Origin of the sequence: Streptomyces sp. P6-2-1 (assembly GCF_050613165.1) — a bacterium.
GTDB lineage: Bacteria > Actinomycetota > Actinomycetes > Streptomycetales > Streptomycetaceae > Streptomyces.
In genome coordinates this window covers 5,619,971-5,675,340 of record NZ_CP192513.1, presented here as the reverse complement: position 1 = coordinate 5,675,340, position 55,370 = coordinate 5,619,971, and the positions used below count along the sequence as shown (strand labels likewise).

At 72.8% G+C, this 55,370-nt stretch carries 56 protein-coding genes (1 of these 56 cut by a window edge); 31 read left to right on the top strand and 25 right to left on the bottom strand.

All coding sequences use genetic code 11. The annotated features are described in order from the left end of the window. The 4 genes from ACQYWQ_RS24140 to ACQYWQ_RS24125 all read left to right on the top strand — a co-directional run. On the top strand, window positions 1–587 hold the final stretch of the coding sequence (locus ACQYWQ_RS24140; RefSeq protein ID WP_431037404.1) for a beta-ketoacyl-[acyl-carrier-protein] synthase family protein. 679 nt of this gene lie to the left of the window's left edge; 587 of the gene's 1,266 nt are visible here — the last part of the coding sequence; its start codon lies beyond the left edge, outside the window; it ends in the stop codon at window positions 585–587. Between the two features lie 62 nt (window positions 588–649). After that, entirely contained in the window at window positions 650–1,840 is a 1,191-nt protein-coding gene (locus ACQYWQ_RS24135; protein ID WP_431037403.1) for a beta-ketoacyl synthase N-terminal-like domain-containing protein, read from the top strand. 45 nt (window positions 1,841–1,885) lie between these two features. Further along, window positions 1,886–2,146: an acyl carrier protein gene (locus ACQYWQ_RS24130; protein ID WP_431039322.1), complete on the top strand. Its 261-nt coding sequence runs from the start codon at window positions 1,886–1,888 to the stop codon at window positions 2,144–2,146. Window positions 2,147–2,198: 52 nt separating this feature from the next. Next, the gene (locus ACQYWQ_RS24125; RefSeq protein WP_431037402.1) at window positions 2,199–3,839 is read left to right on the top strand and encodes an FAD-binding protein; all 1,641 of its coding nucleotides are present in this window, start codon (window positions 2,199–2,201) and stop codon (window positions 3,837–3,839) included. A 68-nt stretch (window positions 3,840–3,907) separates the two neighbouring features. Here the strand turns inward: ACQYWQ_RS24125 and ACQYWQ_RS24120 are convergent, their stop codons facing one another. Continuing rightward, the gene (locus tag ACQYWQ_RS24120; protein WP_431037400.1) at window positions 3,908–4,246 is read right to left on the bottom strand and encodes an antibiotic biosynthesis monooxygenase family protein; all 339 of its coding nucleotides are present in this window, start codon (window positions 4,244–4,246) and stop codon (window positions 3,908–3,910) included. A gap of 97 nt (window positions 4,247–4,343) precedes the next feature. Between ACQYWQ_RS24120 and ACQYWQ_RS24115 the strand changes: the two genes are divergently transcribed. The 11 genes from ACQYWQ_RS24115 (at window position 4,344) to ACQYWQ_RS24065 (ending at window position 15,885) form a co-directional block, all read left to right on the top strand. Next, the gene (locus ACQYWQ_RS24115) at window positions 4,344–7,166 is read left to right on the top strand and encodes a DEAD/DEAH box helicase (protein ID WP_431037398.1); all 2,823 of its coding nucleotides are present in this window, start codon (window positions 4,344–4,346) and stop codon (window positions 7,164–7,166) included. Next, window positions 7,163–8,461 carry a hypothetical protein gene (locus ACQYWQ_RS24110; RefSeq protein ID WP_431037397.1) on the top strand — a complete coding sequence of 433 codons (1,299 nt, stop codon included), beginning with the start codon at window positions 7,163–7,165 and terminating at the stop codon, window positions 8,459–8,461. The genes ACQYWQ_RS24115 and ACQYWQ_RS24110 overlap by 4 nt, the downstream gene beginning before the upstream one ends. A gap of 183 nt (window positions 8,462–8,644) precedes the next feature. Beyond that, a complete protein-coding gene (locus ACQYWQ_RS24105) occupies window positions 8,645–10,114 on the top strand; it encodes an AMP-binding protein (RefSeq protein ID WP_431037395.1) in 1,470 nt (489 codons plus the stop codon). Window position 10,115: 1 nt separating this feature from the next. Further along, window positions 10,116–10,379 (top strand): acyl carrier protein, encoded by a 264-nt coding sequence (locus ACQYWQ_RS24100; RefSeq protein ID WP_431037393.1) that lies wholly within the window; start codon window positions 10,116–10,118, stop codon window positions 10,377–10,379. A gap of 2 nt (window positions 10,380–10,381) precedes the next feature. Then, window positions 10,382–11,416, top strand: a complete 1,035-nt coding sequence (locus ACQYWQ_RS24095) for an anthranilate phosphoribosyltransferase (protein ID WP_431037392.1) — start codon at window positions 10,382–10,384, stop codon at window positions 11,414–11,416. Then, on the top strand, window positions 11,409–12,254 hold the full coding sequence (gene trpA, locus ACQYWQ_RS24090) for a tryptophan synthase subunit alpha (RefSeq protein WP_431037391.1): 846 nt from the start codon (window positions 11,409–11,411) through the stop codon (window positions 12,252–12,254). Before ACQYWQ_RS24095 ends, trpA begins: the two co-directional genes overlap by 8 nt. Then, window positions 12,241–12,615 (top strand): ectoine synthase, encoded by a 375-nt coding sequence (locus ACQYWQ_RS24085; RefSeq protein WP_431037390.1) that lies wholly within the window; start codon window positions 12,241–12,243, stop codon window positions 12,613–12,615. The genes trpA and ACQYWQ_RS24085 overlap by 14 nt, the downstream gene beginning before the upstream one ends. Continuing rightward, window positions 12,615–13,754: an acyl-CoA dehydrogenase family protein gene (locus ACQYWQ_RS24080; RefSeq protein WP_431037388.1), complete on the top strand. Its 1,140-nt coding sequence runs from the start codon at window positions 12,615–12,617 to the stop codon at window positions 13,752–13,754. Before ACQYWQ_RS24085 ends, ACQYWQ_RS24080 begins: the two co-directional genes overlap by 1 nt. A 63-nt stretch (window positions 13,755–13,817) precedes the next feature. Continuing rightward, window positions 13,818–14,516 (top strand): transglutaminase-like domain-containing protein, encoded by a 699-nt coding sequence (locus ACQYWQ_RS24075; RefSeq protein ID WP_431037387.1) that lies wholly within the window; start codon window positions 13,818–13,820, stop codon window positions 14,514–14,516. Then, complete coding sequence (locus ACQYWQ_RS24070) at window positions 14,513–15,181, top strand: N-(5'-phosphoribosyl)anthranilate isomerase (protein ID WP_431037386.1); 669 nt, start codon at window positions 14,513–14,515, stop codon at window positions 15,179–15,181. The genes ACQYWQ_RS24075 and ACQYWQ_RS24070 overlap by 4 nt, the downstream gene beginning before the upstream one ends. Then, complete coding sequence (locus ACQYWQ_RS24065; protein ID WP_431037385.1) at window positions 15,178–15,885, top strand: indole-3-glycerol-phosphate synthase; 708 nt, start codon at window positions 15,178–15,180, stop codon at window positions 15,883–15,885. Before ACQYWQ_RS24070 ends, ACQYWQ_RS24065 begins: the two co-directional genes overlap by 4 nt. A 7-nt stretch (window positions 15,886–15,892) precedes the next feature. Here the strand turns inward: ACQYWQ_RS24065 and ACQYWQ_RS24060 are convergent, their stop codons facing one another. Further along, window positions 15,893–16,483, bottom strand: coding sequence for a DUF2269 domain-containing protein (locus ACQYWQ_RS24060; RefSeq protein WP_431037384.1), 591 nt, complete (start codon window positions 16,481–16,483; stop codon window positions 15,893–15,895). 105 nt (window positions 16,484–16,588) lie between these two features. On the opposite strand from ACQYWQ_RS24060, the gene ACQYWQ_RS24055 reads away from it, so the two are divergent. From ACQYWQ_RS24055 to ACQYWQ_RS24035, 5 genes are all read left to right on the top strand, one after another. After that, the gene (locus ACQYWQ_RS24055) at window positions 16,589–17,380 is read left to right on the top strand and encodes a TetR/AcrR family transcriptional regulator (RefSeq protein WP_431037383.1); all 792 of its coding nucleotides are present in this window, start codon (window positions 16,589–16,591) and stop codon (window positions 17,378–17,380) included. A gap of 123 nt (window positions 17,381–17,503) precedes the next feature. Then, window positions 17,504–18,400: an NAD(P)H-binding protein gene (locus ACQYWQ_RS24050; protein ID WP_431037382.1), complete on the top strand. Its 897-nt coding sequence runs from the start codon at window positions 17,504–17,506 to the stop codon at window positions 18,398–18,400. Then, on the top strand, window positions 18,397–19,458 hold the full coding sequence (locus ACQYWQ_RS24045) for a zinc-binding dehydrogenase (RefSeq protein WP_431037381.1): 1,062 nt from the start codon (window positions 18,397–18,399) through the stop codon (window positions 19,456–19,458). Before ACQYWQ_RS24050 ends, ACQYWQ_RS24045 begins: the two co-directional genes overlap by 4 nt. 56 nt (window positions 19,459–19,514) lie before the next feature. Beyond that, the gene (locus ACQYWQ_RS24040; RefSeq protein ID WP_431037380.1) at window positions 19,515–19,958 is read left to right on the top strand and encodes an ester cyclase; all 444 of its coding nucleotides are present in this window, start codon (window positions 19,515–19,517) and stop codon (window positions 19,956–19,958) included. A 29-nt stretch (window positions 19,959–19,987) separates the two neighbouring features. Continuing rightward, window positions 19,988–20,875 (top strand): MBL fold metallo-hydrolase, encoded by an 888-nt coding sequence (locus ACQYWQ_RS24035; protein ID WP_431039321.1) that lies wholly within the window; start codon window positions 19,988–19,990, stop codon window positions 20,873–20,875. Window positions 20,876–20,980: 105 nt separating this feature from the next. On the opposite strand, the gene ACQYWQ_RS24030 is transcribed toward ACQYWQ_RS24035, so the two are convergent. Genes ACQYWQ_RS24030 through ACQYWQ_RS24020 form a run of 3 tightly spaced genes read right to left on the bottom strand, consistent with a single transcriptional unit; the run spans window position 20,981 to window position 23,166 of the window. After that, the gene (locus ACQYWQ_RS24030) at window positions 20,981–21,865 is read right to left on the bottom strand and encodes an NmrA/HSCARG family protein (RefSeq protein ID WP_431037379.1); all 885 of its coding nucleotides are present in this window, start codon (window positions 21,863–21,865) and stop codon (window positions 20,981–20,983) included. Continuing rightward, entirely contained in the window at window positions 21,862–22,728 is an 867-nt protein-coding gene (locus ACQYWQ_RS24025) for an SDR family oxidoreductase (protein WP_431037378.1), read from the bottom strand. Before ACQYWQ_RS24025 ends, ACQYWQ_RS24030 begins: the two co-directional genes overlap by 4 nt. Window positions 22,729–22,731: 3 nt before the next feature. Next, window positions 22,732–23,166, bottom strand: coding sequence for an ester cyclase (locus ACQYWQ_RS24020; protein ID WP_121790980.1), 435 nt, complete (start codon window positions 23,164–23,166; stop codon window positions 22,732–22,734). Between the two features lie 207 nt (window positions 23,167–23,373). Here ACQYWQ_RS24020 and ACQYWQ_RS24015 point away from each other — a divergent pair, with 207 nt between their 5' ends. Continuing rightward, window positions 23,374–24,240: a class I SAM-dependent methyltransferase gene (locus ACQYWQ_RS24015; RefSeq protein ID WP_431037376.1), complete on the top strand. Its 867-nt coding sequence runs from the start codon at window positions 23,374–23,376 to the stop codon at window positions 24,238–24,240. Window positions 24,241–24,377: 137 nt separating this feature from the next. On the opposite strand, the gene ACQYWQ_RS24010 is transcribed toward ACQYWQ_RS24015, so the two are convergent. The 3 genes from ACQYWQ_RS24010 to ACQYWQ_RS24000 all read right to left on the bottom strand — a co-directional run bounded on the left by ACQYWQ_RS24010 (window position 24,378) and on the right by ACQYWQ_RS24000 (window position 26,852). Then, a complete protein-coding gene (locus tag ACQYWQ_RS24010) occupies window positions 24,378–25,151 on the bottom strand; it encodes an SDR family NAD(P)-dependent oxidoreductase (protein ID WP_431037374.1) in 774 nt (257 codons plus the stop codon). 57 nt (window positions 25,152–25,208) lie between these two features. Continuing rightward, window positions 25,209–26,285, bottom strand: a complete 1,077-nt coding sequence (locus ACQYWQ_RS24005) for a serine hydrolase domain-containing protein (RefSeq protein ID WP_431037373.1) — start codon at window positions 26,283–26,285, stop codon at window positions 25,209–25,211. A gap of 99 nt (window positions 26,286–26,384) precedes the next feature. Beyond that, on the bottom strand, window positions 26,385–26,852 hold the full coding sequence (locus ACQYWQ_RS24000; protein WP_431037371.1) for an aromatic-ring-hydroxylating dioxygenase subunit beta: 468 nt from the start codon (window positions 26,850–26,852) through the stop codon (window positions 26,385–26,387). Window positions 26,853–27,018: 166 nt separating this feature from the next. Here ACQYWQ_RS24000 and fabG point away from each other — a divergent pair, with 166 nt between their 5' ends. From fabG to ACQYWQ_RS23980, 4 genes are all read left to right on the top strand, one after another. Further along, a complete protein-coding gene (fabG, locus tag ACQYWQ_RS23995) occupies window positions 27,019–27,804 on the top strand; it encodes a 3-oxoacyl-ACP reductase FabG (RefSeq protein WP_431037370.1) in 786 nt (261 codons plus the stop codon). Between the two features lie 18 nt (window positions 27,805–27,822). Continuing rightward, complete coding sequence (locus ACQYWQ_RS23990; protein WP_431037369.1) at window positions 27,823–28,812, top strand: aromatase/cyclase; 990 nt, start codon at window positions 27,823–27,825, stop codon at window positions 28,810–28,812. A 158-nt stretch (window positions 28,813–28,970) separates the two neighbouring features. Beyond that, a complete protein-coding gene (locus ACQYWQ_RS23985) occupies window positions 28,971–29,792 on the top strand; it encodes an AfsR/SARP family transcriptional regulator (protein WP_431037368.1) in 822 nt (273 codons plus the stop codon). A 550-nt stretch (window positions 29,793–30,342) separates the two neighbouring features. Further along, complete coding sequence (locus tag ACQYWQ_RS23980; RefSeq protein ID WP_431039420.1) at window positions 30,343–30,609, top strand: hypothetical protein; 267 nt, start codon at window positions 30,343–30,345, stop codon at window positions 30,607–30,609. 99 nt (window positions 30,610–30,708) lie between these two features. Here ACQYWQ_RS23980 and ACQYWQ_RS23975 read toward each other — a convergent pair whose 3' ends face one another. Then, window positions 30,709–32,052, bottom strand: a complete 1,344-nt coding sequence (locus ACQYWQ_RS23975; RefSeq protein ID WP_431037367.1) for a class I SAM-dependent RNA methyltransferase — start codon at window positions 32,050–32,052, stop codon at window positions 30,709–30,711. A gap of 107 nt (window positions 32,053–32,159) precedes the next feature. Beyond that, entirely contained in the window at window positions 32,160–34,235 is a 2,076-nt protein-coding gene (locus ACQYWQ_RS23970; protein ID WP_431037365.1) for an APC family permease, read from the bottom strand. Window positions 34,236–34,500: 265 nt separating this feature from the next. On the opposite strand from ACQYWQ_RS23970, the gene ACQYWQ_RS23965 reads away from it, so the two are divergent. Further along, window positions 34,501–35,169 carry a potassium channel family protein gene (locus tag ACQYWQ_RS23965; RefSeq protein WP_431037364.1) on the top strand — a complete coding sequence of 223 codons (669 nt, stop codon included), beginning with the start codon at window positions 34,501–34,503 and terminating at the stop codon, window positions 35,167–35,169. Beyond that, the gene (locus ACQYWQ_RS23960) at window positions 35,169–35,852 is read left to right on the top strand and encodes a potassium channel family protein (RefSeq protein ID WP_129287420.1); all 684 of its coding nucleotides are present in this window, start codon (window positions 35,169–35,171) and stop codon (window positions 35,850–35,852) included. Before ACQYWQ_RS23965 ends, ACQYWQ_RS23960 begins: the two co-directional genes overlap by 1 nt. 81 nt (window positions 35,853–35,933) lie before the next feature. Here ACQYWQ_RS23960 and ACQYWQ_RS23955 read toward each other — a convergent pair whose 3' ends face one another. From ACQYWQ_RS23955 to dut, 8 genes are all read right to left on the bottom strand, one after another. Continuing rightward, window positions 35,934–36,683: a DUF3159 domain-containing protein gene (locus ACQYWQ_RS23955; RefSeq protein ID WP_431037362.1), complete on the bottom strand. Its 750-nt coding sequence runs from the start codon at window positions 36,681–36,683 to the stop codon at window positions 35,934–35,936. Between the two features lie 3 nt (window positions 36,684–36,686). After that, a complete protein-coding gene (locus ACQYWQ_RS23950) occupies window positions 36,687–37,106 on the bottom strand; it encodes an OB-fold nucleic acid binding domain-containing protein (RefSeq protein ID WP_431037360.1) in 420 nt (139 codons plus the stop codon). Between the two features lie 84 nt (window positions 37,107–37,190). Continuing rightward, window positions 37,191–37,871: a response regulator gene (locus ACQYWQ_RS23945; protein ID WP_431037359.1), complete on the bottom strand. Its 681-nt coding sequence runs from the start codon at window positions 37,869–37,871 to the stop codon at window positions 37,191–37,193. After that, the gene (locus ACQYWQ_RS23940; RefSeq protein ID WP_431037358.1) at window positions 37,868–40,474 is read right to left on the bottom strand and encodes an ATP-binding protein; all 2,607 of its coding nucleotides are present in this window, start codon (window positions 40,472–40,474) and stop codon (window positions 37,868–37,870) included. Before ACQYWQ_RS23940 ends, ACQYWQ_RS23945 begins: the two co-directional genes overlap by 4 nt. A gap of 171 nt (window positions 40,475–40,645) precedes the next feature. Further along, the gene (locus tag ACQYWQ_RS23935) at window positions 40,646–41,410 is read right to left on the bottom strand and encodes an SDR family NAD(P)-dependent oxidoreductase (RefSeq protein ID WP_431037357.1); all 765 of its coding nucleotides are present in this window, start codon (window positions 41,408–41,410) and stop codon (window positions 40,646–40,648) included. After that, window positions 41,407–42,090 carry a TetR/AcrR family transcriptional regulator gene (locus tag ACQYWQ_RS23930; protein WP_431037356.1) on the bottom strand — a complete coding sequence of 228 codons (684 nt, stop codon included), beginning with the start codon at window positions 42,088–42,090 and terminating at the stop codon, window positions 41,407–41,409. The genes ACQYWQ_RS23935 and ACQYWQ_RS23930 overlap by 4 nt, the downstream gene beginning before the upstream one ends. 188 nt (window positions 42,091–42,278) lie before the next feature. Beyond that, the gene (locus ACQYWQ_RS23925; protein WP_431037355.1) at window positions 42,279–43,040 is read right to left on the bottom strand and encodes a DUF3710 domain-containing protein; all 762 of its coding nucleotides are present in this window, start codon (window positions 43,038–43,040) and stop codon (window positions 42,279–42,281) included. A gap of 1 nt (window position 43,041) precedes the next feature. Beyond that, a complete protein-coding gene (gene dut, locus ACQYWQ_RS23920) occupies window positions 43,042–43,557 on the bottom strand; it encodes a dUTP diphosphatase (RefSeq protein ID WP_431037354.1) in 516 nt (171 codons plus the stop codon). A gap of 199 nt (window positions 43,558–43,756) precedes the next feature. On the opposite strand from dut, the gene ACQYWQ_RS23915 reads away from it, so the two are divergent. Further along, window positions 43,757–44,215 carry a DUF3093 domain-containing protein gene (locus ACQYWQ_RS23915; protein WP_431037352.1) on the top strand — a complete coding sequence of 153 codons (459 nt, stop codon included), beginning with the start codon at window positions 43,757–43,759 and terminating at the stop codon, window positions 44,213–44,215. A 65-nt stretch (window positions 44,216–44,280) separates the two neighbouring features. Here ACQYWQ_RS23915 and ACQYWQ_RS23910 read toward each other — a convergent pair whose 3' ends face one another. The 4 genes from ACQYWQ_RS23910 to ACQYWQ_RS23895 all read right to left on the bottom strand — a co-directional run bounded on the left by ACQYWQ_RS23910 (window position 44,281) and on the right by ACQYWQ_RS23895 (window position 47,983). After that, window positions 44,281–45,228, bottom strand: coding sequence for a hypothetical protein (locus ACQYWQ_RS23910; protein WP_431037351.1), 948 nt, complete (start codon window positions 45,226–45,228; stop codon window positions 44,281–44,283). Window positions 45,229–45,241: 13 nt separating this feature from the next. Then, window positions 45,242–45,538 carry a DUF4193 domain-containing protein gene (locus tag ACQYWQ_RS23905; protein WP_007821276.1) on the bottom strand — a complete coding sequence of 99 codons (297 nt, stop codon included), beginning with the start codon at window positions 45,536–45,538 and terminating at the stop codon, window positions 45,242–45,244. Window positions 45,539–45,989: 451 nt separating this feature from the next. Next, window positions 45,990–47,321 (bottom strand): HAMP domain-containing sensor histidine kinase, encoded by a 1,332-nt coding sequence (locus ACQYWQ_RS23900; RefSeq protein ID WP_431037350.1) that lies wholly within the window; start codon window positions 47,319–47,321, stop codon window positions 45,990–45,992. An 8-nt stretch (window positions 47,322–47,329) separates the two neighbouring features. Then, the gene (locus ACQYWQ_RS23895) at window positions 47,330–47,983 is read right to left on the bottom strand and encodes a response regulator transcription factor (RefSeq protein WP_008745216.1); all 654 of its coding nucleotides are present in this window, start codon (window positions 47,981–47,983) and stop codon (window positions 47,330–47,332) included. Between the two features lie 443 nt (window positions 47,984–48,426). Between ACQYWQ_RS23895 and ACQYWQ_RS23890 the strand changes: the two genes are divergently transcribed. Continuing rightward, entirely contained in the window at window positions 48,427–48,636 is a 210-nt protein-coding gene (locus ACQYWQ_RS23890) for a hypothetical protein (RefSeq protein ID WP_431037348.1), read from the top strand. A 152-nt stretch (window positions 48,637–48,788) separates the two neighbouring features. On the opposite strand, the gene ACQYWQ_RS23885 is transcribed toward ACQYWQ_RS23890, so the two are convergent. Further along, window positions 48,789–49,607, bottom strand: a complete 819-nt coding sequence (locus ACQYWQ_RS23885; RefSeq protein WP_431037347.1) for an inositol monophosphatase family protein — start codon at window positions 49,605–49,607, stop codon at window positions 48,789–48,791. Window positions 49,608–49,640: 33 nt separating this feature from the next. Further along, entirely contained in the window at window positions 49,641–50,768 is a 1,128-nt protein-coding gene (locus ACQYWQ_RS23880) for a ferrochelatase (protein WP_431037345.1), read from the bottom strand. A 334-nt stretch (window positions 50,769–51,102) separates the two neighbouring features. Here ACQYWQ_RS23880 and ACQYWQ_RS23875 point away from each other — a divergent pair, with 334 nt between their 5' ends. Together ACQYWQ_RS23875 and ACQYWQ_RS23870 are read left to right on the top strand one after the other, a co-directional pair. Then, entirely contained in the window at window positions 51,103–52,434 is a 1,332-nt protein-coding gene (locus tag ACQYWQ_RS23875; protein WP_431037344.1) for an MFS transporter, read from the top strand. Then, window positions 52,376–53,713, top strand: coding sequence for a D-arabinono-1,4-lactone oxidase (locus ACQYWQ_RS23870; RefSeq protein WP_431039320.1), 1,338 nt, complete (start codon window positions 52,376–52,378; stop codon window positions 53,711–53,713). The genes ACQYWQ_RS23875 and ACQYWQ_RS23870 overlap by 59 nt, the downstream gene beginning before the upstream one ends. A 138-nt stretch (window positions 53,714–53,851) precedes the next feature. Here ACQYWQ_RS23870 and ACQYWQ_RS23865 read toward each other — a convergent pair whose 3' ends face one another. Next, window positions 53,852–55,156 (bottom strand): hypothetical protein, encoded by a 1,305-nt coding sequence (locus ACQYWQ_RS23865; RefSeq protein WP_431037342.1) that lies wholly within the window; start codon window positions 55,154–55,156, stop codon window positions 53,852–53,854. Between the last annotated feature and the right edge of the window lie 214 nt (window positions 55,157–55,370).

Genomic DNA, 55,370 nt, shown 5'->3' with positions numbered 1-55,370 from the left:
ACCGGACCCGCAACGGCTTCGTGCTGGGCGAGGGTTCGGCGGTCCTGGTGCTGGAGGAGTTCGCACGCGCGCGCCGCCGGGGCGCGCCGATGTACGCCGAGATCTCCGGCTTCGCCAGCCGCAGCAACGCGTACCACATGACCGGACTGCGGGCCGACGGCCGCGAGATGGCCGAGGCGATCCGGGCGGCACTCGCCGAGGCACGGCTCGACCCGACCGCCGTCGACTACGTCAACGCGCACGGCTCGGGAACCCGGCAGAACGACCGGCACGAGACGGCCGCCTTCAAGCGCAGTCTCGGCAGCCACGCCCACGCCGTCCCGGTCAGCTCCATCAAGTCGATGATCGGCCACTCGCTGGGCGCGATCGGCTCGCTGGAGGTCGCCGCCAGTGCCCTCGCCATCACCCACAACACCGTGCCACCGACGGCCAATCTGCACGACCCCGATCCGGAGTGCGACCTGGACTACACCCCGATCACGGCCCGCGAGCGGCGCACCGACACCGTGCTCAGCGTCGGCAGCGGCTTCGGCGGCTTCCAGAGCGCCATCGTGCTGACCCGCCCCCGGCTCGCGGAGGCGGCGTGACGACGGCCTCGCCGGTGTCCGCGCCGACCCGGCCCTCCGCAGCCCGCCCGGAGACCCCCGTCGTGACCGGAATCGGCGTCGCCGCCCCCAACGGCCTGGGCGCGGCTGCCTGGTGGGCGGCCGTGCTGCGCGGGGAGAACGGCATCGGTCCCGTCACCCTGTTCGACGCCTCGGGCTATCCGGTGCGGCTGGCCGGCGAGGTGCCCGGCTTCGTCGCGGCCGACCACGTGTCCAGCCGCCTGCTGCCGCAGACCGACCGGGTGACCCGGCTGTCCCTGGCCGTCGCCCGGGAGGCCCTCGACGACGCCGGGGTGGACCCGGCCGAACTGCCCGACTACACCGCCGGAGTGGTCACCGCCAGTTCCGCGGGCGGATTCGAGTTCGGGCAGCGCGAACTCCAGGCGCTGTGGAGCCGGGGCGGCCGTCATGTCAGCGCGTACCAGTCCTTCGCCTGGTTCTACGCCGTCAACACCGGCCAGATCTCCATCCGGCACGGCCTGCGGGGCGCGAGCGGCGCCGTCGTCTCCGAGCAGGCGGGGGGGCTCGACGCGGTCGCGCAGGCCCGGCGGCAGATCCGCCGGGGCACCCGGCTCGTGATCACCGGGGGCGTCGACTCGGCGCTGTGCCCCTGGGGATGGGCGGCCCATCTGGCGGGCGGCGGTCTGAGCACCGCCGACGACCCTGCGCTGGCGTTCCTGCCGTTCGACGCCGGGGCCCGCGGCCATGTGGTGGGCGAGGGCGGGGCGCTGTTCGTGCTGGAGGACGCCGCGTTGGCCCGGCAGCGCGGTGCCCACATCTACGGATCGGTCTCGGGGTGTGCGGCGACCTTCGACGCCGACGGCTCCCCGCGCCTGGCCGACGCGGCCCGGCTCGCCCTGGCCGACGCGGGCGTGGGACCGGCAGACGTCGACGTGGTCTTCGCGGACGCGGCGGGCGACCGTGCCGCCGACCGGGCGGAGGCCGCGGCGATCGCCGACCTGTTCGGCCGCTTCGGGGTGCCGGTCACCGCGCCCAAGTCCATGACGGGCCGACTGCTGGCGGGAGGTGCCTCGCTGGACCTGGCCGCGGCCCTGTTCGCCCTGCGCGAGCAGGTGATCCCGCCGACCACGGGCACGGAGCGCCCGGCCGGGGACTGTCCCGTCGACCTGGTGACCGGCGCCCCGCGCCGCGGTGTCCGCCTGCGCCACGCCCTGGTCCTTGCCCGCGGCCGGGGTGGCTTCAACGCGGCGGCCGTGGTCCGCCGCGCCGACTGACCGGCTCCACCGACGAGCGTGCCCGGCACGCGGAGAGACAGTGTGATGAAGCAGCTGGAACTGAGCGAACTGACCGCCCTGCTGCGCGAGTGCGCAGGCGAGGACGAGGGCGTCGACCTGGACGGCGACGTCCTGGACATCCCCTTCACCGACCTCGGCTACGACTCGCTGGCCATGCTCCAGACCACCGGACGCATCGAGCGCGACTACGAGGTGACACTCGACGAGGCCATCGACGGCGCCGGGACGCCGCGCGCCTACCTGGACGCCGTCAACCGCACCCTGGCGGCCGGGGAGGCGGCCTGACCGTGGCGAGGACCCGCACACCGCACGGCACGACCCACCGAGAAGGGACACGATGACCACTCCAAGCCGCCGGCGTTTCGTCGCCGGCACGTTCACCGTCGGGGCCGCCGGACTCCTCGGCGCGGGGATGAGCCCCGTCCCGGCCGCGGCGGCCACCACCGGCGGGCACCGCGGGCCGGGCGTTACGGGGGGCGGCATCGCTCCGGGCGACCCCCGGTACGAGGTACTCGCCACCCGCGGCCACAACAAGCGGTTCACCGCGCGCCCGGCCACCTTCCGCGTGGCCACGACCACCGAGGAGGTGGTCCGTGCCGTCGGCGAGGCCGCCCGTTCCGGCCGGCGGGTCGCGGTGCGCAGCGGCGGCCACTGCTACGAGAACTTCGTGGGCGACCCGGCCGTGCGCCTGGTGATCGACCTCGGCGACATGAACGCCGTCGCGTACGACCCGCGGATGCGCGCGGTCATGATCGAGCCGGGTGCGCGGCTGATGGACGTGTACCGCAGGCTTTACGACACCTGGGGCGTCACCCTGCCCGGCGGGGCCAGCGCCACCGTCGGCATCGGCGGGCACGTGGCGGGCGGCGGGTACGGGGCGCTGTCCCGGCGCTTCGGTGTCGCCGCCGACCACGTGTACGCCGTCGAGGTCGTCGTCGCCGACGCCGCGGGCCGGGCCCGTGCCGTGGTGGCCACCCGCGAACCCGAGGACCCCCACCGCGACCTGTGGTGGGCCCATACCGGCGGTGGCGGCGGCAACTTCGGTGTCGTCACCCGCTACTGGTTCCGCTCCCCCGGTGCCACCGGCGACGACCCCGCCCACCTGCTCCCGCGCCCGCCCGCCGAGATCCTGTCCAGCACGGTGATCTTCCCCCGCGAGGGCATGGACCGGGCGGCGATGCGGCGGCTGGTCGGCAACTTCGGCCGCTGGCACGAGCGCAACAGCGGCGCCGGGTCCCCGTACACCGGCCTGTACGGCGGACTGGTGCTGCTGAGCCGGCTGCGGGAGAACGACCCCGGCCACAGCGCCGTCAGCTTCACCCATGTCGACGCCGGGCTGCCGGACGCCGAGCGGCTGCTGGAGCGGTACGTGACGGCCGTGACGGAGGGCGTCGGCGTCACGCCGTACGTCCCCGGGACCGTCCGGGTCCCCTGGTTCACCGCCACGACGCAGCTCACCGAGACCCAGGACGCGGAGAAGGGCCGGCAGAAGATCAAGTCCGCCTACCTCCGCCGTTCCCTGACGGGCCGGCAGATCGATGCTCTGTTCACCCATCTCGACAGCGCCGACCACAGCAGCGAGGCGGCCAGCGTGTCGCTCCAGTCGTACGGCGGCCGGATCAACACCGTGGGCTCCTCGGCCACCGCCACCGCGCACCGGGACGCGGTGGTGAACGTCATCTTCATGAACACCTGGCAGGACCCCGAGGCCGACGCCGAGAACATCGGCTGGCTGCGGCGCATGTACCGGGACGTGTTCGCCACGACGGGCGGCGTGCCGGTGCCGGGACGGGGCGGCGCCGACGGCTGCTACATCAACTACCCGGACCTCGACATGGCCGACCCCGAGTGGAACACCTCCGGGGTGCCCTGGCACCGCTTGTACTACAAGGACAACTACGCTCGCCTCCAGCGGATCAAGGCCGTCTGGGACCCGCGGCAGGTGTTCGGGCACGACCTGGGCGTGCGACCCGTGTGACGGGGCCCGGGACACGAAGGGGAGGGGCGGCGCCGCGGGCGTCGCCCCTCCCCGGGCTGTCCGGACGCTCAGGACGGCACGCGCTCCAGGAGCGGGGTGTACAGCTCCGGGTCGCCGTCGCTCAGCGCGCGCAGCGCGGCGCGGTGCGCGGCGAACTCCGGCTGCCGCAGCGCCTGGCGGAAGGACCGCTCGTCCTCCCAGTCGGCCACGTTGACGTAGCGTCCGGGCCGGTCCAGGTGGCGCAGCAGACGGTGGCGGACGAAGCCGGGCTGGGCGGCGAAGAACGCCGAGGTGCTGTCGAAGACACGCTCGAACTCCTCGGCAGAGCCGGTGAGTTGGAACCGGTTGATTAGTGTGATCACGGAGAGTTCTCTCTGGGAGACAGCGGGGAGCACGGTCACCGTCACAGACGGCACTCGAATGGCCGTGGAACGCGGCTGGGCCGCCCGCCCGAACCAGCGGACAGCGGAACAGCGGAACAGCGGAAACATGAAAGCGGGACGCATGGTGTGGATTGCGCGTGAGCACGCCCGACGGCTGGCGCGGTACGCGGTCGCCTTCGAGCCGGGTGACCCGGCCCGTACGGGGCGGATGGCCTTCTGGGACCCGGACGGCGGGGATCCGCCCGCACTGCCCGGCGCCGCCCCCGCGGAGGCCGGGCTCGTCACAGCCCACGGACGGCGCCCGGTCCCCGTCCTGTGGCTGCCCGTCGCCGACGCGCTGCCGGTCCTGACCCTTGCCCGGCGCGAGTACGGCGGCGACGCGGTCCACCCTGCGGCGGCCTTCTGGGGCGCCGCCACCGCGCTGGCGCTCCATCTGGCCGCCCGCGAACGGCTCCTGCCCGGCGTGTCCACGGGCGGTTACGACTCCTGGCGGGTCGGCCCGTTCGACCCCGCCGACGTGCTGCGGCTGCGCGAGCTGGCGGCCGCCGCCCCGCCCGAGGCCCTCGCCGTGCCCGTGCCCGGGACCACGCTGCTGCCGCCCGCAGACACAGCGCTGCGCGCCTTTCTGGACGCCGTCGCCGACACGCTGCCGCGCACCGCGGCCGCCGAGGCGGCCACCGGCCGGGCCGCGTTCGCCGCGACCGCACCCCAGCACGTGCCGCAACTGCGCTCCTGGGCGGAGGAGATCGCGCTCGGTATCGACTCCGGCGTACGGGTCTCGCTTTCCGTGCGGCTGGCCGACGGCACGGACGGCGCGCCGGTCGGCCGGATCGTCCCCCTGGTGTCCGATCTCGCCGACCCGACCGTGGAGCTGACCGCCTCGGAACTCTTCGACGGCGCCCCGCACACGCTGGGACCCGTGGCCCAGGCCGACACCGTCCGCGCCGTGCGCCGCGCCGCCACCGTGTGGGAACCGCTCGCCCGCCTGCTGCCGGTGCCCCGGCGGCTCGACCTCGCCGACGAGGAGTTCAGCCAGCTGCTGGGCGGTGCGGCGGCCCGGCTGCGGGCGCACGGCATCGACGTGCGCTGGCCGGACGAGGGGAAACGGCGGCTGACCGCGCGGGCCACGGTGGGCGCGGACCGCACCCCGCCGTCCGACCTGCGCTCCTTCCTCGGCGGGGGCGGCACCGTCGGTCTGCGCTGGCAGCTCTGCCTCGACGACGTTCCGCTGACCGAGGAGGAGACGGCGGCCGTCGCCGAAGCGGGACGGCCGGTGGTCCGGGTGCGCGGCGGCTGGGCGTTCCTCGGCCCGGAACTCGCCCGCAGGGCCCGGGACCGCGTGCTGCCTCCGCTCACCGCCGTGGAGACCCTGGCGGTCGCCCTCACCGGGTACGCGGAGATCGGCGGCGAACAGGTGGCCGTCGCCGACGGTCCCTGGCTGCGCGCGCTGCGCACGCTGCTGACCGACCTCGCCGGTGACGCGCCCGTCGAACAGCCGGCGGGGCTCGCCGCGACCCTGCGCGACTACCAGTCGCGCGGACTGGCCTGGCTGGAGCGGATGACCTCGCTCGGCCTCGGCGGCTGTCTCGCCGACGACATGGGCCTCGGCAAGACGATCCAGGTCATCGCGCTCCACCTCTTCCGCCAGGAGCACGAGGCAAGCCGCGGCCCCACCCTCGTGGTGTGCCCGGCGTCGCTGCTGGGCAACTGGGAGCGGGAGATCCGCCGGTTCGCCCCCGGCACCGCCGTGCGCCGCTTCCACGGCGCCGGCCGCAGCGTCGAGGGCGCGGACGGCGGCTTCGTACTGACCACCTACGGCACGATGCGCCTGGACGCCGAGCGGCTCGGCGGCCGGCGCTGGGGGTTGATCGTCGCCGACGAGGCCCAGCACGTGAAGAACGCGTCGTCCGCCACGGCCAGGGCGCTGCGGCTGATCCCGGCGGACGCGCGGGTCGCGCTCACCGGCACCCCTGTGGAGAACAGCCTCTCCGAACTGTGGGCGCTCCTCGACTGGACCACGCCCGGTCTGCTCGGCACCCACAGCCACTTCCGCCGCCGCTGGACCGCCCCGATCGAGGCCGAGCGGTCCGCCGCGAGCGCCGGGGACGGGGCCGGTCCCGGCGCCACCGCCGGGCGGCTCGCCGGACTCGTCCGGCCCTTCCTGCTGCGCCGCCGCAAGTCCGACCCCGGTGTGGCGCCCGAGCTGCCGCCCAAGACCGAGACGGACCGTCCGGTACCGCTGACCGCCGAGCAGTCCGCCCTCTACGAGCAGCATGTGCGCGCCGTGATGGCCGAGATCAGGTCGACCGAGGGAATCGCCCGCAGCGGTCTGGTCCTCAAGCTGCTCACGGGTCTGAAGCAGATCTGCAACCACCCGGCGCAGTTCCTCAAGGAGGAGGAGCCGAAGCTGACCGGCCGCTCCGGCAAACTGGCCCTGCTGGACGAGCTGCTGGACACGATCCTGGCGGAGGACGGCGCGGCGCTGGTGTTCACCCAGTACGTGGCGATGGCGCGACTGCTGGAACGGCACCTGCGGGACCGGGGCGTCACGGCCCAGCTGCTGCACGGCGGAACGCCGGTGCCCCGGCGGGAGGAGATGGTCCGCCGCTTCCAGGACGGCGAGGTGCCGGTCTTCCTGCTGTCGCTGAGGGCGGCCGGTACGGGCCTCAACCTGACCCGGGCCGACCACGTCGTGCACTACGACCGCTGGTGGAACCCGGCCGTCGAGGCCCAGGCGACCGACCGGGCCCACCGCATCGGGCAGACCCGGCCGGTGCAGGTGCACCGGATGATCGCGGAGGGCACGGTCGAGGACCGTATCGCGGCCCTGATGGAGAGCAAGCGGGAACTGGCCGACGCGGTCGTCGACAGCGGCGAACGGGCGCTGAGCCGGCTCGGGACCGACGAGTTGGCGAACCTGGTGGAGCTGAGGAGCGCGGAATGAGCGACGAACACGACGACCGGCCGCGGGGTTTCGCCGCCTTCCCCTCCCGCAGGGGCGGCCGCATCCGCGGCCAGTCCTGGTGGAGCCGGTCCTGGGTGGAGTCGATGGAGGACTTCTGGCCCGAGGAGGAACCGCTGAAAAAGGGGCGGACCGTCGCCCGCTCCGGTCGCCTCGGCCCCCTCACGGTCGGTCCCGGGCGGGTCAGCACACAGGTGTACGACGACGGCGCCGACGAGCCGTACACGGTGGTCCTCGCCCTCCCCGAGCTGGACGACGAGCAGTGGGACGCCCTGTGGGAACGCACCGCGGACCGGCCGGCGGAGACGGAAGCGCTGCTCGCCGGTGAGCTGCCGCCGGATCTCCTGGAGGCGGCGGAGGACGCCCGGCTGGGGCTGCTTCCGGGCTACGGCGAGCTGGAACCGGACTGCGGTTGCGACGAGCCGGACCATCCGTGCGCGCACGCGATCGCGCTCGGCTACCAGTTCTCCTGGCTGCTCGACGAGGAACCGCAGCTCCTGCTGCTGGTGCGCGGCCGGGACTGGGGTACGGCCCTGGAGGAGCTGAAGTCCGTCCTCCTCCTGCGCGCCATGACCGAGACCACAGGGGACGGGGAGGACGAGGAGGACACCGGCACGGAGGCGGTGCGGCCGGACGCTCCGGCCGTCACCGGGACCCCCGCTGTCGGCACCCCCGCCGACGAGGCGTACGCCCGCCCGGCGGTCCCCCTTCCCCCGCTCCCCCCGCTGCCCGACCCGCCGCAGGAGGGCACCGAGCCGGTCACCGGCATCGAGGCGGACCCGCTGGAGCGGCTGGTCGCCGACGCGGCCGTACGTGCCCGGGAACTCCTCGCGTACACCCTGGGGGCGGGCGACGGGCCGCCCCGGCTCCTCGGCCGGTGGCAGGACACCGTACGGATCGCCGCCACCCACCCCGACCCCCGGGTGCCCGCGCGGCTGCGGGACGCCTGCGACCGGCCGGAGGAGCTGGACCGGGCGGCCGAGGCGTGGCGATGGGGCGGAGCCGCGGCACTGGAGGTGCTCGAAGAGGCATGGCAGCCCGAGGGGCCCGACATGGTCCGCGCCTGCACGGCGCTCTCGACGGGCTGGGAGGACGAGGGGCTTCCCGAAGCGGTCGTCCGTGACAACCGCTGGACGCTGCCGGGCCGGGGCCTGCAACTACGGTACGGGCGCGACGGCCGCTGGTATCCGTACCGGGAGCGGTCCGGCACCTGGTGGCCCGCCGGGCCGCCCGCGCACGACCCCGTGCAGGCGCTCGCCGAACTCCTCGACGGCTGACCGCCGACCACCACCCAGCGGCCGGACCGCCCCCGCACCGGGGCGCGGACCGGCCGCTTTCCCGTGCTCCCGACGGCCACCGCCCGCCGAGTCAGGCTCCAACGAGCCTCCAGATGCCGGAACCACGATGGGGCTCAACGCGTTCGCCGGACCCCGGCGAGGCGCGGACCGGAAGGAGGCATCGTGGAGGGCACCACCATCGCGGGACCGCGTCCGCTCGTCGAGAGCTTCGTGGACCAGGCCCGGCGGACGCCGGCGGCGACCGCCCTGGTGTGGCGGGGGCACTCGGTCGGCTACGGGGCGCTGCTCGCCCACGCGGAGCGGGCACGGGACCGGATCGCCGCGCTGCCGGCCGGCGCGCCGGTGGCCCTGCCGGCGGTCAAGTCGCCCCGGACCGTCGCGCTGGTCCTGGCCTGTCTGCTGGCCCGGCGCCCGCTGCTGCTGCCGTCACCAGCCCTGGGCGCGGACGTCATGGAGCGGCTGTACGAGCAGGCCGGTGTGGGCCATGTGCTCGCTCCGGGGCGGCCGCCCGCGGCCCGCCGCTCCCCGGGCGCGGACCTCACCGGGACCGCACTGCTCCTCACCACCTCCGGATCCACCGGTCTGCCCAAGATCGTCCCGCTACCCGGTGCCGCGCTGGACCGTTTCGTGGTCTGGGCGGGCAACGCCTTCGGCATCGGCCCCGGCACGACCGTGCTCAACTACGCGCCGTTGAACTTCGACGTGTGCCTGCTGGACGTGTGGACGACCCTCGCCCGTGGTGGACGGGTCGTCCTGGTGGACGCGGACCGCGTCACCGACGGCGGCCGCCTCCTCGACCTCGTCGAGCGCGAGCGCCCCGAGGTGGTCCAGTCGGTGCCGATGTTCTACCGGCTCCTGGCCGAAGCCGCCCGCGCCGGGGGCCGTACGCTCCCGTCCGTCCGGCACGCCGTCTTCACCGGGGACACCATGCCCGCCCCGGTCCTGGCGGCACTGCCGGGACTGCTGCCCCGTGCCCGGCTGTACAACGTCTACGGCTGCACCGAGACCAACGACAGCTTCCTGTACGAACTGCGCGGCGCCCCGGACCCCGAGCGCCCGCTGCCGATCGGGCAGCCGCTGCCCGGTGTGGCGGCCCTGCTCGTCGGCGCGGAGGGCCGGGTGCTGGACGGGCCGGGGACCGGTGAGCTGTACGTCTCCACCCCCTTCCAGAGCGAGGGCTACCTCGGCGCGGACGCCGCGTCCGGCGCGTTCGTCCCGCATCCGGAGGGAGCGGACGAACGGTGCTGGTTCCGCAGCGGCGACCTGGTGCGCCGCTCGGCCGACGGAACGCTCACCCTGGTGGCGCGCACCGACTTCCAGGTCAAGGTCCGCGGCGTCCGGGTCAACCCGCAGGAGGTCGAACACCTGCTGCTGGCGCACCCGGACGTCGCCGAGGCCGCCGTGGTGGCGGTGCCCGACCCGGTGGCCGGGCACAGGCTGCACGCCGTGGCGCGCCGTGGCCCCGGCACCGGGGTCGACAGCCTGGCGCTGCGCGGACATCTGGCGCGCGCACTGCCCCGGGCCGCGATCCCCGCGGCCCTGCTGATCACCGACGAGCCGCTGCCCAGGACCGCCACCGGCAAGGTCGACCGGGAGCGCGCCGTACGAGTCCACTTCACCGAGGAGAGCTGACATGCTTTACGCCCAGGCCATCAAGGAGTTCGTCGTCGCGGAGTTCCTGCCGGACGTGTCTCCGGCCGAACTGGACGCCGACTACGACCTGCTGGCGAGCGGGGTGATCGACAGCCTGGGGCTGCTGAAGGTGATCGCCTGGATCGAGGACCGGTACGGGATCGACACCGACACGGTCGAACTGCGGCCGGAATCCTTCCACACGGTGGCGGCCATCGACGCGTTCATCACGCACGCGTCGCCGCGGCGGGCGAAGAGCGCGTAGCCGTGCACGAAGCCGTCACCATGCTGCTCCAGCGGGAGCGGCCCGTGGAAGCGCCGGTCTGGCGGTCGTTCTGGGACCTGCTGCGCGAGGGCGGGCCGCGGCGGGGCGAGTCGGTGGCCCTGCTCGCCTCGCTGGCCACCCGGATGCCCGACCGCACCACCCTGACCGGCCTCCTGGACTCGCTGGCCGGGTACCGGTCCGCCGACGTGCCCGCCGAGGTCGGCACCGCCGTCAACATCGTCGGGACCGGCGGGGGGCCGCGCACGTTCAACATCTCGACGGCCGCCGCGTTCGTGGCCGCCGCGATGGGCGTCCGGGTCGTGAAGACCGGATCGCGCGCCTGGACCGGCGGCCTCGGCTCGGTCGACCTGCTGGAGCGGCTCGGGGTTCCGCTGACCTCGTCGTACGAGCAGACGCACGCGTCCCTGGAAGCGCACGGCATCGCCTTCGCCGGCGCCTTCGTCTACCCGGCCGAACTCGGCCTGCTGGCCCGGAGCGTGCTGCCGCTGGACATCAGGCGACTCGGCGGTTTCGTCAACGCGCTCGGCCCCTTCCTGGCGCGGCTCCCGGCCAGGGCGCAGCTCACCGGCGTCGCGGACCGGCGGCTGCTGACCGGGCTGCGGCACGCCGCCGGGCACCTGGCGCGGGGCGAGGTCCGCTCGGTGTGGCTGTGCGCCAACGAGGCGGGTGCCGACGAACTCCTGAGCTTCCTGCCGAACCGGGTGTACGCGTGTGAGGGTGCCCTGGAGGACGAGTTCGTGCTCGACCCGGCCCGGCTCGGGCTGCGTCCGGGCTCGCCGGACGAGCTGCGGCCGCGGGACGGCGACCCGGTGGCCCGCTTCCACGAGGTGCTGTCCGGGCAGGGCACACCGGTGGCGGAGGAGACCGTGGCCCTGAACGCCGCCGCGCTGGCGGTGGCCGGTCAGGTCACCGGCGACTGGCGGGCCGCCTTGGACGCGGCCCGCGAGGTGATCCGCGACGGCCGGGGCCTCGGCCTGCTGTCCCGGCTGCGGTCGGGGGCGGACGCCCATGCCTGAGTTCTTCGCCCGCCGCCGTCCCGGCCGGCCTGGACTCGCGGTGTTCCTCAACGCCGGTGACCCACCGCTGGACACGCTGCCCGACCTCACGGCCATGCTCGACGAGAGTGAGGTCGACTGCCTCGAACTGGCCGTGCCGTTCCCCGGCTCGGCCACCGACGGGCCCGTCGTGCGGGCCTCCGCCGGCCGGGCGCTGGCCGCCGGAGCGACGTTCCGGGGCGTGCTGGACGCCGTCGCGTCCGTGCGGCCGGGGTTGCGTCGGCTGCGGATCGCGCTGCTCGCCGACTGGAGCCACACCGCCAGGGACACCGCCCCCGCCGACTTCGCCGCCGCTGTCCGCGACGCCGGCTGCGACGGGCTGCTGCTGCACGGGGTGCCGCCCCGACTGCGCGCGGCCCATTACGAGGCCGTGCGCCGGGCGGGACTGCCGCTCGTCACGACCTGCTATGCCGTCTCCGGCCCCGACGCCGTGGCCGAGGCGGCGGACCTCGCCTCCGCGTACGTGTACCTGGTCGCGCACTACGGCCGCAGTGGCACCACCGCGGCCCCTCACCGGGACCGGCTCGGGGCGGTCCTCACCACCCTGCGCTCCACCGCGTCCGCGCCCGTGGCCGTCGGCTTCGGGATCAGGACCGCCCGCGACGTCGCGCGCGTGGCACGGCTGGGCGCCGACGCCGCCGTGGTCGGCAGCGCGGGGGTGGCCCGCATCGAAGAGGCCCGCGTGCTGGGGCGTGACCCCGTCGAGGAGCTGCGCTCCTTCGTCCGGGACCTGCGCGCCCCGGTCCGCACAGACACCGGCCAACCGGAAGAAGGGATCGACACCCATGATCGTCCGTAAGCTCGAAGAGGTCACCAGTGTCGACTGGGGCAACGGCCTGAGCCGCCGCTTCCTCACTCTGGGCGACGGCATCGGCTACACCGTCACCGACACCACCGTCCGCGCGGGCACCAAGTCCCGCCTGGAGTACCGCAACCACCTGGAGACCTGCTACTGCATAGGGGGCAGCGGCGAGGTGATCGACACCGAGGGCACCGTCCACCCGATCACCTCCGGCACGCTGTACTCGCTCGACCGGCACGACGCGCACTGGCTCGTCGCGCATCCGGAGGAGGACCTGCGCCTCGTGTGCGTGTTCACCCCCGCGCTGCGCGGCGACGAACGCCACGACCTCGACTCGTCCGGCTACTCCCACTACTGATGATCGAGTGGACCGCGGAACAGCGGGCGCTGCGCGAAGGCCTCGCGCCCTGGCTGGAGAAGCTCAACGCCGGTCACGTCGAACGCGACGCGGCTGCCTCGTTCTCGTACGAGAGCTGGCGGACGCTGGCCAGGACCGGCATCCTCGGGCTGCCCTTCCCGGAGCGGTGGGGCGGCCTCGGGCAGTCGCTGCTGACCACGATGTACGTCCTGGAGGGGCTCGGTGAGGGCTGCCGGGACGCCGGGCTGAGCTTCTCGGTCTGCACCCACATGGTGAGCACCGGGGTGCCGATCCAGCGCTTCGGCTCGCGGGCCCTCAAGGAGCGCTATCTGCCGCTGCTCTGCTCCGGCGAGTGGATCGGCGCCCACGCCATCAGCGAACCGGACAGCGGATCGGACGCGTTGGCCATGCGGACCAGGGCGGTGCGGGACGGCGACCACTACGTGCTGAACGGCAGCAAGAGCTTCGTCAGCAACGGGCCGGTCGCCGACCTGTTCACGGTGTACGCCCGCACCGGCGACGGGCCCGGCCCGCTCGGCGTGAGCGCGTTCCTGGTGGAGCGGGACACGCCGGGGCTGCGGGTCGGCGCGCCCGTCGCCAAGATGGGTCTGCGCACCTCACCGCTCGGCGAGCTGTTCCTCGACGACTGCCGGGTGCCCGCGTCCCACGTCGTCGGCCCGCCCGGCGGCGGCTTCCTGGTGCTCGACCATGTGATGCGCCGGGAGATCCTGTGCTCCTTCATCGTCAACGCGGGCGAGATGCGCCACCGTGTCACCCGCTGTGTCGCGTACGCGCGCGCTCGCGAGCAGTTCGGCCGGCCCATCGGCGCCAACCAGGCCGTCTCCCACCGGATCGTGGACATGGAGATCGCGGTGGAGACCGCCCGGCACTGGCTGTACGCCACCGCGGAACGGATGGCGGCCGGCGCGAACGTGACCCGGGACATCGCCATGTCCAAGCTCGTCACCAGCGAGGCGAACGTCGCGTCCGCCCTGGCCGCCGTGCAGATCTTCGGCGGCAACGGCTACATGGCCGAGTACGGCGTCGAGGCCGAGCTGCGCAATGCGGTCGGGTCCACCGTCTACTCGGGCACGTCCGAGATCCAGCGCAACCGCATCGCGGCCCTGCTCGGCCTGTGACCGGCCGCCCACCCTTCCGACCCACGACCGCCCACGACCGCCCACAACCGGAGAGATTCCACCGTGACGACCCAGCACCACGAGGACATGGGCACGCTGCGCGCCACCGCTTTCCTCGACCACGCCTCGGCCGAGGTCCGCGACTTCGTCGCCGGCGCGCTGCCCTCCTCGGCCACCACCCCACGCGCCCGCGCGGTCGCGCTCTACTACGCGGTGCGCGACCGTGTCCGCTACGAGGTGTACGGGGCGGACCTGTCCCGGACCGGACTGCGGGCCAGTTCGGTGGCCCGGACCGGTTCCGGCATGTGCCTGCACAAGTCGGTGCTGTACGCGGCCGGTCTGCGGTCGCTCGGCATCCCGGCGCGGCTGGTCCTCGCCGACGTACGCAACCATCTGGCCTCCGCACGGCTCAAGCGGCTGATCGGCGGTGACGTCTTCCACATGCACTGTCTCACCTCGGTCCGGCTGGACGGCCGCTGGGTGCGGGCGACACCGGTGTTCAACAAGGCGCTGTGCCGGCTGTACGGGCTGGCGCCGCTGGACTTCGACGGCACCGCGGACAGCCTGCACCACCCCTTCGACCTCCAGGGCCGTCGGCACATGGAGTTCCTGCGCCACCACGGCGAGTTCGACGACCTGCCCTACGAGCGGGTGGTCGAGGAGCTGAGGACGGCCCACCCGCGTCTGCTGAACGCGTCCGGCACGGGGTTCACCGAGGGCTCGTTGGCCGGGGAGGCCGGACCCCTGACGGCCGAGCGGTGATCGTCAAGTTCTGCGGGGCCACCACGGAGGCCGAGGTCACGGGGATGGCGGCGGCCGGTGCCGATCTCGTCGGCCTGTGGCACGGTGTGCCGGGCGGCCGGGCGGAGCTGACCGCCGCCCGGCTCGCCGACCTGGCCGCGCTGGCCCTGGCGGACGGCCGGCTCAGGCCGGTGCTGGTCACGTTCTCCTCCGACACCCGGGCGCTGCTCGCGGCGGTGGCGGCGGCCCGGGTGCCGTGCGTGCAGTTGCACGGTTTTCAGCCGCCGGGCACGGTGCGCGCGCTGCGCCGGGCGGGGCCGCCGGCCCTGGAGATCGTCAAGGTGCTCCACCTGCGCGACGGCGTGTGCCTGGAGGAGCGGCTGACCGGGTCGTACGAACGGGCCGGCGCCGATTCCTTCCTGGTGGACACGGTCACTGCCGACGGCCGGCTCGGCAGTACCGCCGAGCCGCTCGCGGACGCGGCGGTGACCGCGCTCGCCGAGCGGACGGGTTTGCCCTTCCTGCTCGCGGGCGGTCTGCACGCGGGCAACGCGCAGGACTTCGCGGGTGCGCGGGCCCATCCGCGCTTCCTCGGTATCGATGTCGACTCGGCGGCGCGCGGCGCCGACGGGCTGCTGCGAGCCGGCCGTGCCCGCGCCGTCGCCCGCGCCTGGAGGACCACGTGAACACTTCCTTCGGCGACGCGCTGGCGTCCGCCGCCCGGCCGCTTGTCATGGAGGTCAAGCTGCGGGACGCCGACGGCCGGGATCTGCTGGGCGGCCGGAGCGTGGCCGAGACGGTGGAACGGTTCGAGGCCGCCGGCGCGCCCTGTCTGTCGGTGGTGACCGGGCACTGGTTCGGCGGCACCGAGGACCTGCTGCGCGAGGTCGCCTCCCGCACCTCGCTGCCGCTGCTGCGCAAGGACTTCGTCACCAGCGGGCGTCAGTTGGAGCGGACCCGTGAGCTGGGGGCCTCCGCCGTGCTGCTGACCGGGCGGCTGCTGCCCGCCGGGGTGCTGGCCCGGCTGACCGACCGTGCCCTGGGGCTCGGGCTGACCCCCTTCGTGGAGGTCGCCGACGCGGCCGAGGCGGCCACGGTGGCGCGCGGGCCGGAGTGCGTGGTCGCGGTCAACAACAAGGACATCGCCACCCGCGAGCGTCTTTCGGCCGATCTGGGCCGCAGCCTGTCGCTGCTGCCGGCGGTGCGGGCCACCGGCACCCGCCACCCGGTGAGCGCGAGCGGCATCACCGGACCGGTCACGGCGGCCCGCCTGCTGGGCGCGGGCTTCGCCGGCCTGCTGATCGGCACCGAACTGCTGCGGACCCCCAGTCTGACGGCCTGGTGCGCCGAGTTCGACGCCGCGCGGAGCACCCCGGGTGCCCCGCGCTGACCGCCCGTCAGCCGCGTCCGTTCGCGGGCCGGGCCCGGCGCCCGCGGGCCGTTCGCCCCCAGGGTTTGTAGACCGAGACGACGGCGGCGACGGTGAGCAGGACGAACAGCAGGGGCACACTCCACAGCAGGAAGTCCGCGGCCGCGCCCGGCTTCGGCGGGCTGCCGCCCGCCTCGGCCGTCCGCTCGGTGGCCGTCATGACGACCGGGTGGATCACGAACCACGCGAAGACCGTCGTGAAGAGGGTGATGGCCCACTTGACGACGATCCACCAGTGCAGCAGCAGCCCCCACTTGGTGCCGCAGGACAGGAGGATGCCGGTGACGGCGGCGGTGAGGCTGAAGACCGTCACGCTGGTGTCGTCGAAGACGTACATGGCGTAGTAGACGCCCTTGGCGACGGCGGCGTCCTCCGTGGTACAGCCCAGGACGGCTAGGACCACCATGGAGAGCGAGAGTCCCACCCAGCCGACCGAGGTCACGACGTGGACGGCCAGGGTCGACTTCCGTGCTCTGCGGCTGAGTTCGAACCTCTTCCTCGCGGGATGCTGCCGGGGGGCGCCGGGCCTGGTGGTCGCTGCGGGGGTGGAAGCGGCCAAAACTGCGCCTCGCTTTCTGCCGGGTCCGGAGCGCGCCGCCGCGGACACCAAACTCTTTACGGTGTAAGGAGAATGCTGGGAAGCGTACAGCATTACCATGCCGATGTGACGTCAGGAACCAGCAGCACGAGTGGAAATGGCCGGATAGATCCGGCCCGTACCCTGGCTCTGCTGTGGCGCGCGGGACAGGAGCCCGTGCGCCCGGCCCGCGGCCCCCGCCAGGGACTGACGGTCGACCGCATCGTGCGGACCGCCATCACCGTCGCCGACGCCGAGGGGCTGGCCGCCCTGTCGATGCGCAAGGTCGCCGAACCGCTCGGCGTCTCCGCGATGTCGCTCTACACCTACGTGCCGGGCCGCGCCGAGCTGGTCAACTGCATGCTCGACGAGGTGCTCGGCGAAGCGCCCTCGCTGGAGGCCGCCGACGGCTGGCGGCAGGCGCTGGAGCGCTACGCGGAGGGCAGCATGGACATCGCCCGCCGCCATCCCTGGGTGCCGCCCCTCGTCTCCTCCCGGATGCTCATGGGCCCCAACGAGACCGCGCTGTGGAACGGCGTGCTCGGCGTCCTGTCCGGGGTGGGCCTGCCGGAGGGGGAGATGCTCGCCGTGGTCCACCTGCTCAACGGCTACGTCCGCGGCGCGGCCCAACAGTCGGCGGACGCCGAGCACGACGCGCGGCGCTCCGGGCTCAGCTACGACGAGTGGTACGAGCAGACCGCGCCCCTGCTGGAGGAGAAGATCTCCGCCGACCGCTACCCGGCCCTCACCCGGGTCTGGCAGTCGGGGGTCTTCGAGGAGGTCGGCGAGGGACTCGGGCCCGACAGAGGATTCGAGTTCGGCCTCCAGCGGATTCTCGACGGCATCGAACAGCGCATCGAGGGCCGCTCCGCGGGCTGACCCGCTCCCGGCCCGCCCCGTGCTCCAGCGACTCTCCGGGGGCCCTCCAGTCCGGTTTTCCACCCTGGTTGCGCAAGGGACGAAGCAGCCTCGCAGGGCCGAGGCCGACAGGGCGGAGCAGGCGTGACAGTTCTGGTGACAGGAGCGACAGGATCCGTGGGCCGGCTGGTGACCGATCACCTGCTCGCCGCGGGCGTACCGGTGCGGGCGCTGACCCGCGACCCGGCGGCGGCCGCACTGCCGGACGGGGCGGAGGTGTGGGCGGGCGACCTGCTGCGGCCGCACACCCTGACGGCGGCACTGCACGGCGTGGAGCGCCTCTACCTCTTCCCGGTCCCCGAGACCGCCCGTGCGGTGGTCGCGGCCGCGGAGGAGGCCGGCGTACGCCGGATCGTCGTCCTCTCCTCGTCCTCCGTGCTGGACACGTCGGGCGACAACCACAGCGGGGAGCACCATCGCGCCGTGGAGCGCGCCGTGGCGGAGTCCGGCGTGGAGTGGACCTTCGTACGCCCCGACGAGTTCGCGTCCAACGTCCTGTGGAAGTGGGCCGAGTCCATCCGCACCGAGGGTGTGGTGCGCGCTCCCTACGGCGCCGCGCCGCGGGTGCCGGTGCACGAGGCCGACGTGGCCGCCGTGGCCGCGGCCGCACTGCTGGAGGACGGGCACGCTGGGCAGGCGTACCTGCTGACCGGTCCCGAGGCGATCACCCAGTCCGGTCAGGTGCGGGCGATCGCGCGGGCCGTCGGCCGCCCGATCGCGTTCGAGGAGATCACCCCGGACCAGGCACGGAAGGACATGGCGGCGGCCATGCCCGCGCCGGTCGTGGAGATGGTGCTGCGGTATCTCGCCGACGCCGTCGTCCACCCGCCGGTTCCCCTGGACACCGTCGAGCGTGTCACCGGCTGCCCGGCAAGGACGTTCGCCCGGTGGGTGGCCGACCATGCCGCCGACTTCGCTCCGCGGCCCGCCGCGGAACCCCTCGCGCGGCGCGCTGCCCGGGACGAGGAGCCGGCCGCATGACCGCCGGCGTCCCCGAGCCCGTCAAGCCACCCGTGGCGATGGACGACACGAACACGTTCGTCCGGATGACCGGCAGTGGCGATCCCGAACGGCACATCGTCCTCGGCGAGGGCGCCCGCCCCACCGCCGGCCGCGGCAACGTCCTCGTCCGGGTCGAGGCCGCCGGCGTCTCCTACGCGGAGGTGCAGATGCTCGGGCATCTGCACCCCTTCCCGCCGGCCTTCCCCTTCGTCCCCGGCTACGACCTGGTCGGGCGCGTCGTCGAGACCGGCCCGGGCGTCACCGACAGACACGTCGGCGAGCGTGTCGCCGCCATGCCCCGCCACGGCGCCTGGGCGCGGTACGTGCGGGCGCCGGCGAAGACGCTCGTCCCCGTTCCGGAGGAACTGGACGCGGCCGCCGCCGTGGCCCTGATCACCAACGGAGTGACCGCCTGGCAGATGCTGCACCGGCTGGCCCGGGTACAACCCGGTGACACCGTGCTGGTGCACGGCGCCGGGGGCGGCGTCGGCAGCCTGCTCACCCAGCTCGCCGTGCACCACGGGCTGCGCGTCCTCGGCACCGCCTCGCCGGGCAAGCACGACGCGGTGCGCGCGCTGGGCGCGGAACCCCTCGACTACCGCACGCCCGGACTCCCCGGCGTCGTCCGGGAGCGTGCCCCCGGTGGCGTACGAGCCGTTTTCGACCACATCGGCGGGCGCGGCCTGGACGAGAGCTGGGCCATGCTCGCCCCCGGCGGGACCCTGGTCTCCTACGACTCCTCCGTCGCCGGCTACGAGCCCGGCCAGTGGTTCCGCCCCCACGTCCCGGCGCTGCGGCGCACCGTGCGCCGCTGGGTCGCCCGGCACCTCGGACTCACCGGCGGCCGACGCATGTCCACTTACTACGTCAGGCCCGGCAAGGACTTCGGCGCCGACCTCACCACCCTCTTCCGGCTGGCCGCCGAGGGCGTGCTGCGGCCGGAGATCGCCGCCCGCCATGCGCTGGACGCGGCCGCGGCCGCGGTGCGCGCCCTGCTGGACGGCCGCACCGTCGGCAAGCACGTCCTGCTGCCCTGAACCACCGGTCGGACCCCGACCGGCTCGACTCCCCCCCGTTCGGAAAGGAACCCGGTATGTCCGCCACTCTGACCGAGAAGTCCGCCCAGGAACGCAACAAGGAACTCGCCCTCTCCATGGTCGCCAGCTGGAACCGCTGGGACCTCCAGGGGATCACCAAGCACTGGGCCCCGGACATCCAGCACTTCTCCGAGGACCGCCCGGTGTCGTCGAAGGCCATGACGCGGGCGATGGAGGGCGGCCTCGCCGCCTTCCCCGACCTGCACCTGGACGTCAAGAGCATCGTCGCCGAGGCGGACCGGGTCTGCCTGCGCATCACCGTGACGGCCAGCCACGGGGGCGAGTTCCTCGGCAAGGCCCCCAGCGGCACCACGGTGACCTGGTACATGCTGGAGGAGCTGCGCTTCAACGACGCGGGCCAGGTGATCGAACACTACGACGTCTTCAACTACCTCCCCATGCTCAAGAAGCTGGGGCTGGCCCCGGCAGACGTGCTGTGAGCCGGTCCGTCCGGGCCGCCGTACCGCACATGGCCGAGGTCGCCGACGGGGTACACGCCTATGTGCAGCCCGACGGCGGCTGGTGCCTCAACAACGCCGGGCTCGTGGTCGCCGACGGCGGCGAGAGCCTGCTGGTGGACACCGCGGCCACCGAGCTGCGCGCCCGACTGCTGCGCACCCAGGTGCTGCGGCGGTCGGGCGCCCCGCCTCGCACCCTGGTGAACACCCACTTCCACGGCGACCACACCTTCGGCAACGCGCACTTCCCCGAGGCGCTGATCGTCGCCCACGAGCACACCCGCACCGAGATGGCGGCGGCCGGGCTGCACCTCACCGGCCTGTGGCCGGAGGTGCGGTGGGGCGACCTGGAACTGGCCCTGCCCCAGCTCACCTACCGGGACTCGCTGACGCTGCACGTCGGCGGGGTGCGCGTCGAGCTGATCCAGCTGGGGCCGGCGCACACCACCGCCGACACGGCCGTCTGGCTGCCCGACCGGCGCGTGCTGTTCACCGGTGACCTCGTGATGTCCGGCGTCACGCCGTTCTGTCTGATGGGGTCGGTCTCCGGGTCGCTGCGGGCCATGCGGCGGCTGCGCGCCCTGGGCGCCGAAACGGTCGTGCCGGGCCACGGCCCGGTCGGCGGCCCCGAGCTGATCGACGCGAACGAGGCGTACTTCCGCTGGCTCCACGAGCAGGCCCGGCGGGGCGTGGCCGACGGTCTGACTCCCCTGCGGCTCGCCCGTGAGTGCCGACCCGGGCCGTTCGACCACCTGCTCGACTCCGAACGCCTGGTGCCGAATCTGCACCGGGGCTGTGCGGAGGTGCGCGGAGCGGCGCCCGGCAGCCCCCTCGACGTCGGGGCGCTGTTCAAGGAGATGTCCGTGTTCCACGGCGGACTCCCCGACTGCCACGCATGACCGGCGGGGAGCCCGGGGCCGCACCCCGTGCGCCGGACTCCCCGCACCCACGGCGTTGCCCCGGACAGGCGGTCGGCCGGTCCGGGGCAACGCCGTCTCTTGCCGCTACCCGATCTCGATGCCCTTCAGGTACGTCGCGAAGTCCATCAGCCCCGGGTGCTCGGCGCGCAGCGCGGGAATGTCCGCGCGGTAGCCGTGCCGCTGGAACCACTCGAACATCAGGGCGATCTCCGGCGCGTTGGGGATGTACGGGCTGGCCGCGACCTTGTCCAGCGGGAGTTCCTCGAAGCGGGCCGGCAAACCGGTGCGCCCGGCGAAGGCCTCGGCCACCTCGGTCGCCGTCAGCTCGTCCCCGGCCAGCTCCAGCGACCGCCCCAGATAGTCCTGCGGCCGCTCGAACGCCTCCGCGGCGAAGTGCGCGATGTCCGCGACGGCGACGAACTGCACTCGGGTGTGCGGCTTCAGGGCGAGCCGCACCACCAGCGTGCCGTCCTCCCGGGGCACGCCGTGGGCGGCGAAGTTGTCCATGAAGAACGCCGGGCGCAGCACGGTGTGCGGCACCCCGAGTTCGGCGAGATACCGCTCGATGCCCCGCTTGGAGTCGAAGTGGGGCACGCCGCTGTGCCGTTCGGCGCCGCCCACCGAGCTGTAGACCACGTGGGCCACGCCGGCGGCCAGGGCCGCCCTGGCCACGGCACGCCCCTGGCGGACCTCGCCGCCCAGCCCGGCCGGCGTCATGAAGGTCTGCACCGAAAAGACCCCGCGCACGCCGTCCATCGCGGCCCGCAGCGACGCCTCGTCGTTCAGGTCACCGCGGCGCAGGGTCACGCCGAGTGCCGCGAGCCCGCGGGCCGGCGGCGCGTCCCGATCCCGCACCAGCGCCACCGTGTCCCTTCCCCGGCGCACGAGTTCGCGCGCCACGGCGCCGCCCTGGAGACCGGTGGCCCCGGTGACCAGGACCGGTCCTGCCGTCCTCGCACTCTCGCTCATACCGCACGTCCCTCCGCTCGGTCCGGCGCGAACAGCACCGCGTTCTCCACGGCCCATCGCCGATAGGGGCGCGGCTCGCGTCCCGTGAGGTCGCGCACCGCGGTCGTCGGCCTCGACCAGGGCACCCCGGGGCTGCGCAGCGCGGCCACGTTGGTCACCGCGGCTGCGCGGTCGCCGGTGATCCCGGCGAAGACCTCCACCACCTCCTCGGCGGGCGCCACCGAGAAGTCCAGCTCCCGGCCCAGCACGTCGCCGAGGATCCGCGCCTGCTCGCGCGAGGTGAGCGTCTCCGGGCCGGTGAGCAGGTACGACCGGCCCTCGTGCCCGTCCCGGGTGAGCGCCGCGACGGCGGCCGAGGCGATGTCGTACTCGTCGACGGGCGCCCCGGGGTTGTTCCCGATCCAGCAGCGCACCGCGCCCCGCTCACGCACGGTCCGGGCCCACCAGGAGGTGTTGGCGTGGAACGGGCCTGGGCGCAGGAAGGTCCAGGACGCGCCGGACCGCCGTACCGCCTCCTCTGCGGCCCGATGCTCGTCCGCGATGCCGTGCGGCAGCGGATGCAGGACGCTCGCCGACGACAGCAGCACGATCCGGTCCGTGCCCGCCCTCCTGGCGGCCTCCGCGATGTTGGCCGCCTCGCGCGCCACGTCCCCGGCGAGTACCACCAGCGCCACCGAGACGCCGGTGAAGGCCTCGTCGAGCGAGGCGGGGTCGGCCGGGCTGCCCCCGACCATGTCGACTCCACCGGGCAGTTCGGCGTCCTCGGGCCTGCGGCTCAGCGCGCGGACGCCGTGGCCGAGTCCGAGGAGCTGCCGGATGGCCTCACGGCCGACCTTGCCGGTGGCTCCGGTGACCAGGATCATCCCTCAGGCCCTCCAGCCGCTGGGCTCGGGCCACGGCGACCCGAGCTGCCGGTAGGTGCCCTGGTAGTCGGGCCAGTCACGGTGGTCGCGGATCCGGCCGTCGACGAACCGGATCAGATGGATCTGCTCACCCGAGAAGACCCGCCCGGTGGGAGCCATACCCACCAGATCGCCGACATGCCGGCCGTAGAGCACGAGGTGGGCGCGGACCCAGTCGCCGCGCTCCTCGATCCGTACCTCTTCGAGACGGGCCTCCTCGGAGAACGTCATCCGGAGCCATGTGACGGCCATCGCGAAGGACTCGGGCCCTCGCACATCCATGTGTTCCAACGCCGCCGGGTTCAGGTATTCCGGGTGTATGTATTCGGCGACATCATCGGTGACTCCGGTGTTGTACGCCCTTATCATTCGACGCACGGCATCAATCTGACCGCTCATCTCACTCCTTTCGGACCGCATGGGCTTTCCTGCAATCCTGCGGCAGCACATTGCCGCGAACAAGGCCCAGATTCCTTGTCCCACCCCAGATCCAAAACAATTCGAGCGAGCGTCGAGCAATTCTCCACGCCTCGTCCGGCGGTCCTCGTTTCCGCGCCAGGACGATGAAACAAAGACACTTTCTTCCGCACGAGACGGAGCGAACGAGTGACGAGGGACACCGCCGCTTACAAAGCGAAAGTCACCAACGCCTTCAACGAGGCCGCGGCCATCTACGACCGGATGGGCGTGGAATTCTTCACGCCTATGGGCCGCCGGCTCGTCGAGCGAGCGGCACCGCGCCCCGGCGAGCGAGTGCTCGACATCGGGTGCGGCCTCGGCGCGACCCTGCTGCCCGCCGCCCGGCTGATCGGTCCGGCGGGCCGCGCCCTCGGTGTCGACATCGCCCCGGCGATGGTCGAGGAGGCCCGACGCGAGGCCGGGCGGCAGGGCATCGGCAACGTCGAGGTGCGGGTGATGGACGGTGAGCACCCGGACCTGCCGGCCCGCTCGTTCGACCTGATCCTCGGCAGCTACAGCGTGATCTTCCTGCCGGACGCGCGGGCCGCGCTCGCCCGTTTCGCCCGGCTGCTGGCCGACGGCGGCCGGATCGCCTTCACCAGCCCGGTGTTCGCCCGGGACACCTTCCCCTTCCTGCCGCCGGTGTTCACCGAGCTGATTCCGCTGGGCCTGCTCCGGCACCTGCCCGAGTCCTGGCACCCGGAGCAGCTGCACCGGCAGTTGCACTCCTGGTTGGAGCACCCCGCCGACCTGACGGCGGCCCTGCGGCGGGCCGGGTTCACCGGCGTGCGGATCGCCGACGAGCCGGTGCCGATGACCGCGGCCTCCGGCACGGCGTGGGTCGACTGGTCGCACACCCAGGGCATGCGCCTGCTGTGGCAGCACCTGCCCGGCGAGGAGGCCGCGGCGCTGCGGTCCCGCCTGGTCACCGCGCTCGACGCGCTGCGCGAGGGCGACGGTCCGGTACGGATCGAGGTGCCGGTCCGGTACGTCACCGCGACGGTCGCCCGCTGACCCGGGCACGCACGAGAGCGGAGGGCCGGGGCTGTCCCGGCCCTCCGCTCTCGTGCGTGCCCGGCCGCTCCGGTACGCGCGACGGACGGCGGCGCCGGGGCCCACGAAGGGAACCGGCGCCGCCGCCCGCGCCCGCTTCAGGTCACCGAGAGCGCGCCGTCCACGGCCAGCACGGTGCCATTGGCGTACGCACCCGCCGGCCGGGTCAGCCGTACGATCCACCAGGCGATGTCCTCGGGACGCCCCACCCGACCCGCCGGAATCCGCCCGGCCATCCGCGTCAGGAACCCCTCGTACACCTCGGCGGGCATACCCGCCCGCACACCGACGCCGGTGTCGACCACACCGGGGGCGATGCCCACGCAGCGGATGCCACGCGGGGCGAGTTCCACGGCCCAGGTGCGGGTGAGGAAGTCGAGGGCGGCCTTGGCCATGCCGTAGACGGAGTTCTCCGGCCAGGCCCGGCGGCCGAGCGAGCCCGCCGAGCTGACGTTCACCACGGTGCCCCTGGTCGCCTCCAGCGCGTCCAGCGCGCACTGGGTCAGGAACAGGGGGCCGATCAGGTTCGTGCACAACTGCGCCTCGACAGACGCCCGGTCGAGGGCGTCCAGCGACGCGAACCCGGTGACGGCCGCGTTGTTGACCAGGACGTCGATCCGGCCGAACTCCCGCAGGGCCGCCGAGACGATCTCCTCGGCGGCCTCGGGGGCCCGCACGTCGGCGGTGAGGCAGCGAATCCCGGCGTATCCGTCGGCGGTCTCCCGGAGCGTCCGCGCCGAGCGGCCGACGACCAGCACACGCGCCCCGTCCTCGTGGAACGCGCGCGCGGTGGCGCGGCCGATCCCGGTGCCGCCGCCGGTGACGACGATGGCCCGCTCCTCGCCGCCGGCCACGGTCTCACGCTTCGCCATGTGCCGGAGTCCTTTCCAGCGCCGGGCCCCCGGCCCGGAACGGGGAGATCACGCCGGTCATCGGAAGCAGACCGCGGTGTTGACACCCCGGATGACAGCCTGCTCCGCCTCCTTGGTGAAGTCCGCGCCGAGGGTGATCGACAACTGGACCCGGATGCCGAGGTCACGGGTGGTCGCCGCGAACGTGGCGTACCCGGGGATGCCCGCGCCGTGCCCCCACAGATCGAGGCCGTCATCGTTCTGGAGCTTCATCAGCCCGAGGCCGTAGCCGATACCCATCGGCAGGTCCTTGATCATCTCGCCGGGCAGCGGAGTGGTCATCTCCTTGAACTCCGGCTCGGCGAGCAGTTCTCCGCCGAACAGACCGACCAGGAAGCGGTCCAGGTCCGCCGTGGTCGAGATGATCTCGCCCGCGCAGCCGGCCTCGGAGGGGTTCATCAGGGTGACGTCCTCGGTACGGCCCGCGATCCGCATGTAGCCGTGGGCGTGCGGCCCGGGGATCTCCGGGGCGTCACCCGGCAGCGTGGTGTCCTTCAGCCCGAGCGGCTCCAGGACCCGCTCGCGGATCTCGTCCCGGTACGAGCGGCCGGTCACCTTCCCGATGAGCAGGCCGATGACGAAGTAGTTGGTGTTGCAGTAGGCGAACTCCTCCCCCGGCTCGAACTCCAGCGGCTTGCCGGCCGCGATGGCGATCAGGTCCTCGGGCTCGTAGTGGTTGTAGCGGTCGCGCAGGAAGCGGTCGCCCGGCTTCTGGAAGGAATCGGCGTAGTTGTACAGGCCACTGGTGTGCTGGAGCAGATTTCGGACGGTGATCCGCCCGCCCTGCGGCAGCAGCCCGGGGAGGTAGCTCTCCACGGTGCGGTCCAGCTCGATCCGGCCCTCGGCGACCAGTTGCAGCACCACCACGGAGACGAACGGCTTGGTGATGCAGGAGATCCGGAACCGGCCGTCCTCGGGCACCGGCCGGTCGGTGCCCAGTTCGGCGACGCCGGAGGTGACGACAAACGTGTGCTCCCCCCGGGTGACGCGGAACTGGACACCGGCGGCACCCAGTTCGGCGAGACGGTCGGCCGCGTGCTGGACCGCCTCCCTGTGGGCCGGGACCTGCGAAGTAGCGATGGTCGTCTGCGGCATGTAGGCACACCCCAATGTCGTATGGCGGTTGGTTGCTTCCCTCCACGGAAGCCTGGCGGCCCGCGATGGAGGCCCGGACGCGAGTCGCTCGAACCCCGCTCAGGCGAGGTCGTCGCGGGTCACCACGCGTGTGGCGACCCGGAGTCCGCCGACGACGCGGACCAGCACGTCGTCACAGACACAGACGCGGTGCACCTGCGACTCGCCGCCGGCCGGGGACGCGTACACGATGGCGTACGAACGCACGCGGATCGTGTCGTCCGGCTGCTCCGCGACGTCGAACATGCCGATGAAGTGGCGGTGCCGCGTGCCGCTCGCCGCCAGCTGGGCCGCGGTGCGTCCGGTGGCCGCGGCCAGGGCGGGCCGCCCGACCACCGGCTCGGGCAGCGTGGGCACCTCGAAGGTGGCGTCCTCGGTGAAGGTGGCGGCCCACCGCTCGCACTCGCCGAAGTCCAGCAACTGCATCTGGTGGGCGTAGAACTGCTGCACCTGCGCGTACAGGGCGCCGAACGCTTCCGCGTCCCGCGGCCGGACGGCGGCTCGGGTGGTTGTCGACTGCGTGGTCATGGACTTCTCCGTTCCCTCGTGTCCCGCGTTCTCCGCCACGGTCCGGGACCCGGGTCGAGCGGGCTTCGAGGACACCTCGAAGACCGCGTCTCAAGTGATGTTCGTGCGGCCTTCGAGCTGACCGGGACACGGTCGAAGCCACCATCGCCGCTCGGGAGGCAGACGAATGACGACAGTGACGAACCCGGTAGCCCTGGTCACCGGGGGCACGAGTGGCATCGGCCTGGCCGTGGCCCGGGACCTGGGGCGCCGGGGGAACCGTGTCTTCCTCTGCGCCCGCGACGGGGACAAGGTCGAGCGGACCGTCAAGGAACTGCGCGAGGACGGCCTGGAGGTGGCGGGCGCACAGGCCGACGTGCGCTCCGCCGACTCCGTCGCGCTCCTGGTCCGCTCCGTGATCGACACCTTCGGCCCGGTCAACGTCCTGGTCAACAACGCCGGGCGCAGCGGGGGCGGCCCGACGGCCGGTATCACGGACGAGCTCTGGTACGACGTCATCGACACCAACCTCAACAGCGTCTTCCTGGTGACCCGCGCCGCGCTCACCACCGGCGGCCTGGCGGACGCCGGTTACGGCAGGATCATCAACATCGCCTCGACCGCCGGGAAGCAGGGCGTACTGCTGGGAGCCCCCTACTCCGCCTCGAAGCACGGTGTCGTTGGCTTTACCAAGGCGCTGGGCAGGGAACTGGCCCCGGCCGGTATCACCGTCAACGCCGTGTGTCCCGGCTATGTGGAGACCCCGATGGCCGAACGGGTCCGCCAGGGCTACGCGGCCGCCTGGGGCACCACGCAGGACGACGTACGGCAACGGTTCGAGGCGAAGATCCCGCTCGGGCGCTACTCGACTCCCGAGGAAGTGGCGGGCCTCGTCGGCTACCTGACCACCGAACATGCCGCCTCCATCACGGCACAGGCGCTCAATGTCTGTGGCGGTCTGGGCAACTTCTGATCCGAAAGGGGCTTCTGGATGGCTGCCGAGCGAGTGCACCGCACCAGGCACGAGATCAACGTGGCCGCGCCGGCGAGCGTGGTCTACGGGATCGTCTCCGACGCGGTCACGTGGCCGCTGTACTTCCCGCCGAACGTTCACGTGGAGCAACTGGAGTCCGACGGGCAGCGGGAACGGCTGCGCATGTGGGCCACGGCCAACGGCCGGACCACGTCATGGACCTCACGCCGGGAGCTGGCCCCCGAGGCACGACGGATCGAGTTCCGGCAGGAGCAGTCGGCGGCACCGGTGAAGTCCATGGGCGGGACCTGGATCGTCGAGCCGCGCGGCGCCGCGGCGTCGCGACTGGTCCTGCTGCACGACTTCACCGTGGCAGGCGATTCGGCGGACGACGTGGCGTGGGTGGAGCGTGCGACCGACACCAACAGCCGTGCCGAGCTGGGCAGTCTGAAGGAGCTCGCCGAGCGCTGGACGCGTCTGGGCGACCTCGTGCTGTCCTTCGAGGACTCCGTCCGGGTCGACGGACCGGCCGAGCCGGTCTACGAGTTCCTCTACCGGGTGCGCGACTGGCCGGACCTCGTGCCGCACGTGTCCCGGCTGGACGTGGTGGAGAACGAACCCGGGGTCCAGGCGATGTCGATGGACACCCGCACCGCGGACGGCTCTACACACACCACCGAATCGGTGCGCGTCTGCTTCCCGCATGCAGGGCGCATCGTCTACAAGCAGACGGTGACGCCCGCGCTGATGTCGGCCCACATCGGCGAGTGGCAGGTCGTCCCCGACGTGTCGGGCGTGACGGTCACCTCGCATCACGGTGTGGTCCTGCGCGAGGAGAACATCCCTCGGGTGCTCGGCGAGGGCGCCGGCCTCGCCGAGGCGCGCTCGTACGTGCGCGAGGCGCTCGGCCGCAACAGCACCGCGACTCTCCACCTCGCGAAGGAATATGCCGAGAAATACGCAGAGGGCGCGACCAGGAGTAAAATTTCCCAAATAAAGCTCAACTAAGAATTCCGAAGAAGTCTGGCCGATTTCAGCGGCAGCGGCGCCCGAGCTGACGGTGAACCCGAGTATCGAGGGCGTGAGTGGAGTATCGTCACACCGAGATGAGTTCTTGACTCATCTTTTTGACTCGGCGCAACAGCGCGGAGAGACGGGGAGAATTCATGGAGATCCAGCTTCTGGGTCCCTTCGGGGCGACCATACGAGGTGAATCCATCGTTCCCACGGCTGGGAAGCCGCGGCAGATCCTTGCCCTTCTGGCACTGCACCCGGGCAGGATATTACCGGTGTCCACCCTCATGGACGAGCTGTGGGGTACGGAACCGCCTGCGAGCGCACTGACCACGCTCCAGACGTACATACTCCAGCTCCGCCGCCGCCTGGGCACCGCCCTGGGCCCGGACGCGTTGGGCACGGCGAAGGACGTACTCGCCACCCGGCACGGCGGTTATGTCCTCCAGATGGAGCCGGCGTGCACCGATGTGCGCCAGTACGAGCGCCTGGTGGCCTCCGCGCAGAGCGCTTTCGAGCAGAACCGGGACGAGGAGGCTTCCGCGACCTTCTCCAAGGCCCTGTCCCTGTGGGAAGGCCCGGCGCTCGTCGACGTGCCCGTCGGGCCGGTCCTGGAGATCGAGGTCATGCGGCTGGAGGAGTCCCGTCTGGTCGCCACGGAGCGCCGGATCGACGCCGATCTACGGCTGGGCAAGCACTCCCGGCTGATCGCCGAGCTGTTCGACCTGATCTCCCGTCATCCGCAACACGAGGGCCTGCACTCCCAGGTGATGGTCGCCCTCTACCGCTCCGGCCGCCAGGCGTCCGCCCTGAGCGTCTACCGCGATCTGCGCACCCGGCTGATCGAGGAACTGGGCGTGGAACCCTCACCACAGCTGCAACGGCTCCACCAGGCCATCCTCACCGTCGACAGCCGCCTCGATCTCCTCACCGATGAACGCCGAGGCTCCACGTTCGACTTGTACGCGGCCTGACCACCCTTCCGGTCCCGGCTCTGCCGTCCTCAAGGGAACGGCGGAGTCGGCCGGACGCAGGGAGCCTTGGAGGTCCGGGGGGACGACTCGCTCGACGCGCACGCTCGGTCGTCGGAGAACCACCACCGAGCGCGGGACGTCGCCCCCTGCGCATGCGGGCGACGGCGTCACCACCTCGTCCAGGGGGATGTCTCGCCGACGAGGACATCGAGGCCCGGACGGCCCCCACACAGAGGTCGATGAGCATGAGGACGTCACACGAGGGCAGGCAGTCGCCGTACCAGCAGGATGCCGGCGCCCCGCCACGGCCGGGGACGCCCGCAGCCCTGCCGCAGGGCTGCGGCGACAAACAGGTCGCGGCGAAGCGCTCTTCACCCCCGCGCCGTCTACGCCGAGCCGCAGGTGAAGACGCGTAGCGGAAGCCTGTGAAGTGCTCCATGCGGAGCAATGCTCATGCCTTGCGGATCAGCCCCCGGGCGGCGCGTGAAAGGCGGAGATCGATTGAAGGTCATCGAGTAGGCCCGTGTTTCGCCGCACGGGTCGGGAAAGCATGCCCGTGCTCAGCGCCGTCAACGAAGAGGGCACCACCGCAAGCGGTTCGCTGATCGACGAGATGGTGCGGGAAGGCGCCCGCCGGATGCTCGCCGCCGCTCTGGCGACGGTGTTCAAGCCGGCCGAGGCCGCCCGAGCCTCAACTCACCCACCGGTTCGGAAAATTACCCCGACCTGTCGCCGTATAGCCCAAGGCCCGGAGAGAAGACCTCACGCGCTACCCGACGGATCGAGCCGCACACTCGCGCCGCTGAACCGCGGGTGAACCACGTGGCGGCTACCTGAAACAGGCTCCACGCGGTGACCTCCGGGAAACAGGCCGACCACCACCGACCACATCTGGGAAACACAAGAAATCCGCAGGTCAGACGCCCTTTGTCGCGGGCTCCAAAATCGCCACGCACTCGAAGTGCTGCGTCATCGGGAACAGGTCGAATGCCCGCAGGACGCGGACGCGGTAGCCGTTCTCGGCGAAGTGTTTGAGGTCGCGGGCGAGGGCGGCGGGGTCGCAGGCGATGTAGGCGATGCGGCGGGGCGCGAGGGTGGTGAGGTGGCGGACGGTGGCCTTGCCGGCGCCGGCGCGTGGGGGGTCGAGGACGATGAGGTCGGCCTCGGTGATGCCGGTGCGGGGGAGGACCTGGTCGACCTTGCCCTGTTCGATGCGGACGCGGGGGTAGTCGGCGAGGTTGTGGCGGGCGTCCTCGACGGCGCGCTTGGAGGTCTCGATGCCGAGGACCGCGCCCTTCTCGCCGACGCGGTCGGCGAGCGCTCCGGCGAAGAGGCCGACGCCGCAGTACAGGTCGAGCGCCGTCTCCCCCTTGCGCGGGGTCAGGCCCTGCATCGCGGCGCGCACCAGCGTGTCCGCCGCCTTCGGGTGGACCTGCCAGAAGCCGCCGTTGCCGACGCGCCAGGTGTGCTCGTCGGCGCGCTCGCGGACGAAGGCGCGCCCGTGGACGCGGTGGACGCCGCCGTCCTTCTCGTCGACGCGCAGGACGGAGACGGGCTTGTCCAGGGCGACGATCGGCAGGCGCGCTCCGGGGCGCGGGGTGAGGATGACCTGGCGGTCCTGGGAACCGGTCGCCGCGATCGCCTCGACCGTGTCCATGCCGCTCCAGTCGCGCGCCTCGACGCCGAGTTCGCTGACGCCCTCGGCGGCGATGAGGCAGCGGTCGATCGGCTCGACCTCGTGGGAACGGTGGCGGCGCAGGCCCGCGTGACCGGCCTCGTCGATCGCGTACTGGACGCGCGTGCGCCAGGCCGGGACCTCTCCGGCGGGGAGCTTGTCGCCCTCGGCCGGGAGCACGGTGCCGTCCCAGTTGGCCTGCTCGGGCGTGAGCCCGGCGAGGCGTTCGAGCTGTTCGCGCAGGACATCGGCCTTGAGACGGCGCTGCGCGCCCGGCTTCGCGTGCTGCCAGTCGCAGCCGCCGCAGCGCCCGGGGCCCGCGAAGGGGCACGGGGCATCGACGCGGTCCTTCGACGCCTCGATGATCTCGACCGCGTCGGCGCGCAGGAAGCGGGAGTCCTCGGCGCCGTCGGTGATGCGCGCGACGACGCGCTCGCCGGGCAGCGTGTGCCGTACGAAGAGGACGCGGCCCTCCTGCGTACGCGCGACGCAGTGGCCGCCGTGCGCGACGGGGCCGACCTCGACCTCGTACTCCTGACCCACCAGGGAGGCCCCGGACTGCGGTTTCTTCGGTTCTGCCTGCATGGGGCGGGGGCTCCTGAAAGTGGTGGTGCGGGTACGCGGGCGGCCGATGGGGGCAGCAGCCTTCCAGTCTACGGGGCTGCCGTCCCCCGTACGGACCACGGGCGGTCTCAGTCCTTCGGCCTGCCCCCGCCTCCCGTGCCCGCCGGTTCCTTCGCCCTGCGCTCGACGGGGCCGCGGCGCACGGCTCCGGGCGCGGACCAGTTCTGGCGGCGGCGGACGCGGCGCTTGGCGGCCTCGGAGGATTCGAGCTGGTAGGGGACGGAGGTGACCATGACGCCGGGGCTGAAGAGCAGGCGGCCCTTGAGGCGCAGGGCGCTCTGGTTGTGAAGCAGGTGCTCGTACCAATGCCCGACGACGTACTCGGGGATGATCACGCTCACGACGTCGCGCGGGTTCTCCTTGCGGAGCCGCTTCACGTACTCGATGACGGGGCGCGTGACCTCGCGGTACGGGGAGTCGAGGATCTTGAGGGGGACCTCGATGCCGCGCTGCTCCCACTCGGCGCGCAGCGCCTTCGTCTCGGTCGGGTCGACGCCGACCGTGAGGGCTTCGAGCGAGTCGGCGCGCATGAGGCGCGCGTAGGACAGTGCTCGTATCGTCGGGCGGCCCAGCCGGGAGACGAGGACGACGCTGTGCACGCGCGAGGGGCGCAGGATGTCCTCGGTGTCCTCGCCGGGGGGAGGCAGCGCGATCTCCTCGCTGATGCGGTCGTAGTGCTTGCGGATCGCCGTCATCACTCCGTAGAAGATGACCATGCCGAGGACGGCGACCCAGGCGCCGTGCGTGAACTTCGTGATGAGGACGACGACGAGGACGATGCCGGTGAGGACGGCGCCGAAGGCGTTGATGGCGCGCGAGCGGTGCATCCGGCGGCGCGCGGCCTCGTCGCGCTCGGTGGCGAGGAGGCGGTTCCAGTGCCGCACCATGCCGGTCTGGCTGAGCGTGAAGGAGACGAAGACGCCGACGATGTAGAGCTGGATGAGGCGCGTGGACTCGGCCCCGTACACCGCGAGGAGGAACCCGGCGGCGCCCGCGAGGAGGACGATGCCGTTGGAGAAGGCGAGCCGGTCGCCGCGCGTGTGGAGCTGGCGGGGCAGGTAGCGGTCCTGGGCGAGGATCGAGCCGAGCAGCGGGAAGCCGTTGTACGCGGTGTTCGCGGCGAGGAAGAGGACGAGCGCGGTCGCCGCCGCGAGCACGACGAAGAAGAAGGTGCCGTCGCCGAAGACGGCGGAGGCGACCTGGGTGATGACCGGGTCCTGCACGAAGCCCGCGCCCACGGGGACGCCGTGGTGCAGGAGGTCGACGGCCGGGTTCTCCGCCATCCGTACGTGCGAGGCCATCGCGAGCCCGACGATCCCGCAGAACATCGTGACCGCGAGCAGGCCCATGAGGGCGAGGGTCGCGGCGGCGTTCTTGCTCTTGGGCCTGCGGAAGGCGGGGACGCCGTTGCTGATCGCCTCGACGCCGGTGAGCGCGGCGCAGCCCGAGGAGAAGGCGCGCAGGAGGAGGAAGACGAGCGCGAAACCGGCGAGGCCCTGGTGTTCGGCCTTGACCGTGTAGTCGGAGGTCGGCGCGCTCAGGTCCTCGCCCATGAGGACGCCGCGCACGATCCCCCAGACGATCATGAGGAAGACGCCGCCGACGAAGACGTACGTGGGGATCGCGAAGAGCTTGCCCGACTCCCGTACACCTCGCAGGTTCATGACAGTGAGGAGGAACACGACGACGAGCGCGCACAGCACCTTGTGCTGGACGACGAAGGGGATGGCGGAGCCGAGGTTCTCGACGCCCGAGGAGACGGAGACGGCGACGGTCATCACGTAGTCGACGAGCAGGGCGCTCGCCACGGTGAGTCCGGCGCGCGGCCCGAGGTTCGTCGTGGCGACCTCGTAGTCGCCGCCGCCGCTCGGGTACGCGTGGACGTTCTGGCGGTACGAGGCGACCACCGTGAACATGAGGACGACCACGGCCGCGGCGATCCAGGGGCTGAAGTGGTAGGCCGACACGCCCGCGACCGAGAGCACCAGCAGTACCTCGCCGGGCGCGTACGCCACGGAGGAGAGCGGGTCCGATGCGAAGACGGGGAGAGCGATGCGCTTGGGCAGCAGGGTCTCGCCGAGCCTGTCACTGCGCAGTGCGCGCCCGATGAGGAGCCGTTTGGGCACGTCGGTCAATTTGGACACGGCGGCGATCCTAAGGGCTCGAACAGGCGCGCACCCACCTCCCACCCCCGTCCTTGCGAAGTCCTAACGCGTACGCGCGAACCTTGACGCCTGCTTGACGCGACACGGGTCCGGTGGGCGGGCGGATATGTACCTGCCGTGCGACGTGTGTAGCTTGGCCCCTTGTCCGGAAGCGTGGGCCGGTCCGTCTGCACGGCGGGCCGGTTCCCCGGACCTGGCCCGCGAGCGAAGGGCCGCCCGAGTCGATTCAGCCGGAAGGACGGTCGTGCACATCGTCATTATGGGCTGCGGGAGAGTGGGTTCCGCTCTCGCGCAGACCTTGGAGCAGCAGGGGCACACGGTCGCCGTCGTCGACCGCGACCCCACCGCCTTCCGCCGTCTCGGCTCAGGGTTCGGCGGGCGGCGGGTGACCGGCATCGGCTTCGACCAGGACACCCTCCGCGAGGCGGGCATCGAGGAGGCGGGGGCCTTCGCCGCCGTCAGCAGCGGCGACAACTCCAACATCATCGCGGCGCGGGTCGCCCGCGAGATGTTCGGCATCGAGCACGTCGCCGCCAGGATCTACGACCCGCGCCGCGCCGAGGTCTACCAGCGGCTCGGCATCCCGACGGTCGCGACGGTGCGGTGGACGGCCGACCAGATGCTGCGGCGCCTGCTGCCCTCGGGCGCGGAGCCGCTGTGGCGGGACCCGACGGGCGCGGTGCAGCTCGCCGAGGTGTACGCGACCGAGGCGTGGGTCGGGCACAAGGTGAGCCGGCTCCAGGAGGAGACCGGGGTGCGGGTCGCGTTCCTCACGCGGCTCGGCGAGGCGATGCTGCCGACCTCGCAGACGGTGGTGCAGGACGGGGACCTCGTGCACGTGATGATGCGGACCGGGGACGTGGAGCGGGTCGAGGCGGCCTTCGCCGAGGGTCCGCAGGAAGGCGGTCAGTGATGAGGATCGCCATCGCGGGGGCAGGGGCCGTGGGCCGTTCCATCGCCGGGGAACTCCTGGAGAACGGGCACGAGGTCCTGCTCATCGACAAGACGCCCACGGCGATCTCGGTGGAGCGGGTGCCGCGCGCGGAGTGGCTGCTCGCCGACGCCTGCGAGATCACCTCGCTCGATGAGGCGGCGCTCCAGCGCTGCAACGTCGTGATCGCGGCGACGGGTGACGACAAGGTCAACCTCGTGGTCTCGCTGCTCGCCAAGACGGAGTACGCGGTGCCGCGTGTGGTCGCGCGCGTCAACAACCCGAAGAACGAGTGGCTCTTCAACGAGTCCTGGGGCGTGGACGTCGCCGTCTCGACGCCGCGCCTGATGTCGGCGCTGGTCGAGGAGGCGGTGAGTGTCGGCGATCTCGTACGGCTGCTGCGCTTCAGCCACGGGGACGCGAACCTCGTGGAGCTGACGCTGCCGCCCGAGTCCGAGCTGGCCGGGACGCGGGTCGGGGAGGTGCGGTGGCCCGAGGACACGTCGCTCGTGACGATCATCCGGGGGACACGGGTGCTGGCGCCGACCGTCGAGGACCATCTGGAGGCGGGTGACGAGCTGCTGTTCGTCGCGGCGCAGTCGCGGGAGGAGCAGCTCGAAGCGTTGCTGTCGGGGCGGGGGGACGGGGTCGGCCAGGAGGAGTAGTCCGGCCGGCCCCGGGGGTCCGGGGGCGGTGCCCCCGGACCCCCGGGGCCGGGTTCGGGGCTCCGCCCCGGGCCCCGCTCCTCAATCGCCGGAGGGGCTTGACTTACCCGCGCGTTCCGCCTCTTCGGCCGCCTCCATCTCCGCGAAGACGTCGATCGGCGGCGGTGCCTTGGCCAGGAAGATCCAGGTGAGCCAGACGGCGAGGAGGAAGGGGGGGATCTTGAGGGCGACGAGGACCCAGCCCAGTGAGGTCGTGTCCCCCCACCAGTAGAGCGGGAAGAGGATCGCGCACTTCAGGAGGAGGATCAGGCCCCAGGCCCAGCTGGAGCGCGCGTACGCCTTCTTGCGGCCCGGGTTGCGGGTGCGCCAGGAGAGGTTCTCCTTGAAGATCGGGCCCAGGATGAGGCCGATCAGCGGGACACCGGCGAGCGTCGTGAGGATGTAGGCGAGTGCCAGGCCGAAGGTGTACACCATGCCCGGCAGGTAGAAGTCCTTCGCGTTGCCCGTGAACATCGCGAAGAGGACGCCGAAGCCGACGCCGAAGACGCCGGAGAAGGCGTGCTTGATGGTGCCGCGCTGCACGAGCCGCGCGAGCCCGAGCAGGATCGAGACACCGAGCGCCGAGAAGGCGGAGATCTTCAGGTCCTTGTTGATCGTGAAGATCGTGACGAAGAGCAGCCCGGGAACGACCGTTTCGATCATGCCGCGCAGGCCGCCGAAGGCTTCGAGCAGCGCGGCCTCGGTCACCGCGCGGTCGGCGGCCTCCTGGGGTGTATCGCCCGGTGGTCCGTCCTGCTTCCGGTGGCTGGTCGGCTTGTCGAGGGACGTCACCGGTTACTCCCGTCCGAGGGGCTTGAGTTCGTACTTCGGGTTGAACAGCACCCTACGGCCATGATTCATGCAGACCCGGCCCGAGGCGATCAGCTTGCGCCCGGGCTCTATCCCCGTGATGGAGCGCCTGCCGAGCCATACGACGTCGAGCGGGGCCGTGCCGTCGAAGAGTTCGGCCTCCAGCGCGGGGACCCCGGCGCGTGGCCGCAGGGTGACCGTGCGCAAGGTACCAGTTACGGTGACGAGCTGCCGGTCGCCCGTCGCGGCGATGCGGGTGCAGCCCGTGGTCGTCTGGGCATCCTCCTGGAGTTCTTCGGACTCCAGCTCCTCCTGCGGCGTGGAGAGGCGGTCCAGCATGCGGCGCAGCCGGCCTGCCGGTCGTTCCGCCTTCTCCGGCCTGCCGGGCCTGGGAGTTCCGCTCATGATGCGCAGCCTATCGGGGGGACGAGGGGAGGGGTTTCCCCGTGTTCGCTCTTCTTCCCCGCGCTCGTTCCACGAACCCGGGGGTCACTTCTCGAACCGGTACCCCATGCCCGGCTCGGTGAGGAAGTGCCGGGGATGGGCGGGGTCCTTCTCCAGTTTCCTCCGCAACTGTGCCATGTACACGCGGAGGTAGTTGGTCTCGGTGCCGTACGAGGGGCCCCAGACCTCCTGGAGCAGCTGTTTCTGCCCGACGAGGCGGCCCGCGTCGCGCACCAGGACCTCCAGGAGGTGCCACTCGGTGGGGGTGAGACGGATGTCCCTGCCCTCGCGCCGCACCTTCTTCGCCGCGAGGTCCACGTGGAAGTCCTCCGTCTCGACGACGCTCTCGCCCTCTCCTCCGGCGGGCTCGGCGCGGCGTACCGCGGCACGGAGGCGGGCGAGCAGCTCGTCCATGCCGAAGGGCTTGGTGACGTAGTCGTCGGCGCCCGCGTCGAGCGCCTCGACCTTCTCGTCGGAGCTGTGCCGCGCGGAGAGCACGAGGATCGGCACGCGGGTCCAGCCGCGCAGTCCCCTGATCACCTCGACCCCGTCCATGTCGGGCAGCCCGAGGTCGAGCACGACGACGTCGGGGTGGCGCGCGGCGGCGAGCTGAAGGGCGGCGGCACCGTCGGCGGCGGCGTCCACCTCGTAGTGGCGCGCCCTGAGGTTGATCACGAGGGCGCGGACGATCTGCGGCTCGTCGTCCACCACCAGCACGCGGGTCATGAACGAGCCGCCTTTCTGTCGGTCATCGCGGCGGTCGGCTGATCCCGCGGGGTGTCTTCGGGCGGTACGGGGGCGGGATGGCCTTCCCTCGGGGCCGCGGCTGCCTCGCGCACCGGCAGTGTGAGGACCATCGTGAGGCCACCGCCCGGGGTGTCCTCGGCGGAGAGGGTGCCGCCGAGTGCCTCGGTGAAGCCGCGCGCGACGGCGAGGCCGAGGCCCACGCCGGAGCCGCGCGGAGCGTCCCCGTGGCGCTGGAAGGGCTCGAAGATGCGCTCCTTGGCCTCGTCGGGGACGCCGGGACCGCGGTCGACGACGCGGAGTTCGAGGCGGTCGCCGAGGGTGCTCGCCGCGACGAGGACGGGCGTGCGGGGCGGGCTGTACTTGACGGCGTTCTCGACGACGTTGCCGACCGCGCGCTCCAGGAGCCCCGCGTCGACGGCGACCATCGGCAGCGTCTCGGGCACGTCGAGGTCGACGAGCGCGTCGGGGGGCAGTCCGCCGAGTGCCATCGGGACGACCTCGTCGAGGTCGATCTCGCGGATGAGCGGGGTCACGGTGCCGGTCTGGAGGCGGGACATGTCGAGGAGGTTGCCCACGAGGTGGTCGAGACGGTCGGCGCCGTTCTCGATGGCCTCCTGGAGGGCGTCGCGGTCCTCGTCGGACCATGCGACGTCCTCGGCGCGCAGCGAGGTCACCGCGGCCTTGATGGCGGCGAGCGGCGTGCGCAGGTCGTGGCTGACGGCGGCGAGCAGCGCCGTGCGGATGCGGTTGCCCTCGGCGAGCGTACGGGCCTGGCGGGCCTGGCGCTGGAGTCGCTCGCGGTCCAGGACGACGGCCGACTGGGCGGCGAAGGCGGCCAGGACACGGCGGTCGGCGGCGGGCAGGACGCGCCCCGACAGGGCGAGCGCCATGTGGTCGCCCACCGGCATGTCCACGTCGGCGTCCTCGGGGCGCGCGGCGGGTGCGGGGCCCACGCTCCCCGCCGGGGTCCAGGGCTCGCGGTCGCCCTGGCGTTCCAGGAGGGCCACGGAGTGCATCGCGAAGGTCTCGCGGACGCGGTCGAGGAGCGCGTCGAGCGTCGTCTCGCCCCGCAGCACGTCCCCCGCGAGGAAGGAGAGGATCTCCGACTCGGCGCGCAGCCGCGCCGCCTGGTGGGTGCGGCGGGCCGCGAGGTCGACGACGGAGGCGACCGCGACGGCCACGGCGAAGAAGATGACGATCGCGACGATGTTCGAGGGGTCACTGATGGTGAACGTGCGCGTCGGCGGTGTGAACCAGAAGTTCAGGAGGAGCGAGCCGACGGCCGCGGAGGCGAGCGCGGGGCCGAGGCCGCCGAGGAGCGCGGCGCCCACGGTGAGGAAGAGGAAGAGCAGGACGTCGTTGGCGAGGCCCGGCCCCTCGTGGAGCGCGCGCAGGACGAGGGCGAGCAGCACGGGTCCCCCGACGCCGACGAGCCAGCCCGCGAGGATGCGGGAGCGGCCGAGGCGGGCGCCGCGCGCGACGGGCAGGCCGCGGCCCTTCGCCGCCGCCTCGTGCGTGACGATGTGGACGTCCAGGTCGGGGCCCGACTCGCGGGCGACCGTCATGCCGACGCCGGGTCCCAGCGCGTACTGCCAGCTGCGGCGGCGCGAGGAGCCGAGGACGACCTGCGTGGCGTTGACGCCCTTCGCGAAGTCGAGGAGCGCGGCGGGTATGTCGTCGCCTATGACGTGGTGGAAGGTGCCGCCGAGGTCCTCGACGAGGGTGCGCTGGACGGCCAGTTCCTTGGGGCTCGCGGAGGTGAGGCCGTCGCTGCGGGCGATGTAGACGGCGAGGATCTCGCTGCCCGAGCCCTTCGCGGCCATGCGCGCGGCACGGCGGATGAGGGTGCGCCCCTCGGGGCCGCCCGTGATGCCGACGACGATGCGTTCGCGGGCCTGCCAGGTGGATTCGATGTTGTGCTCGCCCCGGTACTGCTGGAGGTACTCGTCGACGCGGTCGGCGGTCCACAGGAGGGCGAGTTCGCGCAGCGCGGTGAGGTTGCCGGGGCGGAAGTAGTTGGCGAGGGCCGCGTCGACCTTGTCGGGCGCGTGGACGTTGCCGTGCGCGAGGCGGCGGCGCAGCGCCTGGGGCGACATGTCGACCAGCTCGATCTGGTCCGCGCGGCGCACGACCTCGTCGGGCACGGTCTCGTCCTGGCCGACCCCGGTGATCGACTCGACGACGTCGCCGAGCGATTCGAGGTGCTGGATGTTGACGGTCGAGACGACGTCGATCCCCGCGGCGAGCAGCTCTTCGACGTCCTGCCAGCGCTTGGCGTTGCGGGCCCCTGGGACGTTGGTGTGGGCGAGTTCGTCGACGAGGACGACGGCGGGGGCGCGGCGCAGGATCGCGTCGACGTCCATCTCGGTGCGCGCGGCGTCACGGCGCGCGTGGTGGGCGCGCGGCAGCTCTTCGAGCCCGGTGAGCAGTGCTTCGGTACGGGGGCGGGCGTGGTGCTCGACGTAGCCGACCACGACGTCGGTGCCGCGCTCCAGGCGCCGGTGGGCCTCGGCGAGCATGGCGTACGTCTTGCCGACGCCGGGGGCGGAGCCGAGGTAGATACGGAGTTTGCCGCGGGCCATGCGTGCCATTGTCCGTGGTGACGGCCGCTGGTGTCGCCCCGGCCGGGTTCGCGGCGGCGACCTTGACGCGACCCTGACGCCCACGCGCGGCCGGCCCTCGCGCGGCTCCGCCCCGGACCCCGCTCCTCAAACGCCGGAGGGGCTGGTGGTGTGGCCCCTCCGGCCGATTGATCAGCGGGCCGTGTAGGCGCCGTCCACCAGGTGGTAGCTGCCCTGGACGAAGGAGGCACGGTCGGAGAGGAGGAAGACGATGACCTCGGCGACCTCCTCGGCCTTGCCGAGGCGGCCCACCGGGTGGGCCGCGACGAGGGCGTCGTGGCCTGCCTGGTCCTTGCCGGAGATGAGCGGCGTCTCGATGAAGCCGGGGCCCACCGCGTTGACGCGGACGCCCTGCGCCGCGTACTCGATCGCCGCCGTCTTCGTGAGGCCGACGACGCCGTGCTTCGCGGCGACGTAGGCGGCGGCGTGCGGGAAGCCGACCGAGCCGAGGATGGACGCCGTATTGACGATGGCTCCCTTGCCCGCTGCGGCCATGACAGGGATCTGGTAGCGCATCCCGTAGAAGACACCGTTGAGGTTGGTCGCGACGACCTTCTCGAAGGCCGTTATCTCGGTCTCCCCGATCGGGGTGCCCTCGCTGCCGATACCCGCGTTGTTGACCGCGAGGTCGAGGCCGCCGAAGGTGTCGACGGTGAAGTCGACGGCCGCCTTGACGGAGGCCGGGTCGGTGACGTCGACGGCCACGGCGGCGGCCTCTGTGCCCTCCTCCTTCAGCGCGGCGACGGCCGCTTCGGCGCCGTCCTTGTTGTAGTCGGCGACGACGACCTTGGCGCCCGCGCGGCCGAGGCGCTGGGCGGTGGCGAGGCCGATTCCGGAGGCTCCGCCGGTGACGAAAGCGGTCTGGCCGGCGAATTCGGTGGGGTCGATGGTGCTCATGGTGTTTCGCTTTCCGTGCTGTGCTGCGGCGGGCCGGAACTCCGGCCCACCTCGGTGACGAAGACCCTGTAGACGCGGTCGACGAGGGTGCGGATGTCCTCGCCCTCCTCCTGGCCGCCCCGCACCCACAGGCGCAGGGCGGCGATGAAGACGCCCGCCGCACCACCGACGACGGCCGCCGGGCGCGGATCGCGCGCGGGGTCGACGCCGAGGCGCGCGGCGACGATGCGTACGGACTCGGACTGGGCGGCGACCCTGACCCGCTCGAAGGCGGCGAACATGGTGGGTTCGCTGTCCACGAGCGCGTAGATCCCTGGGGTGCCCGGCCAGTGCAGCCAGCCGCCCTCGGGATCGGCGAGCCAGTCGTCGACGGCCGCGCGGTAGGCGAGCAGGGGCGGCTCGTCCGCGGGGCGCGCCCGCAGGGCGGCGTTGATCCGCTCCGTGTCGGCCCGGACGAAGTCCAGCGCCGCCTCCTCCTTGCCGGAGAAGTAGCGGCTGAACGTGCGCCGGGTGACGTCCGCGCGCTCGGCGATGGCCTCGACGGTCACGGAGTCGAGCCCCTCTTCGAGGATCAGCTCCATCGCCGCGCGGGCCAGCGCCTCCCTGGTCCGCAGCGCCTTGCGGTGCCTGCGGTCCCCGGGTGCGGGCGACGGCGCCCGCCGCGTCTCCTCGGCCTTCATGCCTTCCACCGTACTCCTTTTTGTCTCATGGGGACATGTGTCCCGTCGGGACTTTTCGCAGCTGGGGCCTGGTCGAGGCCCAGGCCCGGCCGGCCGCGGGGCCGCGAGCACGGCGAAGGGGCCGCACCCCCGGACTGGGAGTGCGGCCCCTTCGGGCCGTACGTGGACGAGCGGCGCCCCGCGCGCGCTCAGCGGATCTCGGTGATCTCCGGGCCGCGGGCGAGCTGGCCCATGTCGCCGGAGAAGCGTGAACCGGCGCCCTGGCGGTCCTGCTGCACACCCTCGGGCACCATCTGCGCGTCCTCGGGAAGCTTGAGCACGATCGGGTCGCGAGGGGCCATCGGGCCGTCGCCCCGTACCACCACCGTGTCCCGCACGATCTGCTCCAGGACCCCGGCGGCCTGCGGCTGCACCGCGCCCTGGCCCGAGATGACCCCGCGCAGGAACCAGCGGGGGCCGTCGACGCCGACGAAGCGGACGACCTGCTGGCCGCTCTTGCCGTCCGGGAGCTGGATCGGGACCTGGGCGCGCAGCTCCCAGCCGAGCGGGCCCTCGATCTCGTCGATCAGGCCGCCCTGGCGGGTGATGCCGCTCGCGATCTCCTCGCGCACCTCGCCCCAGATGCCCTCGTTCTTGGGCGCCGCGAAGCCCTGGAGCTGTACCGCGCTGTCGCCGAGGACGACGGTGGCGGCGACGATCGCGTCGCCCGCGACCTCCACCCGCAGCTCCATGCCCTCGACACCGGGCACGAAGAGGCCGCCGAGGTCGACGCGCCCCTCGCCCGGCTCGTGCAGCTCGGAGACGTCCCAGGGCCCGTCGGGCCGGGGGGCGGGCGGAAGGCCGCGACGCACCGATGCGGAATCCTCATCGGCGGCCTGCGCGTCCGCGACCTGCTCGGTCTCGCTCTCCGCGTCTTCCGCGGCACTGCTCTTCTTGCGACGTCCGAACACGTCACTGTCCTTCCCGGTCGGATACGACCGAAGCGTAACCGTTCCCACCCGCGCCGTCGCCCACGGCCGCATGCCCGCCCGTGGACCCGAAGCCACCCGCCGCGCGCACCGAACCGGGGAGTTCGGCGACCTCCCGGAACGCGGCCCGCTCGACGCGCTGGATCACCAGCTGGGCAATACGGTCGAAGCGCTCGAACCGCACGGGCTCGCGCGGATCGAGGTTCACCACGATCACCTTGATCTCCCCACGGTACCCGGCATCCACCGTCCCCGGGGCATTCACGAGCGCCACTCCGCACCGGGCGGCGAGCCCCGAGCGGGGGTGCACGAAGGCCGCGTGGCCCTCGGGGAGCGCGAGCGCGATGCCGGTCGGCAGGACCGCACGCTCGCCCGGGGCGAGCACGGCGGCCTCGGTCGTGACGAGGTCGGCGCCCGCGTCGCCCGGGTGCCCGTAGGCGGGGAGCGGCACCTCGGGGTCGAGCCGCCGCAGCAGCACGGTCAGGGGCTCAGGGTTCACTGTTGACTCCGGTGACTTCTGTCCGGCGGCACGGACGGGTGCGGGCGGCACGGACAGGTACGGACGGGTGCGGGCAGCACGGACGGGTACGGATGGGTACGGGCGGCACGGACGGGTACGGCGTGCGCACGTTCGGTGTTCGGCGCCCGACCCTACCCGCGCGCGGGAGGCCACAGCGCGCCGTGCCAAGCTTGGATTCATGCAGCCTTACGAAGAACGTCTGACGGCGCCCCGTTCGTGGTGGGCGGTCTGTGTCCTGGTCGGGATCGTCTGCGCCCTCGTGGCCCTGCCGTTCGGGACCCTTCCCCTGCTGGGCGCGCTCGTCGCGGGAGCCGCCGTCTCCGCGGTCCTCACGAGTTCGTACGGCTCGGTGCGGATTCGCGTCGTGAACGGCTCGCTCGTCGCCGAGGAGGCGAAGCTCCCCGTGGCCGCGCTGGGCGAGGGCGAGATCCTGGACAGCGAGGCGGCGCGCGAGTGGCGGCTGCACAAGGCGGACCCGCGGGCATTCATGCTGCTGCGCGCCTACATCCCGACGGCGGTCCGCATCCCGGTCACCGACCCGGCCGACCCCACCCCGTACCTCTACCTCTCCACGCGCGAGCCGCGGCGGCTCCTGGACGCGATCGAGGCGGCCAGGCAGACGAGCCCCGCGGCCTGACGCGCTCGCGCGGCCGCGGGCCGTCGCCGCGCCCCCGCCCTCAGGGCTTGACCAAGACTTTGGGGTCAGCCGCGCTCGGGACGGGGCCCCGGCAGCCCCGGGTACGGCTCGTCGGGCGCCTCCAGCGCCGGCAGCCCCTCCAGGCGCTCCCACGGAATCGCCCGCTTCCGCAGGTCGTCGCGCACGTGCTCGGCGAGCTTCCTCGTGTCCCTGCGGTTCATGTACGCGCCCACGGCCGCGCCGATGAGGAACGGCACGAGGTTGGGCAGATTGCGGATCGTCCGCTTCATGATCTGCTGCCGCAGCTCGCGCGCCGCCTGCCCGCTGAGCCCGCCCGCCGTGAGCGAGAGCGGCTTGCTCAGGTCGACGCCGCGCTCCTGCGTCCAGGCGGTGAGGTAGGCGGCACTGCGCTGCCCTCGCGTGCCGGGCGGGCGGTGCCCGTAGACCTCGTGGAGTTCGGCGACGAGCTTCAGCTCGATCGCGGCGACCGCGGTGATCTCGGCGGCGAGTTCGGCGGGGAGCGCGGGCGGCACCGGCATCATCGCCGCGGCGCCGATCGAGGCGCCGACGGCGGAGGCCGAGTGGGCCGCGCCCTTGACGAGTTTGTCGGCCAGTTCCTCCGGGCCGAGGCCCGGGAACTGGCGGCGAAGAGTGGCGAGATCGCGCACCGGGACGCGGGGCGCGGTCTCGATGATGCGGTCGGCGAGGAAGCCGACCGCCGCGCGGGCGGAGTCACGCCCGCGCCTGAGCCCCTGCCCCACGCCGGAGCGCAGAGCGGTGAGCCTGCCGCCGCGCGCGGGCTTCTCGCCCCGCGTGGCCGCCGTGTCCCGCCCGGGGGCGGTGTCCGGCTCCTCGACCCCGCCGGGGGGCTGCTGAGCCGGGAGAAAGGCCGCAGCGGCGTCCCGCTCGTCGAGCGAGGCCGCCCGGCCTCGCTCGTTCTCGCGTGCACGCCGCTCCGGGCCGTCGGGCGACGCCGAGCGCCGCCGCTTCCAGGGAGGGGTCGAGCCGGTCACGGCCGCCCCGCCCTCAGTCGCAGTCGCGGCAGATCGGCTGCCCGTTCTTCTCCCGCGCGAGCTGGCTGCGGTGGTGCACCAGGAAGCAGCTCATGCAGGTGAATTCGTCCTGCTGCTTGGGCAGGACGCGGACCGCCAGCTCCTCGTTGGAGAGGTCGGCCCCTGGCAGCTCCATCCCGGCCGCCTCCTCGAACTCGTCGACATCGACGGTCGAGGTGGTCTTGTCGTTGCGCCGGGCCTTCAGCTCTTCGAGGCTGTCCTCGTTGAGGTCGTCATCGGTCTTGCGTGGAGTGTCGTAGTCCGTAGCCATGTCGCTCTCCCCCTCTGGGTTCTGTGCGGTGTCTCAGCGCTCGTAACGCGTGAGAGGCCGGACTTGTGCCCGACCCGAGGCGGAGATTTTGCCTCACATCAAGGTCTGTTACTCAATCGACACTTCTTCCGCCCCCTTGACCAGGGGCGTATGGAAGTGCTGGTGCGCACCGTAACCGGTACGACAGTCGCACCGGGGACGGGCCTCCCCGTGTACTTCCCGTGATCGACCCCCGCGAAAACCCCGATTTTCCGGGCGATTCGGGGCTCTCAAGAGTCACCCACTGTGAATGTCCGAAAATCCGCTCTTGTGATCGATCACACAGGTCGAACGCGGACCCAGGTCCCGAAAATTCCTCCCAAAGCGAACAAGGCGACCAGGACCCGGCGCGCCGCCTCCCGTGTCGGGCGACCCGGGGAACACGTATCGCATTCCTCCGGACACGTTCCGCTCACAGCGGGAGTGTGACCCGCATCACGAGCCCGCCCCCCTCCCGTGGCTCCGCGTGGATGCGCGCGCCGTGCGCGCGGACGATGGAGCGCACGATCGACAGGCCGAGGCCCGCGCCCTTGTCGCTCCCCGTGCGCTCGGTGCGCAAGCGGCGGAAGGGCTCGAAGATGTTCTCGATCTCGTACGCGGGCACGACGGGCCCCGTGTTGCTCACGACGAGCACCGCCTGCCCGTGCTGGGCCTCGGTGGTCACCTCGACCCAGCCGCGCTCGGGAGCGCCCTCCTTGCTGAGCCGGTCCGCCGGTGCGGGCGGCGGCACGTTGTACCTGATCGCGTTCTGCACGAGGTTGAGGGCGACGCGCTCCAGGAGCACGCCGTTTCCTTCGACGACCGCGGGAGCCCGCGTGCCCCTGATCTCGACGCCCTTGGCCGCCGCCTCGCCGCGCGCCTGGTCGATGGCGCGGTCGGCGACCTCGGCGAGGTCGACGGGGCCGCGCTCGACGAGCTGGTTGTCGCTGCGGGCGAGCAGGAGCAGGCCCTCGACGAGCTGTTCGCTGCGCTCGTTGGTGGCGAGCAGGGTCTTGCCGAGCTGTTGCAGTTCGGGGGGCGCCTGCGGGTCGGAGAGCTGGACTTCGAGCAGGGTGCGGTTGATCGCGAGCGGGGTGCGCAGCTCGTGCGAGGCGTTGGCGACGAAGCGCTGCTGCGCGCTGAAGGCGCGCTCCAGGCGCTCCAGCATCTCGTCGAAGGTGTCGGCGAGTTCCTTCAGCTCGTCGTCGGGGCCGTCGAGCTTGATCCGCCGGCTGAGGTCGGAGCCGGCCACCTGGCGCGCGGTCCTGGTGATGCGCCCGAGCGGGGACAGGACGCGGCCCGCCATCGCGTAGCCGAAGGCGAAGGCGATGACGCTGAGCCCGAGGAGGGCGAGGAGCGAGCGCGAGAGCAGGTGGTCGAGGGCCCGCTGGCGCTGCTGGTTCACGCAGCTGTTGAGCGCGGCCTGGAACTCGTCCTGCGTGTGCACGCTGCCCGACATGTTCGCGAGCTGCGGGCAGTCGGCGCTGGGGAAGACGACCTTCCCGCTGAGTTCGAAGGGCAGCTTCTGGCCGACGCCGACGGCCTGCACGGCGAGCAGGTAGATGATCGAGAGCAGCAGGATGCCCGCGATGAGGAACATCCCGCCGTAGAGCAGCGTGAGTCTTATCCGGATGGTCGGGCGCAGCCAGGGGAACGGGGGCTCGGCCGCGCTGAACGGGGGGCGGACGGGCTTGGGCGGGACGGGCGGGCGGCCGGGGGGCCGGGGCGCGCGCGCGGCGCCCTGCCGGGAGGGGGACGGGGCCATGAGGGAACTCAGATCCGGTAGCCGGAGCCAGGGACGGTGACGATGACAGCGGGCTCACCGAGCTTGCGGCGCAAGGTCATGACCGTGACCCGGACGACGTTGGTGAAGGGGTCGGTGTTCTCGTCCCACGCCTTCTCCAGGAGCTGCTCGGCCGAGACGACCGCGCCCTCGCTGCGCATGAGCACTTCGAGGACGGCGAACTCCTTGGGCGCGAGCTGGATCTCCCTGCCGTCCCTGAAGATCTCCCTGCGGTTGGGGTCCAGCTTGATCCCCGCCCGCTCCAGGACCGGCGGCAGCGGCACGCTCGTGCGCCTGCCGAGGGCGCGGACACGGGCGATCAGCTCGCTGAAGGCGAAGGGCTTGGGCAGGTAGTCGTCGGCACCCAGCTCCAGGCCCTCGACGCGGTCGCTGACGTCTCCCGACGCGGTGAGCATGAGGACCCGCGTGGGCAGGCCCAGCTCGACGACCCTGCGGCAGACGTCGTCGCCGTGCACGAGGGGGAGGTCGCGGTCGAGGACGAGGACGTCGTAGTCGTTGACCTCGACGCGCTCCAGCGCCGCGGCTCCGTCGTACACGACGTCGACCGCCATAGCCTCCCGGCGCAGTCCGGTGGCCACCGCATCGGCGAGCAACTGCTCGTCCTCGACGACGAGTACGCGCACGTGGCTGGTCCTTTCCGTGGGCGCCCCCGGCACGGGGACGCGGCGCGCGGCCCGCCCTGTCCTGGGCGGGGGGCGGGACGCGCGCGACGAGAGTAGTGGAACCTCCATCCTGCCCCTTTCGGCCATAAACCGGCGGTAAGCCCTTAGCCACGCCTTATCACTGGCCGTGCACGGAGCAGGATCACGGACCGTACGCGGTGGAAACCTGGTGCGTACGGGCGGCGAAATCCATGTATCCGTCCACGAATTCGCAGGGCGTGCGGACTCGGAGGTTTCCGGCCCTGCCCCGCTGGGGATGACCCGAGGACACCCCGCGATCACGTCCGGTACGCGGCACGTCCTCTGGGCGTGCCGTTCCGCTTTGAGCCGAGCGGCACCGGCTGACCGCCCCTGTCTGGCACACCCCGTGCCGCCGACCCACGACCATGACGAGGGGGCGCACCTTGGACGCTTTCACCGCCGCGCTGCTCCAGCGCATAAGGAACACCAAGTCCGACCTCGACCAGGCGCGTCGCAGCGGCGACGACTTCCTGGTGGACGTGGACGAATCGGACCTGGACGACCTGCGCCGGCTCGCCGCCGAGCACGGAGTCGATTTCGACGCCGTGCAGGCCGCCGACCACGCACCGTCCCGCCCGGTCCAGCACGCCTGAGCGGCGGCGGCTCCCCCGGCCGCCGACCGCGAGGTGTCACGTCCTGGCACGTCGCGCATCCGTACGTCGCGCAGGCGAAGGGGCCGGTACGCGCAGCCCGCGTACCGGCCCCTTCGCCTGCCCCGGCCTCTCGCGGCCGCCTCGGTCGTGCCTCAGTCGTGCCAGGCCCCCAGCTCCTCCAGGCGCGCCTGGAGGCTCTCGAAGAGCCCGGGAGGAGCCGCGACGGTCAGCTCGGGGCTCAGCGGCTCGCCCGGACGGCCCCCGGTGAGGGCGCCGGCCTCGCGGGCGATGAGGTCGCCCGCCGCGTAGTCCCAGGGGTTGAGGCCGCGTTCGTAGTACGCGTCGAGGCGGCCGGCCGCCACGTCGCACAGGTCGATCGCCGCCGAGCCGCCGCGCCGGATGTCGCGCACCGAGGTGATGAGCCCGGCGATGACCTCGGCCTGGTGGGCCCGGCGCTCGGCGAGGTAGCCGAAGCCCGTGCCGACGAGTGCCCGCCCTTCCCCGGCCGGGGGCCGCACCCGCAGCGCCCGCTCCCCGAGCCAGGCCCCGCCGCCGCGTACCGCGTGATACACCTCACCGCGCACGGGCGCGTCCACGACGCCGACGAGTGTCTCGCCGTCCTTCTGCGCGGCGATCGAGACGCACCAGCTCGGCAGCCCGTAGAGGTAGTTCACCGTCCCGTCCACGGGGTCGATGACCCACCGCACGCCGCTGCTCCCCTCCCGGCTCGCTCCCTCCTCGCCGAGGACGCCGTCGTCGGGACGGTGCTCGGCGAGGAATCCGGTGATGAGCTTCTCGGAGGCGAGATCCATCTCCGTCACGACGTCGACGGGACTCGTCTTGGTCGCGGCGACCCCGAGATCGGCGGGCCGCGAGTCCCGCAGGAACGCGCCGGCCCTGCGGGCGGCTTCGAGGGCGAGGGGCAGTAGTTCCTGGGCGAGCTGGTCGGGCTGGTCGGGCTGGTCGGTCACGGTTCTCCTGGTGCGCTCGTGTGGGCGGTCGGTTCAGCTTCCCGCGGCCGCGGGGCGCGGCGTCCTGGCGGGGCAGCAGCCGACGGGGCAGACGTCGTGGCTCGGCCCGAGCGCGCCGAGGACGCACCGCGCGGGCGTCTCCCCCCGCTCCGTGGCGGCCCGTTCCAGGACCAGCTCCCGCACCGCGGCGGCGAACCTCGGATCGCTCCCCACCGTCGGCGACCTGCGCACCGGCAGCCCCAGCTCCGCCGCCTTCGCCGTCGCCTCGGTGTCGAGGTCGTACAGGACCTCCATGTGGTCCGACACGAAACCGATCGGCACCATCACGACCGCGGGGACCCCGGCCGCGTGCTCCGCCTCCAAGTGATCGCAGATGTCGGGCTCCAGCCACGGGATGTGCGGGGCGCCGCTGCGCGACTGGTAGACGAGCCGCCATTCATGGTCGACGCCGGTCCGCTCGCGCACGGCGGCGTGGATGACCGCGGCGACGTCGAGGTGCTCCTTGACGTACGCGCCGCCGTCCCCGTGCGCGTCGGGGGCGCCCGAGGTGTCGGCGGCCGAGAGCGGGATGGAGTGCGTCGTGAAGGCGAGGTGCGCCCCGTCCCGTACGTCCTCGGGCAGGTCCGCGAGGGAGCGGAGCACGCCGTCGATCATCGGCTCGACGAAACCGGGGTGGTTGAAGTAGTGGCGCAGTTTGTCGACGACGGGCACCTCAAGGCCCTCGGCCTCCAGTGTCGCGAGCGACTCGGCGAGGTTCTCGCGGTACTGGCGGCAGCCGGAGTAGGAGGCGTAGGCGCTCGTGCACAGGACGGCGACGCGGCGGCGGCCGTCCTTGACCATCTCGCGGAGCGCGTCGGTGAGGTACGGGGCCCAGTTGCGGTTGCCCCAGTAGACGGGCAGGCCGAGGCCGTGCCCGGCGAAGTCGGTGCGCAGCGCTTCGAGCAGTTCGCGGTTCTGGCTGTTGATCGGGCTGACCCCGCCGAAGAGGAAGTAGTGCTGCCCGACCTCCTTGAGCCGTTCGCGGGGGATGCCCCGGCCCCGGGTGACGTTCTCCAGGAAGGGGACGACGTCCTCGGGTCCTTCGGGGCCACCGAAGGAGAGCAGCAGGAGGGCGTCGTAGGGGGCGGCCCCTGAGGTGGTGGGATCGAGAGCTTCGGCCATGCCTCCGATCCTGCCACCAGAGGGACGGGGCACGACGCCCGCCCCGCGCGTGTCCGGGCCCCGCGCAGGGCGCCCCGCCCCGTACCCCCACCGGACCGCGCCCCGTACCCCGGCCGGACCGCGCCCCGTACCCCGGCCGGACCGCGCCCCGTACCCCCGCCGGACCGCGCCGTACCGCCATGTCCCACTCCGCGACGCCCGTGCGAAAAGGCGCCCGACTGCGTAAGCTCACCGGGCCGGGTTCGCTGCTTACTTCTCAGTCCTCCCGACCCCCTCTCCCCCGCACACGACGGTCTCGATCGCCCTGTGCCCGTACGCCTGCCCGGAGCCCGCCTTGCCCAGCCCCTACCGCGCGATCTTCCGCGCGCCCGGCACCCTCTCCTTCTCGGCGGCCGGCCTCATCGGGCGGATGCCGCTCGCGATGATGGGGATCGGTGTCGTCACGATGATCTCCCAGCTCACGGGCAGGTACGGGCTCGCGGGCGGGCTCTCGGCGACGATCGCGCTCGCCGCGGCGGTGCTCGGCCCCCAGCTGTCGCGGCTCGTGGACAGGCACGGGCAGCGGCGGGTGCTGCGCCCCGCGACGCTCATCGGGCTCGCGGCGACGGCGGGGCTCCTGCTCGCGACGGTGTACGAGGCGCCGGACTGGACGCTGTTCGTCTTCGCCGCCGGGATCGGCTGCGTGCCCAGCGTCGGCTCGATGGTGCGCTCGCGCTGGGCCGCGCTCTACCGCGACGAGCCGCGCATGCTGCACACCGCGTACTCCTTCGAGTCCGTCGTCGACGAGGTCTGCTTCGTCCTCGGCCCGATCATCTCGATCGGCCTGTGCACGGCCTGGTTCCCCGAGGCGGGGCCGCTGCTCGCCGGCTGTTTCCTCGCCGTCGGTGTCTTCTGGCTGTCCGGGCAGAAGGCCACCGAACCCGCCGTGCACCCGGCCGAGCGGCACGACCGGGGCAGCGCGATGCGCTCGGTGGGGCTGCGGGTCCTCGTGCTGACCTTCGTCTCGACGGGTGTCATGTTCGGCGCGATCGACGTCGTCACCGTCGCCTTCGCCGAGCACCAGGGGCACAAGGCCGCGGCGAGCCTCGTCCTCGCCGTCTACGCGCTCGGCTCCTGCCTCGCGGGCGCGGTCTTCGGTCTCTTCCACTTCACGCGGCCGCCCGCGCGGCGCTGGCTCATCGGGGTCTGCCTCGTGGGCGTGAGTATGATCCCCCTCCAACTGGTCGGGAACCTTCCGTTGCTGGCCGTGGCGCTGTTCTTCGCGGGCCTGACGATCGCTCCCACGATGACGACGACGATGGCCCTCGTCGAGCAGCACGTGCCCCGCGCGAAGCTCACCGAGGGCATGACCTGGGTGAGTACGGGTCTCGCCGTCGGTGTCGCGCTCGGTTCCTCCGTGGCGGGCTGGGTCATCGACGCGGCGGGGCCGAGGACGGGGTACGCCGTCCCGGGGGTTGCCGGGGCGGTCGCGGTCGTGGTCGCGTTCCTGGGGTACCGCCGGCTGAAGCGGCCGGTTCCGCAGCGGGGAGGGGCGCAGGATGAGCAGCGAGCAGGCAGTGCCGGGAGCGAGCGGGCCGCGGGAGCCGGAGGCGGCGAAGAGGCCGCCGGTGGTCCCGGCGCCGAGGAGCGCGCCAGGGACGGCGCGGCCGAGCGGGACCTGGCGTAACTGGGGCGGCAACATCACGGCGAGCCCGGCCCGCGAGGAGAGCCCCGCGTCCGCCGAGGAACTGGCCGGGGTGCTGCGCCGCGCGGCCGCGCAGGGCCTCACCGTCAAGCCCGCGGGCACCGGGCACTCCTTCACCGCGATCTCGGCGACCGAAGGGGTCCTCGTCCGCCCGCACCTCCTCACCGGCATCCGGCACATCGACCGCGAGGCGATGACGATCACGGTCGAGGCGGGCACCCCGCTCAAGCGCCTCAACGCCGCGCTCGCCCGGGAGGGACTCTCCCTCACCAACATGGGCGACATCATGGAGCAGACCGTCGCCGGCGCGGTCAGCACCGGCACCCACGGCACCGGGCGCGACTCCGGCTCGATCGCCGCGCAGCTCGCCGGTTTCGAACTCCTGACGGCCGACGGCACGCTCCTGAACTGCACGCCGGAGGAGAACGCGGACGTCTTCGCCGCCGGGCGCATCGGCCTCGGCGCGCTCGGCGTCCTCACCGCCCTCACCTTCCGCGTCGAGCCGGTCTTCCTGCTCACCGCGCGCGAGGAACCGATGCCGCTCGACCGGGTCCTTGCCGAGTACGAGCAATTGGTGACCGAGAACGAGCACTTCGAGTTCTACTGGTTCCCGCACACGGACAACACGAACACCAAGCGCAACAACCGCAGCCAGGGACCCGTGCGGCCGGTGCCGAAGCTGAGCGGCTGGTTCGAGGACGAGTTCCTCTCCAACGGCCTCTTCCAGGTGGTCAACTCGCTCGGCCGCGCGGTCCCCGCGACGATCCCGCCGGTCGCACGCGTCTCCAGCCGGGCACTCTCGGCGCGGACGTACACGGACATTCCGTACAAGGTCTATACGAGTCCGCGCCGGGTGCGGTTCGTGGAGATGGAGTACGCCGTGCCGCGCGCCGAGGTACCCGAAGTGCTGCGCGAGCTGAAGGCGATGATCGAGCGCTCGCGCCTGCGGGTGAGCTTCCCCGTGGAGGTCCGCAGCGCCCCCGCCGACGACCTCGCCCTCTCCACGGCGAGCGGCCGCGCCGCGGGCTACATCGCGGTGCACATGTACCGGGGCACGCCGTACCGCGAGTACTTCACGGCGGCCGAGAAGATCTTCACGGCGCACGCGGGCCGCCCCCACTGGGGCAAGGTCCACACCCGCGACGCGGCCTACCTCGCCGAGGCGTACCCGCGCTTCGGGGAGTTCACTGCCGTGCGCGACCGCCTCGACCCCGGCCGTCTCTTCACGAACCCGTATCTGCGGCGGGTGCTGGGGGACTGAGGCGGGGCGGCGGTACGGGTCGGGGACGGCGGCGCGCCGGCGGTGCGGAACGGGCCCCGCGCGGACGACGAAGCCCCCGGCCGCGCCCCGCTCCTGGGGCGGCCGGAGGCTGTGCGCCGCACGGGGAAGGCGCGGCGCTCAGGGCGTCTGCGTCGCCGCGTCGTCCTCGGGCTGCTGCTGGCTCGTGTCGCCCTGGTCGCCCGTGCCGGGGTCCGTGCCCTCGCCGGATTCCTGGCCCGCGCCGGGGGTCGGCCGCGTGGGCTCCGGGGTGGTGCTCGGGGACGGCTGCTGCTGCTCGGGCCGCTTCGTGTCGTCGCCTGGCGTGCTCGGGGCCGTGCTCCCCTCCCGCGACGGGCTCGGGGAGGAGCTGTCGCCCGGTGCGGGCGACGTCGCACCGTCCTTGTGCTCATCCGTCGAGCCGGTGGAGCCCGTCGAGCCGTCCGAAGGCGACCGCTCGGGCTCCGCGGGCGGAGCCTCGTGGTGGCTGCCGCCGTTGCCGCCGAGTTTGCTGATCGTGGAGCCGGAGCCACCGCTCAGGGAGTGCCCGGCGAGGAGTTCGTAGCCCGTGATGCCCGCCATCGAGACGGCGAAGACGCCCACGGCCGTGAGCAGTGGCTTGCGCCAGCCGCGCAGCTTCCGGGGGCTCTGGTGCGTGACGGGAGCGCTGTACGGGTCCGCCCCGGAGCGCGGCGGGCGCGCCGCCCCGCCCTCGCGGGCCGTCCCGAGCACCCGCGTCGCGTCGTCGGCAACCGCGCCGAGCACCCGCGTCGCCTCGTCCCGCGGGACCGCGCCGAGCAGCCGCGTCGCCTCGTCGGCGGGGACGGTGGGCAGCAGGCGCGACGCGTCGTCGGACACGGGCTCCCCCTGCGGCGTACGGAGCACGCGCGTCGCGTCGTCGTGCGGCGCGGCGGCGGGGAGCACGGTCGTCGGATCGGCGTCGGCGACTGCCGGGAGGACCGTCGTCGGATCGGCGTCGGCGACCGCCGGGAGGACCGTCGTCGGATCGGCGTCGGCCGCCTGCGGCAGCGCGGTCGTCGCCTCGGCGCGCGGCGCGGGGACCTCCGCGAGGTGCTGCTCGGGGTGCGCGAGGAACGTCGGCGGTACGGGCTCGCCCGCGCCGTCGTGCGGAACCCCGTGCCGGGGGATGACCTGCCCGGCCGCGTCTCGGAGCTGCTCCCCCGTCCTGCGGAAGAGATGCTGGAAGACGCTGCCGCCCGTGGTCGCCACGATGCTCATGACCCCGGCGCCGATGACCGTGCCGTAGACCCCGAGTTGGGACGCGGCGATCGCGGCGGCGACCGAGGCGACGGCAGAGCCTGCCACCTGGGGCACGCTCAGATCGAAGCGCCTGGCGGGCTTTTGCTCCTCGGGGGCGCCCTCACCCGCGGGCCTCCGCCCGCCACGTATGTGAGGTGTGTCGCCCTTCACGGCTTCCTTCTGCATCTACCTGCCTTACATCGCCTTTCGTCCAGCTTGCCGCAGGAAGTGACTGTCGGGCGAATCGATTGGTTCCGGTTCCGTGGATTTTGTGAAGCGCGCCACCCGGCGGCCCGGCGCCTTCCGCCCGGTGCCCCCGCGAGCGCCCGCGAAACGCGCCGCGCGCACCTCCCCCGGCCCGGCACGTCCCCCGCACGAGGGAAGTTCGGCGGAGCGTCGC

Excerpts from the sequence above, each read along its gene's own strand:
- ACQYWQ_RS24020 (WP_121790980.1), bottom strand. The coding sequence starts at position 23,166 with ATGAGCGGTCAGATTGATGCCGTGCGTCGAATGATAAGGGCGTACAAC.
- ACQYWQ_RS23930 (WP_431037356.1), bottom strand. The coding sequence starts at position 42,090 with ATGAAGGCCGAGGAGACGCGGCGGGCGCCGTCGCCCGCACCCGGGGAC.
- ACQYWQ_RS24080 (WP_431037388.1), top strand. The coding sequence starts at position 12,615 with ATGATCGAGTGGACCGCGGAACAGCGGGCGCTGCGCGAAGGCCTCGCG.
- ACQYWQ_RS23980 (WP_431039420.1), top strand. The coding sequence starts at position 30,343 with ATGCCCGTGCTCAGCGCCGTCAACGAAGAGGGCACCACCGCAAGCGGT.
- ACQYWQ_RS23975 (WP_431037367.1), bottom strand. The coding sequence starts at position 32,052 with ATGCAGGCAGAACCGAAGAAACCGCAGTCCGGGGCCTCCCTGGTGGGT.
- ACQYWQ_RS23935 (WP_431037357.1), bottom strand. The coding sequence starts at position 41,410 with ATGAGCACCATCGACCCCACCGAATTCGCCGGCCAGACCGCTTTCGTC.
- ACQYWQ_RS24110 (WP_431037397.1), top strand. The coding sequence starts at position 7,163 with ATGAGCGACGAACACGACGACCGGCCGCGGGGTTTCGCCGCCTTCCCC.
- fabG (WP_431037370.1), top strand. The coding sequence starts at position 27,019 with ATGACGACAGTGACGAACCCGGTAGCCCTGGTCACCGGGGGCACGAGT.
- ACQYWQ_RS23880 (WP_431037345.1), bottom strand. The coding sequence starts at position 50,768 with ATGGCCGAAGCTCTCGATCCCACCACCTCAGGGGCCGCCCCCTACGAC.
- ACQYWQ_RS23865 (WP_431037342.1), bottom strand. The coding sequence starts at position 55,156 with ATGCAGAAGGAAGCCGTGAAGGGCGACACACCTCACATACGTGGCGGG.
- ACQYWQ_RS23940 (WP_431037358.1), bottom strand. The coding sequence starts at position 40,474 with ATGGCCCGCGGCAAACTCCGTATCTACCTCGGCTCCGCCCCCGGCGTC.
- ACQYWQ_RS24100 (WP_431037393.1), top strand. The coding sequence starts at position 10,116 with ATGCTTTACGCCCAGGCCATCAAGGAGTTCGTCGTCGCGGAGTTCCTG.
- ACQYWQ_RS24040 (WP_431037380.1), top strand. The coding sequence starts at position 19,515 with ATGTCCGCCACTCTGACCGAGAAGTCCGCCCAGGAACGCAACAAGGAA.
- ACQYWQ_RS23900 (WP_431037350.1), bottom strand. The coding sequence starts at position 47,321 with ATGGCCCCGTCCCCCTCCCGGCAGGGCGCCGCGCGCGCGCCCCGGCCC.
- ACQYWQ_RS24115 (WP_431037398.1), top strand. The coding sequence starts at position 4,344 with ATGGTGTGGATTGCGCGTGAGCACGCCCGACGGCTGGCGCGGTACGCG.
- ACQYWQ_RS23945 (WP_431037359.1), bottom strand. The coding sequence starts at position 37,871 with ATGACCCGCGTGCTGGTGGTGGACGACGAGCCGCAGATCGTCCGCGCC.
- ACQYWQ_RS24035 (WP_431039321.1), top strand. The coding sequence starts at position 19,988 with ATGGCCGAGGTCGCCGACGGGGTACACGCCTATGTGCAGCCCGACGGC.
- ACQYWQ_RS24085 (WP_431037390.1), top strand. The coding sequence starts at position 12,241 with ATGATCGTCCGTAAGCTCGAAGAGGTCACCAGTGTCGACTGGGGCAAC.
- ACQYWQ_RS24045 (WP_431037381.1), top strand. The coding sequence starts at position 18,397 with ATGACCGCCGGCGTCCCCGAGCCCGTCAAGCCACCCGTGGCGATGGAC.
- ACQYWQ_RS24125 (WP_431037402.1), top strand. The coding sequence starts at position 2,199 with ATGACCACTCCAAGCCGCCGGCGTTTCGTCGCCGGCACGTTCACCGTC.
- ACQYWQ_RS23985 (WP_431037368.1), top strand. The coding sequence starts at position 28,971 with ATGGAGATCCAGCTTCTGGGTCCCTTCGGGGCGACCATACGAGGTGAA.
- ACQYWQ_RS24000 (WP_431037371.1), bottom strand. The coding sequence starts at position 26,852 with ATGACCACGCAGTCGACAACCACCCGAGCCGCCGTCCGGCCGCGGGAC.
- ACQYWQ_RS24005 (WP_431037373.1), bottom strand. The coding sequence starts at position 26,285 with ATGCCGCAGACGACCATCGCTACTTCGCAGGTCCCGGCCCACAGGGAG.
- ACQYWQ_RS24010 (WP_431037374.1), bottom strand. The coding sequence starts at position 25,151 with ATGGCGAAGCGTGAGACCGTGGCCGGCGGCGAGGAGCGGGCCATCGTC.
- trpA (WP_431037391.1), top strand. The coding sequence starts at position 11,409 with ATGCCTGAGTTCTTCGCCCGCCGCCGTCCCGGCCGGCCTGGACTCGCG.
- ACQYWQ_RS24030 (WP_431037379.1), bottom strand. The coding sequence starts at position 21,865 with ATGAGCGAGAGTGCGAGGACGGCAGGACCGGTCCTGGTCACCGGGGCC.
- ACQYWQ_RS24025 (WP_431037378.1), bottom strand. The coding sequence starts at position 22,728 with ATGATCCTGGTCACCGGAGCCACCGGCAAGGTCGGCCGTGAGGCCATC.
- ACQYWQ_RS23990 (WP_431037369.1), top strand. The coding sequence starts at position 27,823 with ATGGCTGCCGAGCGAGTGCACCGCACCAGGCACGAGATCAACGTGGCC.
- ACQYWQ_RS23960 (WP_129287420.1), top strand. The coding sequence starts at position 35,169 with ATGAGGATCGCCATCGCGGGGGCAGGGGCCGTGGGCCGTTCCATCGCC.
- ACQYWQ_RS23905 (WP_007821276.1), bottom strand. The coding sequence starts at position 45,538 with ATGGCTACGGACTACGACACTCCACGCAAGACCGATGACGACCTCAAC.
- ACQYWQ_RS23950 (WP_431037360.1), bottom strand. The coding sequence starts at position 37,106 with ATGAGCGGAACTCCCAGGCCCGGCAGGCCGGAGAAGGCGGAACGACCG.
- ACQYWQ_RS24130 (WP_431039322.1), top strand. The coding sequence starts at position 1,886 with ATGAAGCAGCTGGAACTGAGCGAACTGACCGCCCTGCTGCGCGAGTGC.
- ACQYWQ_RS23915 (WP_431037352.1), top strand. The coding sequence starts at position 43,757 with ATGCAGCCTTACGAAGAACGTCTGACGGCGCCCCGTTCGTGGTGGGCG.